Below are 48362 nucleotides of genomic sequence, written 5' to 3' on the forward strand. Positions count from 1 at the left end.
GGAAAACAAAACCCGCCAATCGTTGATACAAGATATTCAAGATTCACACGCAGGAAAACCGCCAGCACCTAACCCACCTATCTATGTTGTCGGGTCTGATGCCAGCCAACCAAAATTATGCAACAATCAAACATTTGCGTACCTTGTTAGCTCAGGTGTTACCGAAAGTAAACCAGCCGAACCAACACGTCAAGAAAAACAAAAGACTTTCTTCACTGCAATAACATCGTTTTTCAATTCCATATAATAAATAAGCCAGCATTTATTTACTGGCTTATTTTATTTTAGATTTCATTTTAAAAAATTTCGCTTACTATTTAATTTTTTCGCTTGTAGCATATATTTATTAATAAACGATAGATTATGACAGCAAACGAAATAAACCAAAGCATCTCGAAAGATGAAGCAATTGGACGAGCAAGATTCAGTGACTTCCAAATAACGCAACAACCTGACTGGGATATAAACAAATTTTCAGAAACTACATCAGCTTCTTGGGATGTCAGCTATTATACTGGAACAACTAGAGATATGGTAATTGGCGAAATAAAAAACAGAAGCAAAAGCGACAATCAGTACGACACTTGGATTCTTGAAGAAATAAAAATCAGAGGATTATTTGAAACCAAAAGACTTTTACAACTCAAATATCCAAATGCATCTATCTACATTCATTACATCAATTTTTACAACAATACGGACAAACCAAGGTTTTGGGATATTACAAACCTTATTCCTGATTTTGAAAGTAATAGCTATCCTAAAAACTCATTCGACCCAAATGCTAAAATAATAGATAAGCTTTCAATGATGCTAAAAAATAACGAAGCTATTAACCTTTAAAAACAATTGAATGAATTAATACAACAATTAAACACCAAATACAATAGCGTACTTAATCGTTACGGTGTAGATACCCAAATCAGACGAGCACACTTTTGGTCGCAACTTTACCACGAAAGCAAGCTTGTGCCAAGAACCGAAAACCTCAACTACTCAGCTGAACGGCTTTTAAAAATTTTTCCTAAATACTTTAAAGATTTAGAGATGGCAAAGCAATATCAACGCCAACCCGAAAAGATAGCAAACTTGGTTTATGCTGACCGTATGGGAAACGGTGACGTTGAAAGCGGTGACGGCTGGCGTTATCGTGGTCGTGGGTTTATCCAGCTAACTGGCCGCAATAACTATGAGGCGTTTTCTAAGCATTTAAAGGACGAAAAAATACTAACAGAACCCGAAACATTATTAAGCGAAATTAATGCGTTGGTAAGCGCATTATGGTACTGGCAAACGAATAAGATTAATGCTGTCATAGATGATGACAACAACTTAAGTATCAAGCGGGTTACGAAGAAAATCAACGGGGGGCTACTAGGCTTAGCAGAGCGTGCTACCCTGTTCAAAGAAGTAAGCAAACTTAAACTTATTTAACGCTTAAGTTTGCCAGCTAATTTTCTGCGATAGTGTTTAGGATAATTCAACAAATAATACTTTTTAAAGTTCTTATGAAAATACAAATCAAGCCTTTCAATATCTTGGAAATATTTAAAAAATACTAAGTCGTAGTCAGGAAATTTTTTAATGTCAAATGTTGGTAAATTAAAAGCAAAACCTTTTTTCAAGAATAAAGAATCTTTTAAACTAAATAAAATTGATTTTAATTCATCGTCAACGTGTTTTCCTGACTTCAAAATTTTATTAATCGTTTTCACGGTAGAATTTCTTCTAATCATTAAAAACGATACTAAATTATGATTTTCATAATTGTATGTTTTTAAATCCTTTACATTATCATATTTTAAACGTTCTTCAAATTCTTTCAGGGTTGGATAAAACTCTTTTAAATGCACATCTTGTTTCAAGACTTTAATAATATGATTACTGTTGCTAATAATAAGATTAGTTTTAAAAGAAATATATGGTAAAATAGATTTTTTTTCTTGTTTCTCAACTAAATAAACATTTAAGAAATAAAAAATATAACCCGCAATATAGGACAAACAAAGATTATCAATTACCGTTTCAGCTTTATCAGCTTTATTTGAAAATATCCAAAATGCATTAAACTTAAAATCTATAAAGTTTATCCAAAATGTAATTATCGATGTTAAAACAAAGATTAATGTAAGTCCTTTTATTTTCATAAGTAGATTAAATTTTAGCTTCTCCAAAGAAAAACAATTAAAATAACACTTTCATTTTTTAATACTTCTTTTTAAGGTTACGTAAAACCGTAATGATTTTAAAAATTTTGCTATTTACTTTATATTTCTAAAATGAGTAAAAATGAAAAAATCGCTTGAAGAACAATATTTAGATATTAGAGTAGAAATGCAGAACCATTTCAAAGAGATGGAAAAGGAATCAAAAATTGAAATGGCTGCTCTTAAAGCATTAGTCACTTTGTTTTCTTCGGTCTTATTGTTTTGGCTATAATTTAACTTAAATTGATTGATTATATTTGTTAAAAATCTCGCAGTATGGAAAACGTATTAACTACTATTCTCAGCTCTTCAATTGTTGCGACTTTGGTTGCAGGAATTGTAACAAGAATTACTGAAGGAAGAATTCAAAGCACTTTTGACAAGAAACTTGAAAGCGTCAAAAAAGAACATTCATTAGAAATCGCAAAATTTCAAAGTGAGTTGGATTCACTAAAAGCAAAGGAAAATTTCAAGTTTACCAAATTACACGAAGAGCGTTTTAAGGTATTAAAAGAAACTTACGCATTACTAAATAAGTGTAGAAACGATTTGGGTCTTTTCGTTGCTGAAATTAAACTTATCCCTAGAGATACAACGTTTGAAAAAAACGAGGAAAAATTACATAAGAATTTCTTAGCTTCTAACGAGGAGGTTGTTAGATACATCGATGATAATTTAATTTTTTTTAGTGAAAATCTTGAATCAATGCTTGCTGAGTTTTTAGAAGAATCTTTTCAAATTTCTATTGATTATAACCCAAACCATCCTGTTAACAAATTAGTATTTCCTCATAGAGAAGTTAAAAAGAATACTGTATCATCTTATCAAAGACTTAACAACAACATTCAACCGATAATGATTGCGATTAGAACAGAATTTCGAGAACTCTTAGGAGCTAATTTATAATTTTAAAATTCATATAAGATTTGTACTATTGTAATTACAACTAAATACTTTATAACAATTATGGCAGAATGGTTTTTAAAAAATGCTGACACAATAATAACAGGGGTTTTGAGCAGTCTAGTTTTTTTATTAATAACAAAGCTTTTAAGCTTAAAAATAGAGTCGATTAATAAAGCTTATAACTATATTGCATCAATTACATTAGGAAAAATTATCTTTTTCTCTATCTATTATATTCTTCCAGTTTTTACGATAGTTAACTTTATTATAGCTAATTATTATAAGACTTTGACTTTTGGTGAGACTTTACCATTTTTATTATTATGTTTCTTTTTTACTTTTACGATATTATTAAGACTCATTACAGAAATATTTAGAGATTTAACTAACTTATTAGTAACTCAAAATAAACACGCAGATATTTCAAATGGTGTAATTAATAAAGTAAATGAACTAACGGAACATCTAATTGCCAAAAATTCGCAGGAAAATCAAGAGTAAATACATATTTAAAAACAAGTCCGGCGAGTGCCGGACTTTGTTATTTTTAATTTATAAACAAAGATTTTGATTATGATTTCAATTGTTAGAAACTTTGTAAAGAATCTACGAACTTACTACGCATCTGTTGTTGCTGGGCTGTCTGCTTAAGTTTGGGCCGCTTTACTTTAGAGGTCTTTTACTTCCGTTGAAATTTCTTTCTTCATTTACTTTTTTTTGATGTTTATTAGTTTCTCAGCTGCGTTGATTCCCAATGCACCTAATGCAAGTATAAGAACCGAATTATTGGCCGCTTCATTTGGAAAAACAAACATATAAGCGCATAAACTTAATCCAGCCACCAAACCAATAAAGCGTTTACTAGATGGATTCGAGTTGTATTCAATTAGTTTCTTTATGTAGTTTAGGAATATCATTATAAATCTTTTTTCTTGCTAAGTTCTTTTGAGAGTTGTTTAATCTCTTGGCTAAGTTCTTTTATTGCCGTAAATAAATCATCTATACGGTTGTTAAGTGTATTATGCTCGGTTTCGATTACTTTGATTGATGTTGTGTGTTCGTTAATCATAGTATCGTGCTTTTGTATCTTTTCAAATAATTGTTTAATAAAATATCCAATTACTGAGATTAGAAAAGAAATAACCGTTAACGCTAGTTGTTCTATATTCATTTGTTTTCGTTTATGGTTATTATAGTTTTAATAAAGGCGAACGTAAACGTCCGCCCGTGTTAAAATTTTATTGTTAGCTGAATACCTTAATTTCAAAAGTCGCTCTATTAATTAAACCATTTGTTAAAGTAGCTGATGAATTGTAAGTATTAATTGTAACAACGCTTGTGCTTGTCGGTACTGCTTTTAAAACCATTACTGCCGCTGTTGAGTTTCCAATTCCAAGATTAACAAGTGTTTTATCAGTTGTAAATACTGTACTACCTGCCGTAGCTGTAAACGTACCAGTTGAACTATATGCAAATGTTAGTGTTGCTCCTAACGTGTTTTCTAATACTGTAACAGTTGGTGCGCTTGTTCCAGTCTGAGTAATCAATCCTACATAGGTTTTATAAGTTCTTACCGAACCATCACCCATTAAGAAATCGTTGCTGCTTGAACCATTACGAACGAACCCACCCGCTTGTACTGTACCGTCATTCTGTACCTCAAACTTAGAAACGTTATTTACAGAATAAAAAGCAAATTTACCTGTATATGTGCTTGGATTTTGACATATCAACATTGTTGCTGCACCAGCACCAACCATATTAATTGCGCTGGCTGTTGAAGCTGTAGACGTATTCGAAAGCCCTAAAGCTGGGTTATTTGATGTTGATGAAACAACACTAATACCACCCGCACCAGTATCTGAAATACTTAAAGCGCAGTTATTAACGTTTGAGTTTACAATTCTTAACACTGAGTTATTTGTCCCTGATACTGTACTAGTATCCGTTAACAATAACTGAGTTGTTGCACTGGTTGAATTTGCCATCGTAAGACGACCCGTTTTGGTTTGGTTTCCCGTTGTTAAAACTGCATTTGTTAACCCTGATATCGCATTATTAACGAACGCAGTTGTTGCAACTTGTGTGTTGCTAGTTCCTGCTGATGCTGTAGGAGCAAACACTGTACTATTGAACGTTGTTTGTCCATTTCTAAGAATTTCAACAAGTGTTGTACCCATTCTAGAAAATCTAAAACCTGCTGAAGTTGTTGCAGAAAAATCGACACCCGCATTTGTTCTAATATCGAACTGCATATCTGCGTTTGAATTTCCGTTTGAAGCTGAACCCATAAGATATAAACCTACCGAATCGGTGCTTTTACCAACGATAACAGGAACTGAACTAATCGAACTTGCATTACCTATTGAAACAGACCCGTTTGTTTGTCCTGAAACGTCAAATAAACCAATAGCACCCGTGTTAATATCCAACCTTCCAACTGGTGAAGTAACTCCAATACCTACACGTCCGTTAGTTGTTAAATATAAGTCGGGATTTGTACCGCCACTTTGTGCAGTAATCAATAAATCTTTACCAGTTGTTGAAGCAACCCCAGTTGATTTAAAACGGTTATATGTTGCGTTTGAACCATCAAAGAAAGTCCCACCGCTAACATCAACAATATGTAATTTTGCACTTGGCGAAGATGTACCGATACCAACGTTACCGTTACGCATAATATCAACCAAAGATGTTGCGTATCTTGTAAAACGAAACGCTGTTCCTGTTGTACCTGTAAAGTCAAGACCTGTTGTGCTTCTAGTGTTTAAAATCATATCAGGACTTGGGTTGCTTTCATTTACACCCGCCATAATTTGCAATCCTGCATTATTTGACGATTTACCAACAAGTGTTGGAACTGCTGAACTACCACCACCATTGGCAAATGAGATTGTACCCTCCGTTTGTCCTGACACATCAACCGTAATACCTGAAAGACCTGTGTTAACATTCAGTTTACCAACTGGCGTGATTGTACCGATACCAACGTTACCCCCTGCCTGTATGCTCATAGGGTTGCTAACTCCTGCCTCAGTAAAAAATAAATCGCTCCCGCTAACTCTTACGTCCCAACGTTTGTTAATTGGTGAAGATGCCGAGTTTACAAGTGACAAAGTCGGAATACTAGCCGTAATCCTTGTGTTTTGCGTAATCAATATGTTTGTACCATCGTCAGAAATTGCCGAATTCCCGAATGTTGAAAGTCCTGTAAACTTTGGAATTACGTTTGTTGTTCCTGTAATAGTTGCCTGTTTACCGTTTAACTGTGTTTGAATTGAACTTGTTGCATCATTATACAGCTTTTGATTATCTGTTTGGTAGTTCTTGTTTGTTGTTTCATTTACTTGTGCAGTTGTGTAGTCGCCTGACATAGCAGTAACCACACCAGCACGACCGAACACGCTAACTACGTTGTCCGCTCCTGAGTGTTGTTTCTCCCAAGTCGTACCGTTATATACAACATAATCACCAACTACGAAATTTAAGTTGTTCACTCCTGAACCGCTAACCGTAACACGGTAAACGTCTCCTGTGTTTCCTGTTCCATTAACCAGCGTAGGTGTATTTGTTGAAGCATTGTAAACTCCTTTGTACTCCATTACGCTATTAGGTAACTGCGAAGTAAGGATTTTGCCCGCACTATCTAACCCAGCGTAACCGTTAGCCTGGTCTTTTTCGCTTATGTCTTGTTTTAATAATAAAGCATTGTAAACAGCGTCCTCACTTGGTGCATATCCTGTTGTACCCTCGTTGATTGTCTGTGTTACCTTAGTGTCAACGTATTCGAATGACGGTTTATAATCCAAAGCCAATTGTAAATCGGCTTGGTCTGTAATATCACCCGTAATATCACCCCACTCAACCGACGTAAGAATATCAGGTTTGTTTTTAATATAAGCGTCGCTTGCTGTATCGTTATCTAACCAGTCAGATTGTACGTTTTTTTCGGCATCTGCTGGAATACCCGCAAGCTTGTTTTTTTCGGCTGTAGTATAGTCGTTTGTGCTAAGACCTTTACCGCTGATTTTATCAACCTTAGTAGCGTATAACTCTGTGAAATTGTCCTCACATTTGATGTTAGCGTCTCTAAGTGTATCACCTAAGTTGTCGTTCGGTGTTGATGTATTAATATGCTTTTGAGCCATAAAATATTAGTACCAGCCAATTAGGTTGGTTGTGTTTTTGTCTTCGTTATTTTGTCCGTACTCAGGTACTGGGTTTTTCTCTATGAACTTGTAAAAGTTCTGTTCGTAGCTTATTGCGATTGATTCGTATGTTTTGCCGATTATCGATAATTCATTTAGGGGTGTGTTGCTCGAACCCTCAGCACCGACTTTGTAAGTTCCTGCGTTGGTTGTCTTGCTTGTATTGATTGATAAATAAATACTGCAAGAGAAAAACGAAAGCATATCTATTACGTAATCGGTATAAATCGTTAAATAAAGCCCGTGAAGTGTTCCATCTGCATAGTCAGTTGAAATCTTATTGTATAAGTCTAGTCCTAAGATTCTCTTTAACTGCGTAGTCTGCGCAATAACAATGCTTGGTGCTAACTGGTCAGGGTCGATGTTACCGCCAAAGCCCACCGTTTCACTAATAGTATTAGGTTTGATTAATATCTTTTGCTTTGCCATTATTCAATGATTTTAGGAACTTCGTTATTGTTTTCAGGTTTATCAATAAGGTTGATATTTTCCAAGTCCTGCGAACGTGTTGAATTGTTGGTATTCTCTAGTTTGGTTTCTTCTTTGAAGTCTTCAAAATCCAGCTCAATACTTGAATCGATTACATTAAAAACCTTATTCAACCCGTTAAGTATTACCTCACGCATTGGGTTTATATGTCTTCTGAATAAACCACGGGTTGCCGTTGCGATTTCGTCAGCATTAGAACTGAATCCGTTACCAGTGTTTGACCCAGCAAATAAAATAGGTGGTGCGGAATGCGCAACAATTAGCTTTCTTTCGGCTTCTTCTGAATAAAAAACGTTTTGCTGGTTAAGCTCAGGCGGTGAAAGCTGGTCAACTGTTGTAGCTTCTTCTAGTCCCTCGTTGAATGATACCAACACCCCGCTTTGGTTGTCAGTTCCTACGATTTTATTTCTTACGTTTTCAGCTTGTTTTTCGGCAACCTCTTTTTCGTGAATACGACCGTTGTTATAGTTTACTACCGTTAACACGCTCATTGCGTTCAAGAAGTGGTTTTTACCAGCATTAGCAAGCTGCCCTTCAACGTTAGCCCAAGGAATACCCGCCAAGTAGTCAGGAACTGGGAAAAACGGCTCTCTCGATGGTCTTCTAACGCTTAGTATTTCTAAGTCGTTACCTTTGTAAACACCTGTATAAACTGGTATAAGTACAGGGCGGTACTTGTATTGTGCGCACCAGTCCCAAGAATACCAATAACCGTTGATATTGTTCTTTTCGTCTAGATTTACAGCAAGCTTTGCAATGTCAATTCGTTCGATTCTAAGCGGTTTCTTTGCTAGTGACCAAATAACCTGTACTGCATAACCGCCAAATAGCTTGTAATCTTGGCATAAAAGCAATACGTCTTCATCTGATATGTATTTCTTTATGTTCTGCCCGTTTATATCATAGATACCGCAACCGTAGATGTAGTTAACAAAAGCGTTAATAATACTTGCATTGGTTGGGCTGTCATCGTAAGCATCGATATAAAGTTTGTAGTTGCCGTTATTTATACCATTTGTTACCCATTTACGCCCGTAAGCTGGTTTAATATCAATTGGCTGGAAAGCCGACATTAATACGTTTGCCTCGAAAGCGAAATTGTTAGTACTCGTAACGGCTGCTGCTTTGTTGTTTGTACTCATAGTTTTGTACGTCCGTATTTTCGTCAACAACTAATAGCTTACCTAAGTAAACCAAGCTGTTGTTATTCGTTATGTTACTTACAGTAATCTCGTACCTGTTACCGCTTTCAAAGTCTGCGGGAACGTCTGTAATTACTATATTTAAATATGAAGCCGAAACTGAAAAAGTAAACACCAAATCAATCATAGTATTGGTTAACTCATTCTTAAGCTTTACGCTTAATTCGTCCATTGAATTTGGATATTGTCTTGGTATGCAGTTGAATTGCTCCAACTGGTTTAATTTGATAACTTTCATATTGATTTTATTAAAAAAAAAGCAGGCATATTAATTGCCTGCCTTATTTTATTAGATTAATTATTTAGCTTACACGTAAGGTTTGATTGCTGTTGCGTAGTCGCTTAAAGCAGTTGAAGAAAGCACGTAGTTTCTTGAAAATTCTGATTCCTCTGTATGGAATGTTACCGTAAAACCGTTTAAGTCTGCGATAGCTCCACCCGTTTGGTCTGTGGCTGTAGTCGCTACCGCTCCGAACTGAGAACCAGCCGCCACGATAGACCCGTCATTCTTTTCTAAGAACAAAACAACCTCACCTTTGATAAGTTCGTTTATTAATTTTACTGTTTCTAAGTCTGTACCTTTTGCAACATTGAATACACAAGGAATATCACCAACAACCGATGTTGAGCGGTTATCACCACCCATTGTTGCAGTTTCTAAATAGTTAACAGTTGTGTTTTTAAGTTCTAACCTTGCGATAGTTGAACCGCTGAATACTGTTGCAAGAGTAGTTACACCCGCACCAGTTACAGAAAGACGGTTTAAGCTGTCAAAAGGTGCAACCCCTACCGCTTTAACCCCTGCCATACCTGACATACAAGCTAACTTACGGCTTTTTGAAATTGATGTACAACCCATTTTTATATACTGTTTTTCTTTTGGTTATAAGAGTGGTCGCACCTTAGCACGACCAGCCTTATTGTTATTTTTATCCTTGAATTGTGATGTATCTTTGGTTAGTTACCCACGTTGCAATTGATTGTTTGTTTTTGATATATCTTTTTTGAGCACCGTTCGCCATTTTGTCAACTTCTAAGTAAGAAGCATCACCGCTTAAGTCTAAAAGAACTTTTAAGTACTCAGGTAATGTTAACATTACAACTCCTACCATTGGGTGAAACTCGATTTTAACACCGTTGTATGAGATAACCTCGTTTGCTCCTGAACCTTCAACAAGGAAGTTGATATTTGAAGCTGCACCAACTGAGTTGTTAGCGATTTTGATTAATTGTCTGTGTGCTAATGGTGCGAAGATTCTAGGTTCTGAACTTGTAGCGTTGATTACTTTGTCAGGCGCACCAAGGTATAATTTACCGTATTCAGCTGCGATGTTTGCCGCTGTGTATGTAGTACCAGTTAATTTAACTGTGTCAGCAATACCTGCACCCGCAACCGTTTTGCTGTTTGAGTCGTTGTATAACGCTCTTACTGGGATTGAATCGAATTCGCTTGTTGGCATTGCTGCAACTGCTGCTTTGAATGAAGCTGATAATCCTGTTAAAGCTGCAACTGCTGATTTTGTAGCTGTTGTTGCTCCGTTCCATAAGTGGCTTTCTAAGTCTTCCCCGATTGCTGGCGCAACCTGAATCAAGACTTTTTTATCAAACTCGTCAGATACTTGGTTGAAAGCACCCTTAGCCATTGATTTTTCAAATCTTGTACCGAATAAAACAGCGTCGTCGATAACGTCACTATATTCAATTGATTTTAACGCAACACCTGTTTTGATTGCGCTTAAGTCAATAGTTCCGTCAGCTGTTACCGCATCTGTTGAACCCGCTTTCATTGTTACGCTTACTTTAGATTCGTAAACGTCCGCACCTGATTTAAAACCTTCTTGAATGTCGATTACTCTATCTCTAAGCGTTTTAGAATCTGCATATAATTCTGATTGAATTTCTTCTAAATCAGGGTTTTTCTTTCCCCCTGCATAATTTATTGCCATTTTTTAGTTAATATTACTTTTGCTTGTTATGTTGCATTTTTTCGAAATTGCTCATTTCGTCGTATGATTTTGTGGTTGCTGGCGGTATGTTTTTAATTGCTTCCGCTGCTGGCGTTTGCGCTTTCATTTCTGTTAGTTCTGCATCCGCTTTGATTTTTTCAGCCTGTAACTTCGCTAGTTCTTCTTGGGCTGTTGCCAAGTCTTTTTTCAACTGCTCGTTTTCCGCTTTTAGGTCTCCTTGGTCGTCCTTTGCAGGCTCGTCAGCTGGTGCGTCCTCTGCTTTTGGGTCTTCAGCTGGTGCATCTGCTGGCGTTTCGTCTGCCATTTCTTCAGCTGGTGTGTCCTCTGCTGGTACTTCTTCGGCTGGCTTGTCTTCAATTGCTGTAATCGTTCCTAAATCGTCAGTTTTATAGATTTTTGAGTCGATTTCAACCTCTGTATTTGCCATTGGTTCACCCGCTTTGTCTGTCAAGATTTCACCCTCTTTTAATTCAATCGCAAATACTTTTTTATCACCGCTTGCGAACTCTTTTTTGTCCTCATTAGCCATAAAAAAATCTTTGATTGATTTGAAAATGCTTTTTTTGTTCATTGTCTGCTTATTGTAATTCTCATTATTGTTAACCTCTTTGAACCCAAGGCGGGCTTCGATGCTCAAACCGTCAAGATTTCCGTTTTTTACCTCGTTCCAAACCTCTTGGTTATCGATTTTATAGCCCATCATCCAAGTACCTGCGGGTAAGTTGAAACCCATTGCATTAGATTTATCATTTGCTGGGTCTTGAACAATCCAAGATTCGAAAGGATAAACCCCGTCAATGTTTTCTTTTTGGTTGTGGTTGATATTGGTTGTAGAGTTGTGACCGTTTTTGAAGTAGTTTTTTTGCAACTGGTCGATTGTGTCTGACGTATAGAAAACCTGTGCGTTTTCACCATTTACGTCTGCTCTAAAGATTAACTTGTTAGGTATCATTGCAGGTGCGTAAACGATTTGTTTTTCGTCTTGCGTGAAGTGGAAAATTTGAGGTTTTTCAGCGTTGAAGTGTAGTAAAGTAGTTTCGAGTGCTGGGTCTTTCACAAGTGAAACCCTAAATACACCCTCTTGGTCTTTACTAAATACTAATTCATACTTTTTCATATGAATATTATAGATTGAAAAGCACTGAAAGTAAACGTTATGGGTTATTTTTTTTTAGAAGCTGTTAGCTTCAACTTTCTTATTGTCTAATGTTTGTTGTGTCGTAACTTCTGAACTTACAACATAAGCTTTAATTGGTGCTTGGTTTTGCGAATTCTTAGCAACAGCACTGGCAATCTGATTCTCGCTAGATGCTTGAAAACTCACCTGAGGTGCTGCGGTTGCCTGTGTTCTTGTTCCTCCACCGCTTGACGTTTGGCTTGTCGGCATATCTGTTGCAGTTCCAGCACTACCCCCACCCCCTACGGCTTTTAATGCTTTACTTGTATTGGCAATAATGCTGGCCGCTCCAAGCGCACCAGTTGCAATGTGAACCGCTGACCAAGGCAAACCGAAGGTTAACGGGCTGCTTGCCATATCTTGCGAAACAGCCTCAACCGTGTTAATAGCTACCTTACCCAAAGCAACTGCACCATCTGCGACAATGATACCTTTTTGTACAGCTTTGTTCTTTTCGAATAACGATTTACCAGCAGATAGGGCCGCAGTTCCTAAAGCATTGATACTGTCCTGCTCTGCTTTCTTCTGTGCAAGTTTTTTGTCTGCGATTTCTTTTTCTTTATCCGCATTTGCTTTGGCTAAATCTGCCTGAGCCGCCCAATATTCGGTGTCTTGCTTCAATTGAGCCTCTTTGCTCTCTTTGTCTAACTCTAGTTGAAGCGTGTTATACTTCTCAGTTAGCAATGCTTGCAGGTCTCCCGTGTCTTCACCCTTTTGTCTGAACGCTTCCAGCTCTGCAAAGTCTCTTTCTTTCTGCAAGTCTAGCTTTTCTTGGGCTGTCTTTGCGTTCATATCCTGATTTGCTCGAAATGTCTGTATTTCTAGGTTGTTTAAGTCCTCAGCAATTTTCTTCTTAAGTTCGGCTTCGGCTTCGGCTGCTTTTTTAATCTCGTCAAGACGTTTTTTATTGGCATCCTCTTGCGCTTTAAGCTGTTCGTCGTAAGCCTTTTTTCTTGCGTCCGTTTCCCTTTTGGTTTCATCAACTAAAAACTGGTTATTTAGGTCAATTCGTTCCTCTTTTAAATCGTTGGTTTTCTTGTTATAGTCCTGCAATTCGTTATAAGCGTTAAGCATTGCTTCTTTTTGCGCTTTTAAAGCCTCTTCGCTTGCGTCTTTTTCTTTCAGGTCTAACAGGATTGAACGCTCACGTAAAAAGTTGGTCTTCGCAATCATTGCGTTCTTTTGACTTAATCTGCTGGCTTCGTTGATATGTGCATTTGCCAAGGCGTTAACCTCTTTTGCGCTTTTTCCGCTGGCTTCGGCAAGGTCTTCTTCAAGTTTGTTGTTACGCTCCAACTGTTTGAAAGCCTCTTTTCTAGCTTCGGTAAGTTTCTTTTGAGCCTTAAGATTATCTTCTGCCGCTTTTGTCTGTTTCTTTTCCGCTTCTTCATTGGCTGCCAGTGCTGACACAAGTAACCAAATACCAGCCGTAAGAGCTGCCACCGCCAAAGCGATTGCAACAACTGGATTGGCCGCCAAAGCGATGTTATACGCCCATTGGGCAGCTGTAAGAATACCCGAAGCAACGGCACTTAAGCCCTTTGCAATAATGTTCTTTTCTTCGGCCGCTGTTTGTGCTTCTGTAGCTGTTGCGCTGGCAATAATCGCCATACGTACAATTTTAAACTGTTCCCCAAGTTCAGCAAGTCCTTTTAAACCCTCAGCGAAAGCCATAGCAGCTTGCATCTTGGCAAGCACCTTGGTTGCGTCTTCACTTTCAACACCCAATACACCAATCGCACTGGCCGCAAAATTTATCCCAGTGGCCGCAATTTGTGTAGCTGCTCCTAACTTATCCTTAAAGGTTGCTGCCGCTGCATCGACTGCCGCATCTGTTAAAACCTGCGTACGTCTATACTCACCAACAACCTGTAATAATCCTTGGTACTCTTCGCTAGCTTGTTGTCCAGCAAGTGCCAATTCGTAAAGACGGTCTTCGGCTTCCCCCATACGTGTAGTAAGCGGTTGCAGTTCTCCATAAACTTCCTCAAAGGTTGCGTTTAAGTCTCTCGTACTGTCTGCCGTTGCGGTGATTTGCTTTTGTAAGTCGCTTACCGCTTTGGCTGCGTTTATGGCTTCTTTTGAACTTGCCCCGTATTGATTTGCCATTTTGGCAAGTTCTTTAACTGCTAAATCTAGTTGCGCTTTGAGTTCCTTTTGAGCCTTGGCGTTTTTTTCCGATTCGCTCGTATTGTCGCTTACGCTGTCAGTTGTGTTGTCGATTGCGTCGGCTAGGTTGTTAACCGTTCTTTGTATTTCATTTGCATTGGTATTGAAATTCAGGTTAATATTTTGTTCTATGTTCTCGTTTTGTTCTGCCATTCTTAGTAGTCGTAACTCACTGTTTCAAAGTGTAATCGTAATGCTTGTACCTCACCAGTCCATTCTTTTAAAATGATTTGAAATTGAGACGGTGAAATAATTTTAAAGACGTTCTTACCTAATGAAGACCCGTTTTGAAGCAATACCGAACTTGTCGGCACTTGTTCGTACCAGCTTTTTACGATGTAGTTATTGTTTGGGTGTGAGTTTTGAAGGTTAACCGTAATGACAGTGTTGTTAGGCATTGACACACACGAAACACTGTTAGTATTTCCGTAGTGGCGCAGACGGTCGGATAATTGAATACCTAATTCGATACCAACCTCAACACCTCCAAAACTCCCGTTGTTGGCTGTAATCATACCACGATTAAGAGGCTGCCCGCTTGTTGATACTGGTTGAAGTGTTTCCAAGTAATCAATTAAAGCTAGTTCAACTGCTCTATGCTCAGCAGGTTCTATGTTGCTGTTATCAGCTAAATTTGTGTTTACAAGTTCTTTTAATTCTTCGATGGTTAAAGCCATTGTTTAAAATCATATTTTTTTCTTTTTTCGTTATAGTATTTGGTATTGTGTTGAATCGTAACCCGTCGGATTATAGTTGTATTCAGTCGGAACAATACCGTTGTTTAAATCGTCTAGTGTTATATAATTCAACAAGGTTAATTTTGTCTTCCCTGTCGTAATATCGATGTTCGCATCCAACACACTGAAACGGGTTTCACCGATGATAATATCATTTTGAAGTCTAAACCCTGTTGGCGGTTCGTTCCCTCTTGTTGGGTTAACATAGATTTCGGAACTAGGCAAGTATAAATCGTACTTGTGCGAAAGTGAATTAACATTTAAAAGTCTTGTCGTTTGAGCCGAATAATATCTTTGGTACAATGATTCGGTTTTGTCTTTGTTTGTGTTGTCACCGCTCACGTCGTCAATTAGTACGCTGAAACCTAGAGACTGTTTAGTATTTGCGAACCAAGGCAACATTAACATATAACTGTTAATTGGGATGATATTCGTATCAGCCAATAAAAACCCAAGTTGCACACCATTAGACAAGTATGCAAGATTGTTATTTACAAATAAAACAAGCTCGGTATTGATTGGTTTGTAACGGTTCTGTTCGTCGGTCGCTTCGTTACTAAATCCATAATACGTTTGCAGATTTGTATTTAAAACACCTCTTGGTGGTATGATTGTATAATTAGTCACAACGCTGAACTCGTTAGCCTTACCGCTGTTGTTGTCCTGACTTATTTGTCCGTACTCCAACCCTGCCGTATTACCTGCCACGTAGTCAACGTTAGATTTATACTTGCTCGTTGTGTGCTTAAAGTTGTATTTATTGTATTTATCCTGAACCGATTTTGTATAAGTTGAAGCGTTTACATATGATGTATAATCAACTTCTTTCTTAGCGTAAATCTTATGTTCTTCGTTAACGTCCTCAATACTTAAAATCTGCAATTGATTTTTATTTACAATCGGGTTATAAATCGATAAGTTGAATGTCTTAAGGAATGATTGAAAGAAATCAACGACTTTCATTTTTGGCAGTGACTGTACAAAGTCGATACCGCCCGAAGCCCTGAATTTTTCGTTACCATCTGAAAAACAACGTTGTGCAATTACATTATAACCTTGTAACCACCCCCCGTCCTCATTGGCGTAACCGTATTGTGTGTATATATTGGTAACTTCCCAGCTTGCTAGGTCGGCTTTAAATAATAAATAGAATTCAATCGATGGATATAGTTCGTAACCTTCTGTGTAATTATCGAAAAGTGTGTCAGGGATATCAACAAATACGTTGTTATTACCTGTCACCATATCAACCGAAGCGTTAAGTATTTCTTCGCAGTCTGCAGGTGCTTTTGTCCCATTTGGTCTGCGTAATGAAATGTTTATTTTTCCGCTTGCGGTCTGCAATACAAGGTTTGTCAACTGAACACTAAACCTGATATATTTTGTTGTTCTTTGCAACGTGAAAATATCGGGCATACTTAATGTTGCTTTATCACCAATATTGATTTTAATAGCACCGAAACCATTTTTTAAACTATTAGAAACGTGATACTTAAAAGGCTCTGCGCCCACTAAAAAACCAGGCGGTATGTCAGTACCAAAGAACGGTACAATCTCAGGTGTGGCAGGAAATTGCACACCTTGGTTAAATGCGTCGAATATCAATAATTGACAATATATTGTGTTGAATTGGTTACTAAAATTAATTACGTTGTTGTCGCTAAGCTTCTCTTCCGAAGCTGCACCATTAACCCAAACATACATTTCATTAAACATCTTGTCGTTTCTAAGTGGCATATTAACCTGCAAACCGTATTTCTTAAACATCATTTCAACCAACGCACGATAACTAATTGCGGGCTTCAATTCAGTTGTTTCAATTGGCGTTAACGTTGCACCGCTATATATTGTGCTATATGCGATATTGTCGGTTACGTCCTCAACTTGGCTATAACTCCAAACACGGTTATTTGATGCAAGAGGTGTTATGTAGTTAATTACAATGTCGTTTGCGCTGGTTGTTCCGCTGTTAACGTAATCTAGTTCCTTGTATAATAATTGTTTTGCGTGTATAGAATCTCTTGCAACCGTTGGCGTATATTGTAAGCTGGTTGAGCCTGTTAAGACTGTTGCCAAATCACTGATTAAGTCGTCACCTATTCGCTCTTTAAGGCTTTTAAAATCTGTTTCAAAACTTCCCTGTATTGAGGTCATACCGTTATTATCATATTTCGCCTCTTCAACGTTGAAGTTTCCTGTTAGGTTTAAATTACCGTCAGTGTAAATCTTGCAGGGAAAAGAGCCTGTAATGTTGGCTTTCTGTATGTCCGTATCACCAAAGAACAAAAGAGCCTTGCGGTTCTTCGGTGTTGCTGGAATGCTGAACGATAAAGAATAAGGCGCAAATACTTTGCTTAAATCTGTTAAGTCCTTTTGCGTATATTTTACGTTGATTGATTCGTCTTCGCTAATGTCAAGTTTAACGTAATCTGTTGAACCGCTGAAAGGTGCTATATAAATTTCGGTAACTACCTGTTGCATTATTTAATATCTAGTATCTTGTTGTTAGTTTCGTCGAACTTTATTGTATATTCGATGTTAACTTTATTGTTTAGCCTTGTCATATTAACAAGTTCCTCAGGGTTTGAAATGATTACGGGTATTTGCTGGAACGTTGAAAAGTAACCTAAGCTTTCAGCCGTTACTGTATCATTATCAACCGTAATTGTAGTATCGTCAACCGTGATATAAGTATTATCGACCGTGATACCTGTAACCTCTGTCGATGTTCTTTCATCACTGAAACGAATTAAATAAACCTTTGGGCTGTAAATAAGTTCTTCAATCAATTGTGTTGCCGTTTCGTCAATATGACCCGTGTTAATTATGTATGTCTGTGTCACGTCTATTGTGTCCCTAAGCGTTGAATGTATCTGCGAGTTATTAATTCTGCTTGGGTCTCTAAACATTCTATTTGAATTTGTTACACTTGTCTTGCTTGAAATTATTGTTTTACCAAATGGTGTAAAATAATCCCATAAGCCCAGCTTATTTAAAAACACAATCAAATAGCTGTCCTTTGCGCAAAAGCTTTGGCGTGCTGACGGTGTGATTTTGGTTTGTGAAATCATATTACCGCTAGTGCAAGTACTTACCGCCTGACCGAAGTTGAAAGTATTTTCGAAATAGTTATCAATGTATTGGTTGTAGTATCTCAGCGGGGCCGCTTTGAATATGTCTGATTTGTTCGGTGTAATTCCGTTAGTTACCCCTGAGTTCTGTTCGTAGTTCCATCTATAACCCATTGTTGCAAAACAAGTAGGACGTACAACCGTAGTTGATACGATAGCGTCGGTTACGGGTTCTTGTTCTAATACTTCGGTTATGATTTGGAAAAATACACCCTGCCCCGCTTGTGCTGGCAATGAGTAAGGATTCCAAGCAAATTGCGGTTGATTTGTATTTGGTGCATTCTCAGGACTTACTAAATATGATTTGATTAAGTCGGCAATGTTGATTGTAATATATTCGTCTGAACGGCTAACAATTTCCTTTACTAAGATTTGGTTTGCTTCCCCTAATTCAGTGCTTTGGTCAGCGTTCCAAATCCAAAGATAATGTGTTACTTTTTTTATCTGATTACCAACGTTAACCGCTGTTTGTCTAATATGAATTGGACTGTTGCAAAACTGGATTTTATCGGGTGCGTCGATAACTGTTTTTAAGTCGTTTGTTAAATCAGGCATTTGTTGTAAATGGTTGTATGAGTATTTCCGTTATTTGTGTTACAATTGTTTTTGTTGCTTCGTCGATATGTCTGTCAACCGACTGCATTAATTCATTTGGGTTCTGATACGCTCCGTAATAAACCTGTCCAAGCCAAAGCGTTGTATCACTCTCAACCCTGTAGTTTATCGAATCTCTGAGCGTACCCCCTGCCTTGTTCAGGCTTCCAGCTGGGCGCACTCGGTCGGTCTTGTAAAAAGTGTCCTGCGCAACCCTAGAATTCTGTTTTGCTTCGTCGTAAATAATCTCACCGAGTTTTAAAAGTTCTTCTTTGATAATCTTATCGGCTTCTATTTGTTCCTTAGTTCTTCGTTTTCTCTGAATCTCCATCGTTTTTGCGTAACTTTTTTAGTGTCTCGACAAGCTTCTTAAGGTTTGATGTTGTCTGTTTATTGCTTAGTGCAGGGGTCGGGCTTTTCTCAATTGTTCTACCGCTTTTCTTTACGGTTCGTTCTTTTATCCTGCCGTTGAAGTCTGTACCAATAACCTGATATTCGACACCCCTAGGCATCAACCTTCGGGCTATCTGTTCAAGTTTTGAGTTAATACCGCTTGGGTTGTCCTCTCCGTAAAACCCGTAATACATTTGTCTAAAGATGTACTTACCGTTTGTCACCGTGTAGCTTATCGAACGTTTAAGCGTTCCTTGGTCAACGTGTGCCTTTGCTTTGGCTTCGTCAATAATCTGTTGTGCAATCTTTCTTACTTCGTCGTCGCTTAACATATCGTGCCTTGGTTAGGGATTGCCAACTCTAAATCGAATTGCACACCGTCTAGTGAATTGCGTGACCAGTCCTTAAGTTGTCTTAGCGTTGATTGTGATGTAATTTCAATATTCAATTCGTTGTAGTCTCTAAGCAGTTTATTTAATAGCTTATGCGCAATTGAATGTGTCTCGCTTACGTTGTCGATGTAGTTCGAATCGGTTAAGAGTTTGTTATCTGTTTGCGACGTTTTAAAATCACGTTGTTGGACTATCGTAATACGATAACTTGCTAAGATTTGGCTCTCTGTAATATCCGTATCTTGCAAATCCAAGTTCACCAGCGGGTAAATATTGGCTAACTGGGTATCAATTCGAAGACTTGATAACGTTGAAATTGTGTTTACCAGTTCATTCTTTTGAAATTCTTTGATAAGCCAGTCGTTTAATAGATATATTTCATTCATTTAGTTTTTAGTGTTAATACTACTTTATGTTTTCGACCAGTCTTTTACGCAATAGGTATTCAGCCCAAAAGAAAAAATCGTCTGTTTTCCATTTGTCAACCTCTTTGTATTTGCTTAAGTCTCCGTTTGTTATCAAATAATACATTTCAGGATAACCCCCGTAATGCTCGTTAAACGCTTTACGCTCGTATAAGCCCTGTGTTTCTTCCGCTGGCGGCTGATACATATAAGGCGGGTTGAATATATACGGGTATCGCTCTTTATAGCTTAACAAGCTTACAAGAAAGACTTTGTAATTACTTCAACTTCGGCAAGGCTTACTTTGTTTACGTCAACTGGGATGAGCTTATACTTAGGTTTAAGTAGGATTTTAAGAAGTGCCTCAAAATCGTTTTCACGCTGGAACGTATCAACGTCGATAAACTTGTCTATTACGCTTAAATCACCGTCGTACTTGTATCTGAACTTAACACGTTTCGGGTCGGTGTGCATTGCTTTATTGAATGCGTCTAAATCAGTTGTTTTAAAGTACTCCTTAACCTTGCGTTTAATAAGTTCAATATCGGTTTCGTTTCCTTTTATGTCCTCGCTAAACTTGCATAAGGGTAAGTAAGGAATATCATTTTTGGTTCTGTAAATTCTGTCTGTAACTCTGGGCATTTATTTGCTGATTATATTTTTTAATTGCTGAAATTTGTACACTGCTTTAAGCAATCCAAAATCAACAATGTCGTTATCGCTGAATAGTTCTTTGAAAACCTCTTCGCTCTCTAGTTCCGTTTCTTTCAATTCTCTATAAACGTTTTTCAGGAACGGAAAAATGTTAACCAGCATCTTAATACTCATTTCGTTGTGGTCTGCTGGCTGCTGTTTGCACGTCGTGCAAGGCTGTTTTTTAACCATATAATTTAGTGTTTTATAATACCTGTGATTTCATACCGTAAAGCTTTTTAAACACAGCATAACCGCCCGCCTCGGTGATGTGGTCATAACCGCCCGACTTATCAGGAACACCGTTTTTGTAAACTTGATTTTCCAGTGCTTCGGTGTAGTTGGGGCAAGTCGTATCGTTTACGTAGTACTGCCCGTTTTCAAAAGCTAGGTTAACACTGTTTACCCTGTCGCTAATCGATGGGTTTTTACGTGGTGCGTCAATGGTGAAACCATTTGATTTGATAATATCGAAATTGCTTGCTCCGTTGCTTGCTCTCGATGCACCTGACGCATCGGGTATGACGTATATTTTATTGTTTTTGTATCTCTCTTTGAGAATGTCGCAAACATCTTGCGTATTAAACCCATTTGTAATCTCATCAACTGCGTGTATAGCACCGTTTCTCATTACGTGCACAACCGCATTCATTTTTGTAACGTTGAAATCCAGCCCGATATATAAAGAATCGCCGTCCTGTATGGTTTCAGTTGAACGATTTACCTTTCTGTTGAACGATTTATATACGCTCGAACTGTTCAAGTTGACAAACTCACCGTTGATATAGGCATTAAATAAAGCCTCGCTGTAAGATTCTCGTAGGGTTTCTATGTAACCAGCTGGCAAAAATGGGTTGTCGTACGTTCGTGCTCTAATTACGTTCTTGTTTGTTGTCCATTCCTTGACGAAAAACTCATAAAGCCAGCCGAAACCCTCAGGCGTTGAAACCGTATCAACACAATTAGGCTGGTTATTTGGCAACTTTAACCTGTTACGCCCTAGGATTCTGATAAATATATCAGACATTTTACCCTTTGGCAGTGTGTCGGCTTCGTCAATCATTGAATAAGCCACTTCATAACCAACGATTTTGTTCGGGTCGGACATATTACGCAATAGGATTTTACCGTAATCCGTGGTAATTGTATTGTCGTGCTTGTTAATCTTGAACTTAATACCAAAATCCGTTAGTATCTCGCTGAACTTAGGCAAAGCAATATCTTTGATAAGTGCATACGTTGGCAGATAATACGCCACGTTTAAACCGTTATACTCAATCTTTTTAATGACTGTCTTTAAGACCCCAGCGTGTGACTTTCCCGCACCATATCCACCAATTAAAGCAGTGTGTACCGCATTAGATAAAAGAAACTCTTTTTGGTGTTTAAGCGGTGCTATCATCAGCTGCATTAATATCTATAAATTTAATCGACGTTATCGGTGATGTTGTCGTATCGTCAACGATTACCTTTTCACCATATTTTGCTGGGTTCATTTTCCCAAGCATCCATTTAAGAGTATTGATTTTTAAACGTCTGTCGTCAACCGAATCTTTAACAATGGTTTCCACAAGTTCACCGCCTCGGTATTTCTTTATTTCTTTCGGGCTGTCGCTAAATGCGATTCGCATCATTTCATCAAACAAAAAATTTTCTCTGTGCTTTTGTGCCTCTTTGTACATATCGTTATACTCAGGATTTTTCTTTAACCACATTGTAAACGTTGAAGGTGATACAACCCCGTATGTCTGCAACGTTACCGTTAAAGGGCTTCCGCTTGCAATGTCGTCGCAAATCCTACGCACTGCGTCTTGCTTTTCTTCTTCTGTGTATTTCTTGTATTTACTCATACTGATATTATAGAATCGAATCGAGTATAAGTAAAACCTAAGCGTAATATTTTTTTAGTATTTCATTGCTTCTTAACTTCTTAAGAATGCGGTTTAGCTTCTTCCAAACTAATTGCTTTGATACGTCACCCAACTGTTCAGGCGATAAGTTCCAACTCGTGCCAATCTTAGCAAGCGTCATTTTTTCCTCATAACAATAGCGTTTAAGCAGTAAATCGGTTTCGTCCTGCGTGCAAATCTGCTGGACAATAATCCAAAATAGTTCTCTGTCAAAATCCGTGTTGGGGTCTGCTTCAAGTTCAAAGTCTTCGGGTGATGAATATGTCGGGGCTTGGTAGTCTTCTTTCTTGGCTTCGGATGCTGGAACGCTAACAATATTGTTAACCAGCTTCAACCCTGTTTGTATTTCGTTGGTGATACATTTAATTGCGTAGGTTGAAAATCTTATATTTTTATCTGGGTTGAAATTTTCTATTGCTTTGACCAAACCTATGAAACCGAACTGTTCTGCATCCTCGATATTTGTTGAATTGAATTTTTTAGAAATGAAAAAAACCAAACCTAAGTTTGCTTTAAAAATTTTATCTCTTTTTAAAAGTGATTGAGTTTCTTTATATTCCTTAAATAAATCTAATTGTTCAGAATATGGTATACGAGTTGAAATGTTTTTTAACTCTGTATGAAATTGCTTCATTATTTTATTTATGTTTATAAAATAATTATAAAGGCAATTCTTAAAAGGTAAAGTCTTTTAATATGAGATATCTAATTTCAACACATCAAATTAAATGCTGTAAATGACATTAATCTACATTTTTTTAGTCGTGATTTTAGTATTCGCAATTATGTCATACATAAGTTTGCGAAAAATTAGCAGTCAAAGTAACGTCAGCAACCTTGGTGATGATAGATATTATGAACTGAAGTATAAACTTCAATTTTTATCATCTGTGGGAGTAATAATAATTGCTGTTGCTGGCTTTTTTGGATTGGATAAATATGAAAATTTCGTTAAGGAATTTAAAAGTAAAACAGATTCCCTTGATATTAAACTTAGTGAATACGACAAAAAGATTTCCCTATTGGATTCAAGTATTTTAAAATATGATTCTCGAATCAGAACTTATGATAATTCTTTTAAAATGCTAGATTTAAGTAAAATAAAATTTTCAAAAGCGATGATTTCATCAAACAAGGAACTTTTACAGTTAAAAGATACAATTGATGTAATAAAGAAAAGAAATATTTTAGACAAGACTTTTTATGTTATAAATAATTTACAAGTTAATAATCCCATTATTCCAAATAATGGAAATCTAATTACACGATATTATTTTAAAGACTTGTATACGATAATTGGTGATAAATTACCCGAATTTGAAAAACCTCCTATTATATTGGTTGTGCCTCAATCACTCTCAAATGTCGTAATTGTATCACTAACTAAAGAATACGTTGAATTGTCTGCATATAATTACCCTGGCAATAATGGTAATGAGGAACCGAAAACTTTTGATTTTACTCTACTTATTGCGAGAAAATTAAAATAATTATTAGCCAATGGGAATCCAATCGATAATAGTTCCATCACTTTCAGGAACACTAGGACAGCAAATGTATTCGAGACCATCTTTATTAAAAACTTTGTAATCATCCAAACAAAGTTATCAAATACTAATTGATTCAGAATCGTAAACAACATTATTTCAAACAATTAACTTATGTTATTTTACACCACACATTTTAATTACACAACATTAGAAATAGTATGATGCGGACTTCTAAACGGACGCTGGTTCATCAACCCTACTTCTTTTAATTTTCCGGCAACGCTATGAATTTTAGTAGTTTCAAGTGCTTCGCGCAAAGTCATTGGCGGTAAAATACTTGGAACACGTTTGGCGAGCATTGTTTTTCCGGCACCGGGCGGGCCAATTAAAATAATATTATGTCCTCCGGCAGCCGCAATTTCCATACAACGCTTTATACTTTCCTGTCCGCGAACGTCTGAGAAATCAAATTCAGGAAAATCCAGGGTTTTGTAAAATTCGGCTCTTGTATCAATTACGGTTGGTTCAAGAGTTCCTTTTCCTGCGAAAAAATCAATTACTTCTTGCAGATTTGAAACGCCGTAAACATCTAAACCGGCAACAATTGCAGCTTCTTTTACATTTTGAATAGGCAGAAAAAAACCTTTGTAACCTTCTTCTTTTGCTTTTATGGCAATGGGTAATGCGCCACGAATAGGCTGTAAACTTCCGTCAAGAGAAAGTTCACCCATAATAACATATTGTTCAATTTCCGGTGCTTTTATCTGATCTGAACCCACTAAAATTCCCATTGCAAGAGGCAAATCATAAGCAGAACCTTCTTTTCGAAGGTCGGCGGGCGCCATATTTATCGTGATTTTTTTCCCGGGAAAACTTAAATTATTATTTTTGAGGGCTGCCGCGATTCGGTAACTGCTTTCTTTTATGGCATTATCCGGAAGACCAACTAAATGATAACCAATTCCTTTATCCATATGAACCTCGATCGTAATCGTTGTTGCTTCAACTCCAAAAACGGCACTTCCGTAAACTTTTACTAACATAATATTCCTTTCATTAATTGTTTTTAAAACTAATGAAAAAAATATTAAAATGTAAATATTTTATTACAAATAAAGAATTTTAAAATGGAAGTCTAATCTGCGTTTTAATCTCCTCAACAATCTTGCTCAAATCCAAACTATTCTGATGTGACCAAAGTTCACTTTCAATTTGATCATTTCTAATACAATTATTGCATTCCATAATTTCATGAGCATATCCTTTTCCAAGAGTCGGCAAATTATAAACTGATTCTTGTTCTTCTTTAAAAACAGAATATCCATCGGCCATAAACCACGGAGAATTTAATTCGATTCGGCCTTTTGTTCCGCTAATCAAGGCTTTCATATCAGATTCTGAAACTATAGAAGAATGTAAAATAGATTGTGCACTCTCATATTGTAATATCATGGAGGTCTGTAAATCAATTCCATTTTTATGATGAACAGCTTTTGCGATTATCTCTTTAGGGATTCCGAATACTATATAGGAGAGAAATAATGGATAAACGCCAATATCAAATAATGCCCCGCCTCCTCGGTTTTTATCAAAAAGTCGGCTTCCTTCTACATCATTTCCTATAAAAGCAAAATCGGCTTTTATGTAATTGGCTTCGCCGATAATTCCGCTTTCAACTTTTGCCAAAACATCCTGAACCACCGGAATAAATCGTGTCCAGAAAGCTTCCATAAAAAACTTATTATGTTTTTTAGAAGCCTCAATCATACGTTCGGCATCTTTATACGAAAGTGCAATTGGTTTTTCGCATAAAACATGTTTACCACTTTCGAGTGCTTTTATAGACAATTCAGCGTGCGAATCATGAGGTGTAGCAATATATATAATATCAATTTCTTTGTCTTCAAAAAGTAAATCATAAGAATTATACATTCTCATAGCATTGAATTTTGCTCCAAATTCTTCTGCTTTCAAAATATCCCGTGAAGCAACAGCAAGTAATTCTGCATCTTCAACCAATAATAAATCTGCTGCAAATTGATGTGCAATGTTTCCCAGACCAATTATTCCCCACTTTATTTTCTGATTTTTCATTCTTAAATTTTAATTACAAAAAGTGTTAAAAACATTAAATATAATTCAACAATAAATCTAATTAGATGTTTTTAGATAACAAACAACAAGTTTAACTCAAAAAAGTGTATTAAAAAAATAGGAAAAATATTCGATTTGATAACTAAGTAAAAAAAAACGCTGCTAAAATGTAAATTTTAAGTCTGTTTTAACAAATAGATTCAAAATTGAGGGGGTTAAATTTAAAAATTAACAAAAATTAAACATTAGACTCTATTTTATTAGGGGGTATTAAATCATTTTATACTTTTATCAAAAATTTTAAAACTAAATAACTATGCGAAAAATTATTTTAAGTGTGATTCTTATCACTATTTTGGTACTAACCTTTATATCGAATTTCATCATCGCCGATAACCCAATTCCGGCAGAAGCTGTAAAATTTGATACGGGAGATACGGCTTGGATGATCGTTGCAACTGCTTTTGTATTGTTAATGACTCCAGGATTAGGATTTTTCTACGGAGGTATGGTAGGTAAGAAAAACGTTATCAGTACTATGCTTCAAAGTTTTATGGCAATGGTAATTGTTACAATTTTATGGGTTGTTGTTGCTTTTGGATTAGCTTTTGGTCCTACAATTGGAGGAATCATCGGAAATCCATCTTCTAATTTATTCTTTGAAGGTGTTGGAACAAACACTGCATGGAGTCTTGCACCAACGATTCCGTTTATGTTATTCGCATTATTTCAGGCCAAATTCGCCATCATTACTCCTGCGTTAATTACAGGTGCTTTTGCAGAACGTGTACGTTTCTGGGCTTATTTGTTATTCATGGTTTTATTCATAATCGTTATATATACTCCTTTAGCTCACATGACTTGGCATCCTGATGGAGTTTTCTTTAAAATGGGAGTTCTTGACTTCGCTGGTGGAACTGTAGTACACATGAGCGCTGGTTGGGCTGCATTAGCCGGAGCAATCTTTTTAGGAAAAAGAAAAATTCAAAAAGTTAATCCTGCTAGAATTACGTATGTATTATTAGGAACAGGTTTACTATGGTTTGGATGGTTTGGTTTCAATGCAGGATCTGCATTAGGATCAAATGGTTTAGCTGTACAAGCTTTAGGAACAACTACAGTTGCTGCTGCCGCTGCTGCAATGGCTTGGGTTTTCCTTGATAAAATTTTAGGACACAAATTATCTGCACTTGGGGCTTGTATTGGAGCTGTTGTAGGTCTTGTTGCCATTACTCCTGCTGCTGGTTTCGTTAGCATTTCTCACGCAATCTTCATTGGTTTATTTGCTGCAATTGTAAGCAACCTTGTAGTAAGCAAATTCCCTAAAGGAAAAATCGACGATGCTCTTGATGTATTTGCTTGTCACGGTGTTGGTGGTATGGTAGGTATGTTATTAACTGGTGTTTTCGCTTCAAAAGCTATTAACCCTGTTGTTGGTGATAACCAAGGTTTGATCTTTGGAACTCCAACTTTGTTCATCAACCAGTTAACTGCTTTAGTTATCGTTTCAATCTTCGCTTTTGTAGGTTCTTATATTTTGTTCTTCATTGTAAATAAAATTACTCCTCTAAGAGTTACTGAAGAAAAAGAAGAATTAGGTTTAGATATCTCTCAACACGGAGAATTCTTATAGAAAATAATTTTTATATACTACTTGCTGATAAAAAAAGCACTCTATATTATTTAGAGTGCTTTTTTGTTTGAATTAACCTTTTATATTTCAGAGTGTAGAGTGTAGATTTTAGATTAAAAACAGATCTAAAACATAAACTTCTTAAAACATAGCCCCCGGTTTCAACCGTGGGACGCATAGAATAGAGATTTGATATTGATTATATTCTTCCCGCGATTTCAATCGTGGAACACATCATAAAATCGAGATTTGATATTGATTGTGTTCCCGCGGTTGAAACCGCGGGCTATATTTCTTAAGGTGCTAAGATTTTAAATCTTTAGACAGATTAAGAATTAGGATATCTCTTAATTCATAACTTATTTGAAATTAGCAATTCCTTCTTTTAACCAATTTAAATATTCATCTGCATTTACATAGCTAATTGTTGGTTTAGAAGTATGCAGATTATTTCCTTCTAAGTCTGTAATAACATATAAAGGCTGTGTATTGGTTTTATATTTGGAGATCATAAAATCTGTCCATTTGTCGCCAACTGTAATGATTTTATCTCCTGCAGCAGTTACAAATTGCTCTTCTTTTGGCAATTCACGTTTATCATCAACATAAAGAGAAATCAAAACAACATCATTTTTTAGGATTGGTAAAATCGTTGGTTCAGACCAAACGTTGTTTTCCATTTTTCTGCAGTTTACACAAGCATAACCCGTAAAATCAAGCATAATTGGTTTATGGATTTCTTTTGCATACGCTAATCCATCTTCATAATCATGGAAAACCATAATTCCGTGAGGACCTAATTCTGCACCTTCCGGAAGTCCTTTTACATCAGCACTCAAACCTGAATTTCCAGATCCTCCTACTCCAAACGGGCTTTCACTATATTGCGGCGGCGGTGGAAATGCGCTGATTAATTTCAACGGTGCGCCCCAAAGTCCAGGAATTAAATACATTGTAAACACTAATGTAAGTAATCCTAAATACAATCTTCCAACAGAAATATGCTGTAGCGGACTATCATGAGGCAAAGTAATTTTTCCGAATAAATATAAAGTCAAGGCTGCGAAAATAGCGATCCAAATGGCAATGAAAACTTCTCTTTCTAAGAAATGCAATTGTAAAACTAAATCGGCATTTGATAAAAATTTAAATGCTAAAGCCAATTCTAAAAACCCTAAAACCACTTTTACCGTGTTTAACCATCCTCCAGATTTTGGTAATGAATTTAACCAGCCCGGGAACATAGCAAACAACATAAATGGTAAAGCTAATGCCGATGAAAACCCTAACATTCCAACAACCGGAGCAATTCCTCCGTTTGAAGCTGCCTCGACCAATAAAGTTCCAACAATTGGCCCTGTACATGAAAATGATACAATTGCCAAAGCCAAAGCCATGAACAATATTCCAACTATTCCGCCTTTATCTGCCTGCTGGTCTGCTTTATTTGCCCATGAATTTGGCAGCATAATCTCAAAAGCTCCCAAAAATGAAGTTGCAAAAATGATTAAGATCACGAAGAAAATCAAGTTAAACCAAACATCTGTAGACAAAGCATTTAAAGCATCGGCACCAAATATTTTAGTAACAATAAGACCTAAAATTACATAAATAGCAATAATAGAAAGTCCGTAAATAATCGCGTTTCTAATTCCTTTTGCCCTGCTTTTACTTTGTTTGGTAAAGAAACTTACCGTCATAGGAATCATCGGGAATACGCAAGGTGTTAACAACGCTGCAAATCCTGATAAAAATGCAATAAAAAAGATCGACCATAAACTTCTGGCTGGTGCCGGAGCAGGAATTTCTTCTTTTATCGCTTTTTCAGTTTCTGCTTTTACCGTTTGATCTTTAGCAACTTCTGTCTCTTTTTTAACGGTATCTATTGCTAAACCAGTTCTTTTAGTTTCGTCCAATTGCGCTGGTGCTATAACCGGAACTTCATCCATTTTAAAGGTTGAAGGAACTGCAATAGAAAATTTCTTATTTGAATTGATACAAACTTCTTTACAAACCTGAAAATCAAAATCTACATCAACTGTTTTTAAATTTGGGTTAATGATTTTAATTTCTTGTTCGATATGTGCTTTTCCTTCAAAAAAAGTTTCATTTACACCAAAAACGTCATTAAAAGCAGTTCTGGTTTTACCTTCTTTTGCTTTTCCTACTAACTCGTAGTTTCCTTTTTGATTTTTAAAAGCGATTTCTAATGCAAGCGGTCCGCCTTCCGGAGTGAATTGCGAATACATATGCCAGTCTTTTTCGATTGTTCCGTCGAAAATTAAAACGGCATTATTTCCTTTTTTTTCAATTTTAGAAGTCCATTTTACCGGCTCTAAAATTTGAGCATTACTTGCAAAAGCAAAAAAGAAAAACAGAAAAAAGACAGTGATTTTATTCCAGATACTTTTAGAAAATATCATTTTATGGTTTTGATTAAAGTTCATTATTGCAATTCTATTTTAAGTATTTTATTTGTGGTGTTTTTTATTTTAAAACGTTCGTCCTGTCGAATTCCAACAATCCAAACAATTTCATTATCAGACGCTAAAATCCATGTTTTTTCCTTTTCTATCAGCGATAATTTTTCGTCTTTAAAAAGTTTGCTTACTTTTTTAGACTTTCCATGCATTCCAAAAGGCTGAAAAACATCTCCCTCATTCCATCTACGTAAAATCAAAGGAAACCGGATTTTTTCGGCGTCCACAAAGATAGCTTTATTTGAATCTATTGTAATGTCGTCTACCTGACAAAGCTTCAATTTTAAGGGAAAATTAACTTCTGTATCGTTTGCAGCAATTTCAAATTCTTCATTTTCTGACATTTCTGAAACCGGGCTTAAAATCAAAGTTTCTCTATTTTTCAATAATCGAAATTCTCCAGAAAGAACTTGCTTTCCGGATTGCCCTTCGACTAAATCATAAATATCATTCCATGCCGAAAAACCAAATTCATTCAGCCATTGGTACAAATACGATTTATAATTGGGAAGTTTTTTCAATTGATTTAAATCGAAATGAATATCATCGCCAGATTCTTTTGCAACTTGCTGATAAATCATAATCGACGCATCTTCAACCATAACATGCGATTCCTGCAAATAGGATTGTGTTTTCTGAAACGAATTTAAAAAATTGGGATTGATTTCTTTTAGAAGGGGAACTAAATCATGGCGAATTTTATTTCGCAAATATTTATTAGATGCATTACTGCTGTCTTCTCTCCATTCGATATTGTTTTCTTCTGCATATTTCAGAATTTCTTCTCTTGAAAATGGCAAAAGCGGACGTATTATTTTATCGTTTTCTTCTGGAATTCCGGTTAATCCTTCTAATCCTGTACCGCGGGTTAAATTAATAATAAAGGTTTCCAGATTATCATCTGCATGATGCGCTGTTAAGATATAATCGAAGTTTTTTTCTTCCAGAAGTTCATAAAACCAGCTGTAACGAAGTTCTCGCGCCGCAACTTGTGTAGATAGTTTATAATCTTTTGCAAACGCTTCGGTATCAAACTGCGTTATAAAAACGGGAATGTTATTTTGGTCGCAATATTCCTGAATAAAATTCTGATCACCGAAACTTTCTAAGCCGCGAAGCTGGAAATTGCAATGTAAAACGGCAATTTCATACGGCAATTGTTTTAATAAATGCAGTAAAACCATACTGTCTAAGCCCCCGCTGACAGCGAGAAAGAGCTTTTTCCCAGCTAAAAATGGAAATCTGGATTTGATATGGTTTTGGAATTTTGAAAGCATTTGATAAAAGTAACAAATTAAATTTTATCTATTTTTAAATGAAATGTTAAGCAGTGATTTTTTTGTTTGCCACGAATTACACTAATTTTCACGAATTATTTTTTTGCCACAGATTTAAAGGATTAAAATGATTTATTTCTAAACTTTAAGTTAAATCTGCAGAATCTGCGTGAAACAAAAAAATCCTTTAAATCCTTTTAATCTGTGGCTATATTTTTCACATCAAATTGAAGAAAAAAATTAGTGGAAATTCGTGCAATTCGTGGCAAACCATCTTTACTGCAAAACTTCGTGCATTGCTTTAGCTTTTAGCAGACATTCTTCGTATTCTTTTTCGGGAATTGAAAGAGATGTTATGGCGCTTCCTACCGAAAATGAGGCGTATTGTTTTTCCTGATTGTATAAAATACTACGAATAACAACATTGAAATCAAAATCACCTTCGGGTGTGAAATAACCAACGGTACCACTGTAAAGTCCGCGTTTGGTTTCTTCCAGATTTTCGATGATTTTCATAACCGAAATTTTTGGCGCACCCGTCATACTTCCCATTGGGAAAGTTGTTTTTAAAACATCTACCGAAGAATATTGAGAATCTAATTTTGATGTTATGGTCGAAATCATTTGATGAACCTGCAGAAAAGAATAGATTTTGCAGAGTTCTTCAACTTCAACAGAGCCTTTTTGTGCCGTATGCGATAAATCATTGCGAACCAAATCTGTAATCATGATATTTTCGGCGCGTTCTTTTGCATCAGATTCTAGAAATTCTTTTGATTTTTGATCTTCTGCCGAATCTAAAGATCGTTTTGAAGTTCCTTTTATAGGCTGAGAAATAATTTTATCTCCCACTTTTTTCAAATAACGTTCTGGTGAAGCAGAAAGTAAATATTGTTTGTAATTTTTAAAGAAAACTGAAAATGGTGCTTGTGAAATTTCATTCAGCTTCTCAAATTTTTCTAACGGATTAATTACAGCATTTTCGGCAAAAAATTCCATACAAAAGTTTGCTTCATACATATCGCCTTTATGAATATGATCAAGCATTTTAGTTACTTTTTCAACATATAATTCTTTTGAAATACGCTGCTTCACTTCTCCCGAAGCCTCGGGATCGCTCAGTGTGACAAACGGCTTAAAATGACTTGTTGTAATCTCATTAAAATCATCTTCAACCTCATCATCACAAAGCAGTAAATATTGAATTTCAAGCTGATTTCCTTTTAATACAAATATTTTTTTTGGCTGAAAAAAGAATAAATCCGGAAATTCTAATCCGTCAAAATTATTTGATTTTAAGTCTTCAACATCATTTTTTAAATCATAAGATAAATAGCCAAACAGCCAGTCTTTAGTAGTTTGCTGGTATTGTTTTAAGTCATCAAAAGCGTTGTGAAAATCAGTTTTTAATGATGTAAAAGCATCGACAGCCAATAGACAATCAAAACTCGAATATTGCTGCGGATAAGAATTACTGTCTAAAAAAATGACTTCACGAAATTGCTGTGCCCAGGTTAAAAGCTGTTGTTTAAACTGCTCTGGGTTTGAAATAGGCTTGGTAATAGAAACTCTCAAAAATGAATGGATTTTTAAATTTCAAAATTACAACAAAAAAAGACCTTCGATAAAAGATTCCATAAAAATTATTGGCACACTTTTTAGTACATCGCTTTTATATTAATTCTCAAACGTTTTTAACAAATCAACCGAATTAATATCAGCCAATTATTTTATTTATTAATCAAATTTTTAAACTTTTATGAAAACAACTGCAAAATTAGGTTTGACCGCCTTAACTATTATTACTTTATTATTTTCCTGCAAAAAAGCAGATTACGATTCTGGGGAATTAGCAGATGCTAAAATGGCCGCAGATACTACTGCTATTTCATCTTCTGCTGCCGTCGAACATAAAGACAGCAAACAGAAATTTATTAGAACTGCTGATATTAAATTCAAAGTTAAAAACGTCGTCAAATCTACTTATGCAATTGAAAATGCTGTTCAAAAATTTGGTGGTTTTGTTACTTATACCAATTTACAAAGCAACATTCACGATCAGATTAAAACTAAAATCAGTCAGGACAGTACACTTGAAACCACTAAATATTCTGTAGAAAATAATATTACCATTCGCGTTCCTAATACAAAGCTTGATACTATTATTAAGACCATTGCCAAACAAATTGACTTTTTAGACTACAGAATCATAAAGGCCGATGATGTTTCTATAAAATTACTTGCCAACCAGCTTTCGCAAAAAAGAGGTGCTGTAAACGAAAAAAGAGTCGAAATAGCAATTGATTCTAAAGGCAAAAAAATAAAAGATGTTATAGATGCTGAAAATGCGCTGGCCAATCAAAAAGAAGAAAATGATAATCGAATTATTGAAAATTTATCAATGCAGGATCAAATTAATTTCAGCACTATTACTTTACAGCTTTATCAAAACGAAACCATCAAACAAGAAATAATGGCGGGTGAAAAAGATAGTGCTGCTTATAAGCCTAATTTAGGTATTCAGATTGTTGATGCTTTAAAAAGCGGATGGTATATTTTGCAGGCAATATTAGTATTCTTTGTTAATCTTTGGCCAATTATATTACTGATAATCAGCGGATTCTTTCTTTATAAAAAATATTATAAAAAATAAGAAAAGTGTTAATAAAACAACAATTTCATAATAAAAAATTCATTATATTTGATATAGCATTAAACTAATCCCAAAATAGAATATTATTGATTGTTAAATTCTCAATAAAACAAAGCTTAAAATAGATTTCAGCGTTTTATTTGAAGAATATTGATTTGAATTATCAGCACACTAATTATATCATTTTTAACCTATTCAAATTCTAAGTATTATGAAAATTGCTACTATTATTGTCCGCGTTTTAATCGGCCTTCTTTTGCTGTTTGCTTCTATTTCGTTCTTTTTTAAACTTGCGCCGGAACCAGAAACAACAGGAAATTTTAAGGCTTTTAATATGGGTTTAGTTGCTTCAACTTATTTGCTTCCCCTTGCAAAAACTGTTGAATTGCTTTGTGGTCTTTCATTTGTAACAGGTCGCTTTGTGACCTTGGCAAATATTTTGATTTTACCAATTACGATCAACATCTTATTTATCAATTACTTTTTAGCTCCAGAAGGCCTGCCAATTGCTGCCTTGCTTTTTCTGGCTAATTTATTTTTGATTTACAGATATTGGGATAATTATAAAACTGTATTTACACCTTGATTTTGTAAAGTTTAAAACAAATAAAACCCGACATTTAAAATGCCGGGTTTTTTATTTAATTTGATTTATCGTGGTTTACCCAAACCAAGTCTGATATATTATATCCTATTTCCTGGGCTTTGATTAAAAAATCTGCTTTAATGCTTTCTGGCATTGTAGTTTCTCTTGAAAGTATCCACATGTATTTTAGGCTTTCGCCCGCAACAAGTGCATATTTGTAATTGCTGTCTACCGCAATAACATTATACCCTGAATAAAAAGGACCAAAAAATGAGACCTTGAGCATACCAACATTGTCTTTTTTGACAAACTTGGCTTTCCCGATGCTCACTTCCCATCTGTCTTTTTTGACATCATAGCCCTTATTATCGACTCTAATGGTACCGTTATCGTTAAGAGAATATTCGGCGGTAACATTATCTAAGTTTCTTTCCCATTTGTAATCTAATCGTGCAATTTCAAACCATTTCCCTAAATACTTTGCCTTATCAAAATTGGTAACAGCAGCCGCTTTTTTAGGAATAGTCGAACCACAAGAATAAAGAACGAATGCAATTCCTGCTCCTAATAGTACCGGAGCAATATATTTGTTTTTCATGATGTAATCTTTTTATTATCATAAAGATACCATCTGAATTACACATCTAATTTACAAAATTTTTCTTGAAGTTTATATTTTTTCAGGCTAAAATTTAAACCCAAATAAAAACCCGTCTCGTTAAAAAACGAGACGGGTTAAAAATATGATTTACGTAAAAAATTATACGTGTATAGCTCTATTTTCAGTAGCTGCCAATGCTGCTTCTTTTACCGCTTCCGCGAAAGTTGGATGCGCGTGGCTCATTCTTGAAATATCCTCAGCAGAAGCTTTAAATTCCATTGCAGTAACCGCTTCAGCAATTAAATCAGCTGTACGCGCTCCAATCATGTGAACTCCTAAAACCTCATCTGTTTTTTCGTCAGCAAGGATTTTTACAAATCCGTCTAAGTCAGCACTTGCTCTTGCACGTCCTAACGCTTTAAAAGGGAAACTTCCAGATTTATAAGCAATTCCTGCAGCTTTCAATTGCTCTTCAGTTTGTCCAACTGCAGCAACCTCTGGCCAAGTGTAAACTACACCAGGAATTAAGTTATAATCAATGTGTGGTTTTTGACCAGCTAAGATTTCAGCAACCATTGTTCCTTCTTCTTCCGCTTTGTGTGCCAACATTGCTCCACGAACAACATCACCAATTGCATAAATATTTGGAACATTAGTTTGTAAATGATCGTTTACTTCTACTTGTCCTCTGTCTGAAATTTTAACTCCGGCTTTGTCAGCGTTTAATCCGTCTGTGTAAGGACGACGACCAACAGAAACTAATGAATAATCTCCTTCAAGAGTAATAGTTTCTCCTTTTGCGTTTTCAGCCTGAACAACTACAGCATCGCCGTTTCTTTCAACTGATTTTACTTTGTGAGAAACGTAGAATTTCATTCCTTGTTTTTTCAATACTTTAGTTAATTCTTTAGAAAGAGAACCGTCCATTCCAGGAATAATTCTGTCCATGAATTCCACTACAGAAACCTGAGCACCTAAACGCAAGTAAACTTGTCCAAGCTCGATTCCGATAACTCCTCCTCCAATGATTACTAAATGTTTTGGAACTTCTTTTAATTCTAAAGCTTCAGTAGAAGTAATGATTCTTTCTTTATCAATTTTGATGAATGGTAAAGAAGATGGTTTTGATCCTGTAGCAATTACAGTATATTTTGCTTCGATAGTTTCTGATGTTCCGTCTGCTTTTGCAACTGCAATATGCGTTGCGTCTACAAAAGAACCTAAACCATTGAAAACGGTAATTTTATTTTTTTCCATTAAGTAGTTGATACCACCTACGGTTTGATCTACAACGGCTTGTTTGCGCGCGATCATTTTCTCTAAATTGATTTTTACATCACCAGAAACCTCGATTCCGTGATCTGCGAAATGAGCAATTTCAGCATAATGATGAGAAGAAGATAATAATGCTTTTGAAGGAATACAACCTACGTTAAGGCAAGTTCCGCCTAATGAAGTATATTTTTCTACAATTGCAGTTTTGAAACCTAATTGTGCGCAACGAATTGCTGATACATATCCGCCAGGACCTGAACCTATAATGACTACGTCAAATGAACTCATAGTATTTGTTTTTATTTTAGCGGTTACAAAATTAAGGAATAAAGTTCTGTTTGAAGTTTAATTTTCAATGTTTTTTGCGTGAAATTTTGGGTTGGGGTTTTCTGCCACAAAGGCTCAAAGACACAAAGTTTTTTGTTTTTTTTTAATCTCGCAAAGACGCAGAGTCGCAAAGTTTTTTATGTCTGATATTGAATTAATAGCGTCCAGCTTTAGCTGGATGATAAATTGTAAAAATTGAAAAGGGCTTTAGCCAAACTGTAGTAGATTTGGCTAAAGCCCTTTTCTATTAAATTTCATCCCTCCAGCTAAAGCTGGAGGCAATTAAAATAAAAACGTAGAACCTTAGCATCTCAGAACCTCAGCCCCTTTAAAGAAACCTTTGAACCTTTGTCACTCTGAACCTTTGTGCCTCTTAAAAAGAAATCACTGTCGAGTTTTTCACTTCACTAATCATAAACATACTCTGCGTACTTCCTATATGTTGCAACGAAGTAAGTTTGGTGACTAAAAATTCCCTGTAAGCTTCCATATCTTTCACCAAGACTTTCAGAATATAATCGTAATCACCGCTTACGTGATGGCATTCTAAAACTTCGTTGAGCTTGATTACTTCGCTTTCGAATTTGGTTAGAAATTCTTTAGTGTGTTGAATTAATTTTAAATGGCAGAAAACCACAAATCCTTTATCAATTTTAGATTTATCGACTAAAGCTGCATAGTTTTTAATTATGCCTTCTCTTTCTAATTTTTTGATTCTTTCATAAACCGCAGTTACCGAAAGATTAAGCTTTAAGGATAATTCTTTGTTTGTTTTTTTACTGTCGGTTTGAAGTAAAACCAAGAGTTTTTTATCGATTTCGTTTAAAGTCATGTTTGTGTCATTGCGAGGAACGAAGCAATCTCATCCTCATAGTTACTGAAATGAAAGAAAATCTATTTAATTATGATTTATAAATCAAATTTAGATTAAAAATCATTATAAACGTATTTTAATAGATTTAAAATCTAATTAACCACTACATACTTGATTAATTTTCTAATTACAATTTACTTTGACTAGAATTTCTTTTGAAAACGAGAGTCCTAGCCCCGATTGAAGTGGAAAGCCCGGAGGAAAAAAGGCATAAGTTTCTTGTTTTAAAAAAGCGACCAAAGGAAGCTCTTTTTAGAACATTAGAAACTTTGACTTTTTTACGAGGACTTGAAACGTAAAGCTGGAATAGCTCTTAAAAAAAATGTTTCAAGTTTCAGGTTGTTGGAACTTGAAACTTGAAACTTTAAACAAAACAAACAAAAACTAACTATATGAAAGACTTTAACCCAGCAGACAAAATTCAGGATTTGCAGTACTTTGGTGAATTTGGCGGTGTGAATCCGTCGATTTCTGATTCTTCGACTTATACTTTTCTTTCGGCGAAAACTATGTTTGATACTTTTGAAGGAAACATGGAAGGCTGTTATTTGTATTCCCGTCATTCATCGCCAAGTAATTTGTATTTGGATCAGGCTTTGGCAGCGATGGAAGGAACGGAAACAGCAAATGTTTCGGCTTCTGGAATGGGAGCGATTACGCCTACTCTATTACAGCTTTGCGGTGCGGGCGACCATATCGTTTCAAGCCGAACTATTTACGGCGGGACTTACGCTTTCCTTAAAAACTTTACTCCACGATTCGGGATTGAAACGAGCTTTGTAGACATTACTAAACTTGATATTGTAGAAGCGGCAATTACGTCAAATACAAAAGTTTTGTATTGCGAAACGGTTAGTAATCCGTTATTGGAAGTGGCTGATATTGCTGGTTTAGCTAAAATTGCTAAAAGACATAATTTAAAATTAGTTGTCGATAATACTTTTTCGCCTTTATCGGTTTCTCCTGCTAAATTGGGTGCTGATATCGTGATTCACAGTTTAACAAAATATATTAACGGAAGCAGCGATACGGTTGGCGGCGTGACTTGTGCTTCGAAAGAATTTATTAATGCTTTAAAAAATGTAAACTCTGGCGCTAGTATGCTTTTGGGACCAACGATGGATAGTTTACGTTCTGCTTCTGTGATGAAAAATCTTCGTACGCTTCATATCAGAATTAAACAGCACAGTCATAACGCACATGTTTTGGCTGATAAATTTGAAAAAGATGGTTTAAAAACGGTTTATCCGGGATTAAAAAGTCACCCAAGTCATGAATTGTACAAAACGATGATTAATCCAGAATATGGTTTTGGAGGAATGCTGACAATTGATGTTGGTACTTTGGAGAAAGCGAATGAATTAATGGAATTGATGCAAACCAGAAATTTGGGTTATTTGGCGGTAAGCTTAGGTTTTTACAAAACGTTATTCAGTGCGCCGGGAACCTCAACTTCGAGCGAAATTCCGTTAGAAGAACAACACGAAATGGGATTGACAGATGGTTTGATTCGTTTTTCTATTGGTTTGGATAATGATATTGATCGTACTTACGAAATGATGAAACAATGTATGGTTGAGCTTGGAATTTTAGAATTGTCTAGCCCACGGGTTTTACAGGTTTAACAACTCTTGTTTGTCATTTCGACGAAGGAGAAATCTCCGCGAGAAGCTCTACAAAGATTGGATTCTCGTTACGGAGTTACTTGCGTAGATTTCTCCTTCGTCGAAATGACAAAAAACTCAAAAAAGCCGTTTTTAAATAATTTTAAAAACGGCTTTTCATTTATAATTTATAACTCTTAACTTATATCTTCACTATATTAAGTTTACTGTTTTTTCTACTATACGTAAAGTAAATAAACAGTCCAATTAGCAACCAAACTGTAAAGTAAATCCAGTTCCAAACACTTAATTCGGCCATCATGTAAAGACAGCAGATTAATCCTAAAAGCGGAATTAATGATAAGTTTCTTCTAAAAGCCCAAACGGCTAATCCAACTAAAACGAATAAGAATATCCACATTGGGATTTTGTGTTTGAATAAACTAAATCCTGATTCATATTTTGCAGAATCTGCAATTGGTAAACCTTTTACAACCTCAACATATTTTACTTCGTCGTCTTGATATTGTCCTAATAAATGTTCTAAATCTGAAGTTTCTGCAGTTTTATTGTTTACTTCGATGCTTTCTAAATATTTGAAAACTTTTTCAGATTCTGATTTATCTAAAGAAGTTACGATCGAAGTCGCATCATAAATTTGCGGCTCATTATTAATAAAAGCCATTGTCGCTTTATTATTGAAAGTAAAAGCGTAATACAATCCCGCAATCATTAAAATCGGTAAAATATATTTGGAATTCACATAAGGCGTTTTGAATTTCCCTCTTGGAATTTCAGGTTTGTTTTGCAATACTAAAACTCCCGCACAAACCAATACAAAGGCAAATAAAGTTCCGATACTGCATAAATCAGTTACCATTGTCAGGTTTAAGAATAAAGCTGGAATCGCTACTACAAAACCTGTTACAATTGTAGCAAATGATGGCGTTTTAAATCTTGGGTGAACGGTAGAAAATTTCTTTGGCAATAAACCATCACGGCTCATACTCATCCAGATACGTGGCTGTCCCATTTGGAAAACCAATAGAACGCTCGCCATTGCCACTACTGCACTTACGGCAATAATTCCCGACATCCATTTTAAGTCTAATTTATCGAAAACAAATGCAAGAGGATCTCCAACATTTAATTCGTGATATTTTACCATTCCGGTTAAAACCAAGGCAATAGCAATATAAAGAATAGTACAAATGATAATCGCCCACATCATTCCGCGTGGTAAATCACGCTGTGGATTTTTACATTCTTCGGCAGTTGTCGAAATAGCGTCAAAACCAATATAAGCAAAGAATACTGCAGAAACTCCTTTTAAAACTCCGCCAACTCCATTTGGAGCAAATGGATCCCAGTTTGCTGTATCTACATAAAATACTCCAACAGCAATTACTAAAAGAACCACACAAAGTTTAACCACAACCATTAAGTTACTTGCGTTACGAGATTCTTTCATTCCTCTGTAAACCAAAGCTGTAATTAAAATAATAATGAATAATGCAGGTATATCGGTAACGAAATGGAAAGATCCAATTGTTGGTGCTGTCATCCAAGCCTCTCTTGCCTGTTGTAGAGCTATACTTAAATTTTCAGGAGATTTTCCGGCACTTATTAAAGCTTCGGCATCTTTAAATCCGTTTGAAGCGGTTAAATAATCCATCTGAATCCATTGTGGTAAATGAATTCCGCCGCTCTGGAGCAGTCCCGTAAAATAATCACTCCACGATATGGCTACCGTTATATTTCCTACGGCATATTCCATTATCAAAGCCCAGCCAATAATCCAGGCGATAATTTCTCCAAAAGCTACATAAGAATACGTATAAGCACTTCCTGAAACCGGAACCATCGAAGCAAATTCGGCGTAAGCAAAAGCAGCAAAACTACAAGCCAAAGCTGTAAATAAGAACAAGAAAATAACAGCTGGTCCGCCGTCTGCACTGGCTTTTCCAATTGTACTAAAAATTCCCGCTCCAACAATAGCCGCTATTCCAAAAGCAGTTAAATCTTTGGTCGTCAAATGTTTCCCTAGCGCATTATGACCATCTGATTCATTCTGAGCAACTTGCTTCAGAATATCCTGTACTGTTTTCTTTCGGAATAAACTTGAAAATGCCATATATGTTTTGTATTATAAATTAATTTAATTCAGTTGTTATGGTTTTATTTTGCAAATAATGCAAAAATTATCCTTATTTCAAATATATAAAACGATTTTGTTTTACGTGAATATTTTTTTCGCCGCAAAGGCGCCAAGTCACAAAGTTTTTTTCTGCCACAGATTAAAGGATTTTCACAGATTAAAAATTTTAAATTAAATCTGCTCAATCCGCCAAATCTGCGTGAAAAAATCTTTTTAATCCTTTTAATCTGTGGCAAAACTTAAGATAAAACAAAAAATCCGTGTTTATCAACGTTTTCACGAAGTGAATCCGTGTCATCCGTGTGCCATTTCTCAACGCAAACAATTCCTCAAAATACTAACCGGATGCTGTGCTTCACGTTTTGTTCCGTCGTAAATTTGATGGCGGCAGCTGGTTCCTGCAGCGGCTATTTTTACGTTTTCGGCAGTGTTACGCACTTTTGGAAAAAGCGTGTCCTCTCCCATTTGCATGCTTACTTTATAATGTTCTTTTTCATAACCAAAAGACCCTGCCATTCCGCAGCAGCCTGAGTTGTAAATAGTAACCGTATTATTTTTAGGAAGATTCAACATCGCAAAAGTCGCTTCAACAGAACTCAATGACTTTTGATGACAGTGCCCGTGAATTTTAATTTCTTTGGTTTCTTCAGAGAAAGAATTTGGCGTTATTTTTCCGTCGATAATTTCTTTTTTAAAGAATTCTTCGATTGTAAAGGCATTTTGAGACAAGCGTTCTGCACTTTCTTTATCCGATGCCAATCGTAAATATTCATCTCTAAAAGTCAAAATTGCCGAAGGTTCAATCCCTATTAACGGTGTGTTACTCGAAATCAAATCTTTAAATATATTGACATTGATATCCGTTATCTTTTTCGCTTCTTCCAAAAACCCTTTTGACAAATAAGTTCTTCCGCTTTCTTCGTGATTTACAATTAAAACTTCGTAACCTAATTTCGTTAATAATTCAAACGCATCAATTCCGATATTTACGTCGTAATAATTCGTAAATTCATCAACAAACAAATACAATTGTCCGTTTGGAAAATCTGTGCTTTTAGGTTTATTATTTTCATACCATTTTCTAAAAGTCTTTTTCGCCAAAAGCGGAACTTGTCTTTCGGGCGCAATTCCCATTGATTTTTTAACAAGCGACTGATTCGAAATAAAATTCGTAATCGACGGAAACAAACTTCCCATTTTATTCAGTTTTGCGTTGTTGGCAAAAATCTTGCTTCGGGTCGAAAATCCGTTTGCTTTTTGATATTGGTATAAAAATTCCGCTTTTAGAGTTGCAACGTCAACATTACTCGGACATTCACTTGCACAGGCTTTACAGCTTACACACAACTCAAAAACTTCATATAATTCTTTCTGGTCAAATTTGTTTTCTTTTTCAGAATACGTCAAATATTCCCGTAATGCATTTGCTCTGGCACGAGTCGTTTCTTTTTCATTTCTGGTCGCACGATAACTCGGACACATCGCTCCTCCTGCCGATGGCATTTTTCTACAATCTCCAGAACCGTTGCATTTTTCGGCAGCGCGTAAAATTCCTAAACTGTCTGAGAAATCCTGAAATGTTTTAATATCCGGTTCTACTCTTCCTGAAATTACACGATGGTTTTCGTCCATTTTCAAGGCGTTAACAATCTTCCCGATATTTAAAACCGAATTCGGATCAAACGCTAATTTGATTCTTTTCAGCAGTTCGTAATTCTTATCGCCAATCATAAACGGAATAAACTCGCCGCGCACGATTCCGTCACCGTGTTCACCGCTTAACGAACCTCTGTATTTTTTTACCAAATGTGCCACTTCGGTCGCAATGGTTCTGAATAATTTTAAATCAGCTGTTTTCTTCAAATTCAAAACCGGACGCAAATGCAATTCTCCCGCTCCCGCATGTGCATAATAAATCGCTTCCTGACCGTGACGTAACATCATTGCCGAAAATTCAGCAATATATGCTGGCAAATCACTTAATTCTACGGCTGTATCTTCTATAGAATCGGCAGCTTTATCGTCACCTACAATACTTCCTAAAAGTCCGAGTCCGGCTTTTCTAAGTTCGTTTGCTTTATCAATATCGGCTCCGTAAATTTTTACGAGCGCGTAACCAAAATTGTTTTTCTCTAAATCAGCAATTAAAGCATTTGCTTGATTTTCGGCATCTTCTAAAGTATGTGACGCCACTTCAAAAAGCATAATCGCTTTTGGTTCACCAACCAAAAAGAATCGGTTTTTAATGTGTTCGCGATTCGTTTTGGTACAATCCAAAATCGTGTCGTCGATCATTTCGCAAGTGTATAAATGATGTTTCATCGCCACAACAACAGATTCTAAAGATTCCTGAATCGTATGATAATGTCCAACGACCATAATACTGTGCGCTGGCGGTAAATCGTCAACTTTTAAAGTAATTTCGGTTGTAAAGGCCAACGTTCCTTCGCTTCCACAAAGTAGCTTTCCTAGATTTATTGTAGGTTCGGTTCCGCCAAATAATTCTGATCTTAACAGAATATCAACTGCGTAACCTGTATTTCGTCTATGGATTTCCGGTTTCGGAAACTCTTTTATAATTTCTTCCTGAATTGCTTTTACCGAAAGTTCATCGTAAACACTTTTGTAAATTTTATTTTCTAAAGAATCGCCTTTGGTTTTCTCGATAAATTCTGCCGAAGTCAATTCGCTAAAAGCCACTTCTGTTCCATCGCTTAAAATCGCTTTTACCTCAGCAATTTTATCACGCGTAACGCCATAACGAATCGAAGTTGTTCCAGATGAATTATTTCCCACCATTCCGCCAATCATCGCGCGGTTTGAAGTTGATGTAATTGGTGCGAAAAATACGCCGTGAGGTTTTAAAAATAAATTCAGTTCATCGCGAATAACGCCGGGCTGAACCGTAACTGTTTTTTTCTCGGCATTGTAACCTAATATTTTGGTAAAATGTTTCGAAACATCTATTACAAGTCCGTCTCCAACTGCTTGTCCCGCAAGTGAAGTTCCGGCCGTTCTTGGCGTAATCGAAATATTATGCTGCGCCGCAAAGCGAATTAACTTGCTGATATCTGTTGTCGATTTAGGCAAAGCCACCGCATTTGGCCGAATCCGATACACTGATGCGTCTGTCGAATAAAGTGTTTTATGAAGATCATCGTATAAAAGTGTGCCTTCGAGTTCGCCGGCTAATTGCTCTAAATGAGATTGGGTCAACATGTAAATGGTGCTTTTCTTAAAAAATAATTGCTCAAAAACTGAGACAACAAATATAAAAATATAGCTGCTTAAAATGTATAAAATGCCGATTTATCTTAACAGCCCGTCAACATTTTATAAAATTAAAGCCAAATTCTGTAAAGCACCAAAATTGCGAAATGGGTAATTTTAAGATTTTACTTTTTACGCCTTACAATTATGGAAAATTTCGTTCAGGACGTCTTCAAACATTTAGAAAACTATTATTACAGCATTGTCGATCTTACGCCAAAATTTATTCTCGCCATTGTTGTCATTCTCGTTTCGTGGTTTATTGCAACCCGAATTGGTATTTTTACAGGAAACCGACTCAAAGCGAGAATGCACGACCGACTTCTCGCCACTTTTATTGCCCGTTTAATTAAATCGGTTTTGATAATTATTGGGGTTTTGTTCATGTTCAAAATTATTGGTCTTGACGGGATCGCCCAAAGTATGCTTGCCGGTGCCGGAATTTCGGCTTTTGTAATTGGTTTTGCGCTTAAAGATATTGGCGAAAATTTCCTTGCCGGAATTCTGCTCGCTTTCAAACGTCCGTTTTCTATTGGCGATATTATCGAAAGCAACGGCGTAAAAGGCGAAGTCATCAACCTCAACCTCCGCGATACCGAAGTAAAAAGCGATTCGAAAATTATTTATATTCCCAACGCACTTTTAATTAAAAATACGCTTATTAACTACAACAGCGAAGGTTATCTTCTGCAGACTTTTACCGTTGGTCTCGAATACGGTTCTGATTATGGAAAAGCCATCGAACTCGTAAAAGAAGTCCTAAAACGAAACGAAGAAGTAACCGAAAAAGATCATGAAGATGCAGCGGTAATAACTGATATTTCCGGAGCGATTATTCAGTTAAACATTCGTTATTGGGTAAAAACCGGAACCAACAGAAAAAGCGCCGAATGCCGTTCTAAAATCATCGCCGAAGTTTTGAATACTTTAAAGGAAAATGGGTTTGTGCTTAAGTAAGGTTCTAAGTTACTAAGATTCTAAGTTTTTCCTACACAATTGTCATCCTGAGCGAAGTCGAAGGCTAATGGAAACGTAATTTTCTCGTTTTAGAATTTAAATAAGGAGCAATTTCCTGCTGTCCGCTATATCTTTTGTGGTGAACCCCACCACAAAAGGATGCCGCTTCCATCAGGGCTAGAAATCTCGTTTCCAAAAGAACTTTAATGGAATAAAAATTACCTCAAATACCAGGGAACATCTTTTAAATCATCAAAATTATCAGCGGGAATTCCGTGCAACTCTGTCATTTTTGCACAAATTTCATCAAAATTAGCTTCGTCATAATATGCCATATCAAGTGCATGATCGGTATCACCAAATCCTCCGGCACTAAGTAAAAGTTTATTCGAGAAACAAAATTCTTTCGCGAGTTCTGTTATGATTTTGAATATCTGATCTGATGTATTTTTTTCTTTAAAATACAAATCATTAAATCTTTCGATACAGCCTATTAAAACTACATTTTTATAAATATCAACCGAAAAGGTAAAACCTTCTCCCGTTATGTGTTCAGGTAGGTCTTTTTCGGCAGGAACAAAAATTAAGAACCACTTTAAGCTTTCACTTGCTCTTTTTGAAAAATGTCCAAATTCTCGTAAATGCAAAACTTCTGTTTTTAATCGAACAAAAACGTCATCAAGTCTTTGTCTAAGTTCTTCGATTTCAAAATCTTTTTCTCTTGGAATTATACAATCAATACTTGTTCCCATGTTTTGAGGTTTGAGTTAAAACAATAATTTAAACAAAAAACGATTCCTGAACAACTCTATAACAAATAAAAACACATCCAAAAGCCTTCCCTTCAACTCCTTCTATAGTTTTCCATTCTAAAACTCCTTTATTTATAAGTTTGTAGAGTTCACATTCGATGTAATTTGGACTATAATTTAGTTTTTGATATTCAGGATGAGTTCTAATAAATTCAGAGAATTTCCGTTGCGAAAAATTAATTTCATTTACTGCAATATCGTATTCATAAATAATTCCATCTTTTTTAGCGGTACAGCCACTTCCGTGAAAATAATATTCAATTCCGTCGATTGATCCTACTCTTTTAAAAAAGGTAATAGAAAACGAACATGGATTTTTGTCTTTTTTGTATTTATCTTTTAATAAAGCTTCAAAGCTTCTGATAAATGTAATGTAGTCGGTTAAGATTTTTTCTATCATAATTTGCAGTTCAAATCTAAATCTTAAAATGTTATTTTCCAAAGAGATTCTCCTATCTTGTCATTTCGACCGAAGGGAGAAATCGCACTAGAAATTACGCAAACATAATCGACAATCTTTGTGGTTACAAGTGTGATTTCTCCCTTCGGTCGAAATGACAAACTGCCTGGAAATTTATTTGAGTTTATCTTTTTTCAAAATAACGCTTTATATTTACCATATATAGAACAATTTACTTTAGCAAGCAATATTGTTTTAAAATATAATATCATAATCTTTTTCTTACTTAAAAATATTTTTTTGATATCTTTACAGTCCTAAACACAAAGAAATATGATATCAAAAAAGCTTTTGCCCGTGCGGTATGGTGGCGGTATTGGAAACAACTGCAACGCACTTTGTGGCGTAGGACACCTTAGCTGTGCGGGTTCTTTTCCTAAACACAAAGATTATGAATGCAAACACAATTTCAAAAGAAACCCAAATCAGGCTTCTAAATTTTTTCAACGAAAGAATTGAACCTGTAGAAATGGCTAAAACACTAAGACAGGTAAATTTCACACTCGCATTAGGCGTTATGAGCGAACACGAAGAACTTCAAAACGAAATCACCAAATTAAGAGACAGTTTTTACTGGCTCAATGAATTAGCTGAAACTTTAAATCCTTATTTGGATTTGGAGTAAGATTTAGAAGAGCAAAACCTCGATTTCAAAAATCGAGGTTTTACTTTTTTTTATTCAATCCTTTATTAATATAATTTTACTTTAACAAATTAACCAAATATGGAAAACCATAAATTACACTTAAACTAAACAACTAGGTTTGTTTAAAAAAAATGAATATATTATAAAATATCTTTTCAAATTTATATTTTTGTAATAATTTTACTATATTTTTTTTAAAATAAGTAAAATTAAATTCAAATATAATGTATAAATCTAATAAAGAAATCAAATAACTTTATATGGCAAAAAATCATTTTAGAAAACCATTTGATGACGGTACAAAAGCTAAACTAGAAATTTTTCGAAATTATTTAGTTGAATGGTTACCTGTTTTTATTTCCTCATATGAAACTACACACTGGGAAAATATTTTTATATACGATTTTTTTTCTGGTGAAGGGAAAGATATAAACGGAACAATTGGAAGTCCCTTAATTATCTTAGATGTATTAAATGAATATGAAGAATTAATTTCTAAGACAAAGGTAAAGATCAACATAATTTTTAATGAAAAAGACGAAAAAACTTTTTCAATTTTATCAAAAAATATAAATGATTTTCCATA

48 protein-coding genes and 1 pseudogene (1 of these 49 only partly in view) are annotated in these 48362 nt (G+C 35.7%); 14 read left to right on the forward strand and 35 right to left on the reverse strand.

From position 1 onward, the window contains the following. The 3 genes from FLAPXU55_RS02945 to FLAPXU55_RS02955 all read left to right on the forward strand — a co-directional run. On the forward strand, window positions 1-247 hold the 3' portion of the coding sequence (locus FLAPXU55_RS02945; protein ID WP_180856492.1) for a hypothetical protein. Its footprint begins 197 nt before the window's first position; the window shows 247 of its 444 coding nt (coding positions 198-444); its start codon lies beyond the left edge, outside the window; the stop codon is at window positions 245-247. A 116-nt stretch (window positions 248-363) separates the two neighbouring features. Beyond that, the gene (locus tag FLAPXU55_RS02950) at window positions 364-843 is read left to right on the forward strand and encodes a hypothetical protein (protein ID WP_180856493.1); all 480 of its coding nucleotides are present in this window, start codon (window positions 364-366) and stop codon (window positions 841-843) included. A 6-nt stretch (window positions 844-849) separates the two neighbouring features. Then, window positions 850-1434 (forward strand): glycoside hydrolase family 19 protein, encoded by a 585-nt coding sequence (locus tag FLAPXU55_RS02955; protein ID WP_180856494.1) that lies wholly within the window; start codon window positions 850-852, stop codon window positions 1432-1434. Here the strand turns inward: FLAPXU55_RS02955 and FLAPXU55_RS02960 are convergent. Continuing rightward, a complete protein-coding gene (locus FLAPXU55_RS02960) occupies window positions 1431-2147 on the reverse strand; it encodes a hypothetical protein (RefSeq protein WP_180856495.1) in 717 nt (238 codons plus the stop codon). The two genes, FLAPXU55_RS02955 and FLAPXU55_RS02960, sit on opposite strands and share 4 nt — an antisense overlap. A 142-nt stretch (window positions 2148-2289) precedes the next feature. Here FLAPXU55_RS02960 and FLAPXU55_RS02965 point away from each other — a divergent pair, with 142 nt between their 5' ends. From FLAPXU55_RS02965 to FLAPXU55_RS02975, 3 genes are read left to right on the forward strand one after another with little or no spacing between them, the layout of a single operon-like run. After that, window positions 2290-2439, forward strand: coding sequence for a hypothetical protein (locus tag FLAPXU55_RS02965; protein ID WP_180856496.1), 150 nt, complete (start codon window positions 2290-2292; stop codon window positions 2437-2439). 44 nt (window positions 2440-2483) lie between these two features. Then, window positions 2484-3113, forward strand: a complete 630-nt coding sequence (locus tag FLAPXU55_RS02970; RefSeq protein ID WP_180856497.1) for a hypothetical protein — start codon at window positions 2484-2486, stop codon at window positions 3111-3113. A 60-nt stretch (window positions 3114-3173) separates the two neighbouring features. After that, window positions 3174-3614, forward strand: coding sequence for a hypothetical protein (locus FLAPXU55_RS02975; RefSeq protein ID WP_180856498.1), 441 nt, complete (start codon window positions 3174-3176; stop codon window positions 3612-3614). Window positions 3615-3820: 206 nt separating this feature from the next. Here the strand turns inward: FLAPXU55_RS02975 and FLAPXU55_RS02980 are convergent, their stop codons facing one another. The 22 genes from FLAPXU55_RS02980 to FLAPXU55_RS03085 all read right to left on the reverse strand — a co-directional run bounded on the left by FLAPXU55_RS02980 (window position 3821) and on the right by FLAPXU55_RS03085 (window position 23213). After that, entirely contained in the window at window positions 3821-4030 is a 210-nt protein-coding gene (locus tag FLAPXU55_RS02980) for a hypothetical protein (protein ID WP_180856499.1), read from the reverse strand. After that, a complete protein-coding gene (locus FLAPXU55_RS02985) occupies window positions 4030-4284 on the reverse strand; it encodes a hypothetical protein (RefSeq protein WP_180856500.1) in 255 nt (84 codons plus the stop codon). The genes FLAPXU55_RS02980 and FLAPXU55_RS02985 overlap by 1 nt, the downstream gene beginning before the upstream one ends. Window positions 4285-4357: 73 nt before the next feature. Continuing rightward, the gene (locus tag FLAPXU55_RS02990) at window positions 4358-7261 is read right to left on the reverse strand and encodes a beta strand repeat-containing protein (RefSeq protein WP_180856537.1); all 2904 of its coding nucleotides are present in this window, start codon (window positions 7259-7261) and stop codon (window positions 4358-4360) included. 6 nt (window positions 7262-7267) lie between these two features. Then, window positions 7268-7750 (reverse strand): DUF6712 family protein, encoded by a 483-nt coding sequence (locus FLAPXU55_RS02995; protein ID WP_180856501.1) that lies wholly within the window; start codon window positions 7748-7750, stop codon window positions 7268-7270. Further along, window positions 7750-8979, reverse strand: a complete 1230-nt coding sequence (locus FLAPXU55_RS03000) for a hypothetical protein (RefSeq protein WP_180856502.1) — start codon at window positions 8977-8979, stop codon at window positions 7750-7752. Before FLAPXU55_RS03000 ends, FLAPXU55_RS02995 begins: the two co-directional genes overlap by 1 nt. Next, window positions 8912-9250, reverse strand: a complete 339-nt coding sequence (locus tag FLAPXU55_RS03005; protein WP_180856503.1) for a hypothetical protein — start codon at window positions 9248-9250, stop codon at window positions 8912-8914. The genes FLAPXU55_RS03000 and FLAPXU55_RS03005 overlap by 68 nt, the downstream gene beginning before the upstream one ends. A gap of 69 nt (window positions 9251-9319) precedes the next feature. Further along, window positions 9320-9871: a hypothetical protein gene (locus FLAPXU55_RS03010; protein ID WP_180856504.1), complete on the reverse strand. Its 552-nt coding sequence runs from the start codon at window positions 9869-9871 to the stop codon at window positions 9320-9322. Window positions 9872-9941: 70 nt separating this feature from the next. After that, window positions 9942-10958: a hypothetical protein gene (locus FLAPXU55_RS03015; protein ID WP_180856505.1), complete on the reverse strand. Its 1017-nt coding sequence runs from the start codon at window positions 10956-10958 to the stop codon at window positions 9942-9944. Window positions 10959-10971: 13 nt separating this feature from the next. Continuing rightward, a complete protein-coding gene (locus tag FLAPXU55_RS03020; protein WP_180856506.1) occupies window positions 10972-12096 on the reverse strand; it encodes an XkdF-like putative serine protease domain-containing protein in 1125 nt (374 codons plus the stop codon). A 54-nt stretch (window positions 12097-12150) separates the two neighbouring features. Next, complete coding sequence (locus tag FLAPXU55_RS03025; protein ID WP_180856507.1) at window positions 12151-14478, reverse strand: coiled-coil domain-containing protein; 2328 nt, start codon at window positions 14476-14478, stop codon at window positions 12151-12153. Window positions 14479-14480: 2 nt separating this feature from the next. Then, window positions 14481-15002, reverse strand: a complete 522-nt coding sequence (locus FLAPXU55_RS03030; protein ID WP_180856508.1) for a hypothetical protein — start codon at window positions 15000-15002, stop codon at window positions 14481-14483. A gap of 30 nt (window positions 15003-15032) precedes the next feature. After that, on the reverse strand, window positions 15033-17543 hold the full coding sequence (locus FLAPXU55_RS03035; protein ID WP_180856509.1) for a hypothetical protein: 2511 nt from the start codon (window positions 17541-17543) through the stop codon (window positions 15033-15035). Beyond that, a complete protein-coding gene (locus tag FLAPXU55_RS03040; RefSeq protein WP_180856510.1) occupies window positions 17543-18748 on the reverse strand; it encodes a hypothetical protein in 1206 nt (401 codons plus the stop codon). Before FLAPXU55_RS03040 ends, FLAPXU55_RS03035 begins: the two co-directional genes overlap by 1 nt. Then, a complete protein-coding gene (locus FLAPXU55_RS03045; protein ID WP_180856511.1) occupies window positions 18741-19118 on the reverse strand; it encodes an HK97 gp10 family phage protein in 378 nt (125 codons plus the stop codon). Before FLAPXU55_RS03045 ends, FLAPXU55_RS03040 begins: the two co-directional genes overlap by 8 nt. After that, complete coding sequence (locus FLAPXU55_RS03050; RefSeq protein ID WP_180856512.1) at window positions 19090-19512, reverse strand: HK97 gp10 family phage protein; 423 nt, start codon at window positions 19510-19512, stop codon at window positions 19090-19092. The genes FLAPXU55_RS03045 and FLAPXU55_RS03050 overlap by 29 nt, the downstream gene beginning before the upstream one ends. Beyond that, window positions 19506-19958, reverse strand: a complete 453-nt coding sequence (locus tag FLAPXU55_RS03055; protein WP_180856513.1) for a hypothetical protein — start codon at window positions 19956-19958, stop codon at window positions 19506-19508. Before FLAPXU55_RS03055 ends, FLAPXU55_RS03050 begins: the two co-directional genes overlap by 7 nt. Window positions 19959-19977: 19 nt before the next feature. Continuing rightward, window positions 19978-20184, reverse strand: coding sequence for a hypothetical protein (locus FLAPXU55_RS03060; RefSeq protein WP_180856514.1), 207 nt, complete (start codon window positions 20182-20184; stop codon window positions 19978-19980). Between the two features lie 50 nt (window positions 20185-20234). Beyond that, window positions 20235-20618: a hypothetical protein gene (locus FLAPXU55_RS03065; protein WP_180856515.1), complete on the reverse strand. Its 384-nt coding sequence runs from the start codon at window positions 20616-20618 to the stop codon at window positions 20235-20237. After that, a complete protein-coding gene (locus tag FLAPXU55_RS03070; RefSeq protein WP_180856516.1) occupies window positions 20619-20861 on the reverse strand; it encodes a hypothetical protein in 243 nt (80 codons plus the stop codon). 13 nt (window positions 20862-20874) lie between these two features. Next, the gene (locus tag FLAPXU55_RS03075; RefSeq protein WP_180856517.1) at window positions 20875-22080 is read right to left on the reverse strand and encodes a phage terminase large subunit; all 1206 of its coding nucleotides are present in this window, start codon (window positions 22078-22080) and stop codon (window positions 20875-20877) included. Continuing rightward, the gene (locus FLAPXU55_RS03080) at window positions 22055-22519 is read right to left on the reverse strand and encodes a transposase (RefSeq protein ID WP_180856518.1); all 465 of its coding nucleotides are present in this window, start codon (window positions 22517-22519) and stop codon (window positions 22055-22057) included. Before FLAPXU55_RS03080 ends, FLAPXU55_RS03075 begins: the two co-directional genes overlap by 26 nt. A gap of 37 nt (window positions 22520-22556) precedes the next feature. Beyond that, on the reverse strand, window positions 22557-23213 hold the full coding sequence (locus FLAPXU55_RS03085; protein WP_180856519.1) for a sigma-70 family RNA polymerase sigma factor: 657 nt from the start codon (window positions 23211-23213) through the stop codon (window positions 22557-22559). A gap of 103 nt (window positions 23214-23316) precedes the next feature. On the opposite strand from FLAPXU55_RS03085, the gene FLAPXU55_RS03090 reads away from it, so the two are divergent. Beyond that, entirely contained in the window at window positions 23317-24069 is a 753-nt protein-coding gene (locus FLAPXU55_RS03090; RefSeq protein WP_180856520.1) for a hypothetical protein, read from the forward strand. A 203-nt stretch (window positions 24070-24272) separates the two neighbouring features. Here the strand turns inward: FLAPXU55_RS03090 and FLAPXU55_RS03095 are convergent. Together FLAPXU55_RS03095 and FLAPXU55_RS03100 are read right to left on the reverse strand one after the other, a co-directional pair. Then, window positions 24273-25112: pseudogene (locus tag FLAPXU55_RS03095) on the reverse strand (YifB family Mg chelatase-like AAA ATPase); the annotation flags it as partial. A 79-nt stretch (window positions 25113-25191) separates the two neighbouring features. Next, on the reverse strand, window positions 25192-26163 hold the full coding sequence (locus FLAPXU55_RS03100) for a Gfo/Idh/MocA family protein (RefSeq protein WP_180856521.1): 972 nt from the start codon (window positions 26161-26163) through the stop codon (window positions 25192-25194). Window positions 26164-26479: 316 nt separating this feature from the next. Here FLAPXU55_RS03100 and FLAPXU55_RS03105 point away from each other — a divergent pair, with 316 nt between their 5' ends. Then, the gene (locus FLAPXU55_RS03105; protein ID WP_180856522.1) at window positions 26480-27796 is read left to right on the forward strand and encodes an ammonium transporter; all 1317 of its coding nucleotides are present in this window, start codon (window positions 26480-26482) and stop codon (window positions 27794-27796) included. Window positions 27797-28155: 359 nt separating this feature from the next. On the opposite strand, the gene FLAPXU55_RS03110 is transcribed toward FLAPXU55_RS03105, so the two are convergent. The 3 genes from FLAPXU55_RS03110 to FLAPXU55_RS03120 form a co-directional block, all read right to left on the reverse strand. After that, window positions 28156-30219: a protein-disulfide reductase DsbD family protein gene (locus tag FLAPXU55_RS03110; RefSeq protein ID WP_394368083.1), complete on the reverse strand. Its 2064-nt coding sequence runs from the start codon at window positions 30217-30219 to the stop codon at window positions 28156-28158. A 23-nt stretch (window positions 30220-30242) separates the two neighbouring features. Continuing rightward, window positions 30243-31553, reverse strand: a complete 1311-nt coding sequence (tilS, locus tag FLAPXU55_RS03115) for a tRNA lysidine(34) synthetase TilS (protein WP_180856524.1) — start codon at window positions 31551-31553, stop codon at window positions 30243-30245. Between the two features lie 276 nt (window positions 31554-31829). Next, window positions 31830-33128 carry an anthranilate synthase component I family protein gene (locus FLAPXU55_RS03120; RefSeq protein WP_180856525.1) on the reverse strand — a complete coding sequence of 433 codons (1299 nt, stop codon included), beginning with the start codon at window positions 33126-33128 and terminating at the stop codon, window positions 31830-31832. Between the two features lie 184 nt (window positions 33129-33312). On the opposite strand from FLAPXU55_RS03120, the gene FLAPXU55_RS03125 reads away from it, so the two are divergent. Both FLAPXU55_RS03125 and FLAPXU55_RS03130 read left to right on the forward strand, forming a co-directional pair. Next, window positions 33313-34206, forward strand: coding sequence for a DUF4349 domain-containing protein (locus tag FLAPXU55_RS03125; RefSeq protein WP_180856526.1), 894 nt, complete (start codon window positions 33313-33315; stop codon window positions 34204-34206). A 211-nt stretch (window positions 34207-34417) separates the two neighbouring features. Then, complete coding sequence (locus FLAPXU55_RS03130; RefSeq protein WP_053471099.1) at window positions 34418-34792, forward strand: DoxX family membrane protein; 375 nt, start codon at window positions 34418-34420, stop codon at window positions 34790-34792. Window positions 34793-34847: 55 nt separating this feature from the next. Here FLAPXU55_RS03130 and FLAPXU55_RS03135 read toward each other — a convergent pair whose 3' ends face one another. From FLAPXU55_RS03135 to FLAPXU55_RS03145, 3 genes are all read right to left on the reverse strand, one after another. Next, window positions 34848-35390, reverse strand: coding sequence for a lipocalin family protein (locus FLAPXU55_RS03135; RefSeq protein WP_180856527.1), 543 nt, complete (start codon window positions 35388-35390; stop codon window positions 34848-34850). Window positions 35391-35552: 162 nt separating this feature from the next. Beyond that, window positions 35553-36956, reverse strand: coding sequence for a dihydrolipoyl dehydrogenase (gene lpdA / locus FLAPXU55_RS03140; protein WP_180856528.1), 1404 nt, complete (start codon window positions 36954-36956; stop codon window positions 35553-35555). 412 nt (window positions 36957-37368) lie between these two features. After that, window positions 37369-37827 carry an Lrp/AsnC family transcriptional regulator gene (locus FLAPXU55_RS03145; protein WP_180856529.1) on the reverse strand — a complete coding sequence of 153 codons (459 nt, stop codon included), beginning with the start codon at window positions 37825-37827 and terminating at the stop codon, window positions 37369-37371. Between the two features lie 434 nt (window positions 37828-38261). On the opposite strand from FLAPXU55_RS03145, the gene FLAPXU55_RS03150 reads away from it, so the two are divergent. After that, complete coding sequence (locus tag FLAPXU55_RS03150; RefSeq protein WP_180856530.1) at window positions 38262-39494, forward strand: aminotransferase class I/II-fold pyridoxal phosphate-dependent enzyme; 1233 nt, start codon at window positions 38262-38264, stop codon at window positions 39492-39494. 181 nt (window positions 39495-39675) lie between these two features. Here the strand turns inward: FLAPXU55_RS03150 and FLAPXU55_RS03155 are convergent, their stop codons facing one another. Both FLAPXU55_RS03155 and FLAPXU55_RS03160 read right to left on the reverse strand, forming a co-directional pair. Beyond that, the gene (locus tag FLAPXU55_RS03155; RefSeq protein ID WP_180856531.1) at window positions 39676-41607 is read right to left on the reverse strand and encodes an amino acid permease; all 1932 of its coding nucleotides are present in this window, start codon (window positions 41605-41607) and stop codon (window positions 39676-39678) included. 336 nt (window positions 41608-41943) lie between these two features. Further along, complete coding sequence (locus tag FLAPXU55_RS03160; RefSeq protein WP_180856532.1) at window positions 41944-44850, reverse strand: FAD-binding and (Fe-S)-binding domain-containing protein; 2907 nt, start codon at window positions 44848-44850, stop codon at window positions 41944-41946. Between the two features lie 198 nt (window positions 44851-45048). Between FLAPXU55_RS03160 and FLAPXU55_RS03165 the strand changes: the two genes are divergently transcribed. Next, a complete protein-coding gene (locus tag FLAPXU55_RS03165; RefSeq protein ID WP_180856533.1) occupies window positions 45049-45858 on the forward strand; it encodes a mechanosensitive ion channel family protein in 810 nt (269 codons plus the stop codon). Window positions 45859-46076: 218 nt separating this feature from the next. Here the strand turns inward: FLAPXU55_RS03165 and FLAPXU55_RS03170 are convergent, their stop codons facing one another. Both FLAPXU55_RS03170 and FLAPXU55_RS03175 read right to left on the reverse strand, forming a co-directional pair. After that, window positions 46077-46610: a hypothetical protein gene (locus FLAPXU55_RS03170; RefSeq protein ID WP_180856534.1), complete on the reverse strand. Its 534-nt coding sequence runs from the start codon at window positions 46608-46610 to the stop codon at window positions 46077-46079. A 28-nt stretch (window positions 46611-46638) separates the two neighbouring features. After that, the gene (locus FLAPXU55_RS03175) at window positions 46639-47070 is read right to left on the reverse strand and encodes a DUF6896 domain-containing protein (RefSeq protein ID WP_180856535.1); all 432 of its coding nucleotides are present in this window, start codon (window positions 47068-47070) and stop codon (window positions 46639-46641) included. Window positions 47071-47521: 451 nt separating this feature from the next. Here FLAPXU55_RS03175 and FLAPXU55_RS03180 point away from each other — a divergent pair, with 451 nt between their 5' ends. Both FLAPXU55_RS03180 and tcmP read left to right on the forward strand, forming a co-directional pair. Further along, entirely contained in the window at window positions 47522-47755 is a 234-nt protein-coding gene (locus tag FLAPXU55_RS03180) for a hypothetical protein (RefSeq protein WP_053471112.1), read from the forward strand. A gap of 281 nt (window positions 47756-48036) precedes the next feature. Then, window positions 48037-48362 (forward strand): three-Cys-motif partner protein TcmP (gene tcmP / locus FLAPXU55_RS03185; RefSeq protein ID WP_180856536.1); only part of this gene is annotated, 326 nt, incomplete at its 3' end.

The organism is Flavobacterium panici, assembly GCF_903819335.1.
Classification (GTDB): domain Bacteria; phylum Bacteroidota; class Bacteroidia; order Flavobacteriales; family Flavobacteriaceae; genus Flavobacterium; species Flavobacterium panici.

Excerpts from the sequence above, each read along its gene's own strand:
- FLAPXU55_RS02950 (WP_180856493.1), top strand. The coding sequence starts at position 364 with ATGACAGCAAACGAAATAAACCAAAGCATCTCGAAAGATGAAGCAATT.
- FLAPXU55_RS02960 (WP_180856495.1), bottom strand. The coding sequence starts at position 2,147 with ATGAAAATAAAAGGACTTACATTAATCTTTGTTTTAACATCGATAATT.
- FLAPXU55_RS02965 (WP_180856496.1), top strand. The coding sequence starts at position 2,290 with ATGAAAAAATCGCTTGAAGAACAATATTTAGATATTAGAGTAGAAATG.
- FLAPXU55_RS02970 (WP_180856497.1), top strand. The coding sequence starts at position 2,484 with ATGGAAAACGTATTAACTACTATTCTCAGCTCTTCAATTGTTGCGACT.
- FLAPXU55_RS02975 (WP_180856498.1), top strand. The coding sequence starts at position 3,174 with ATGGCAGAATGGTTTTTAAAAAATGCTGACACAATAATAACAGGGGTT.
- FLAPXU55_RS02980 (WP_180856499.1), bottom strand. The coding sequence starts at position 4,030 with ATGATATTCCTAAACTACATAAAGAAACTAATTGAATACAACTCGAAT.
- FLAPXU55_RS02985 (WP_180856500.1), bottom strand. The coding sequence starts at position 4,284 with ATGAATATAGAACAACTAGCGTTAACGGTTATTTCTTTTCTAATCTCA.
- FLAPXU55_RS02990 (WP_180856537.1), bottom strand. The coding sequence starts at position 7,261 with ATGGCTCAAAAGCATATTAATACATCAACACCGAACGACAACTTAGGT.
- FLAPXU55_RS02995 (WP_180856501.1), bottom strand. The coding sequence starts at position 7,750 with ATGGCAAAGCAAAAGATATTAATCAAACCTAATACTATTAGTGAAACG.
- FLAPXU55_RS03005 (WP_180856503.1), bottom strand. The coding sequence starts at position 9,250 with ATGAAAGTTATCAAATTAAACCAGTTGGAGCAATTCAACTGCATACCA.
- FLAPXU55_RS03010 (WP_180856504.1), bottom strand. The coding sequence starts at position 9,871 with ATGGGTTGTACATCAATTTCAAAAAGCCGTAAGTTAGCTTGTATGTCA.
- FLAPXU55_RS03015 (WP_180856505.1), bottom strand. The coding sequence starts at position 10,958 with ATGGCAATAAATTATGCAGGGGGAAAGAAAAACCCTGATTTAGAAGAA.
- FLAPXU55_RS03020 (WP_180856506.1), bottom strand. The coding sequence starts at position 12,096 with ATGAAAAAGTATGAATTAGTATTTAGTAAAGACCAAGAGGGTGTATTT.
- FLAPXU55_RS03025 (WP_180856507.1), bottom strand. The coding sequence starts at position 14,478 with ATGGCAGAACAAAACGAGAACATAGAACAAAATATTAACCTGAATTTC.
- FLAPXU55_RS03030 (WP_180856508.1), bottom strand. The coding sequence starts at position 15,002 with ATGGCTTTAACCATCGAAGAATTAAAAGAACTTGTAAACACAAATTTA.
- FLAPXU55_RS03035 (WP_180856509.1), bottom strand. The coding sequence starts at position 17,543 with ATGCAACAGGTAGTTACCGAAATTTATATAGCACCTTTCAGCGGTTCA.
- FLAPXU55_RS03040 (WP_180856510.1), bottom strand. The coding sequence starts at position 18,748 with ATGCCTGATTTAACAAACGACTTAAAAACAGTTATCGACGCACCCGAT.
- FLAPXU55_RS03045 (WP_180856511.1), bottom strand. The coding sequence starts at position 19,118 with ATGGAGATTCAGAGAAAACGAAGAACTAAGGAACAAATAGAAGCCGAT.
- FLAPXU55_RS03050 (WP_180856512.1), bottom strand. The coding sequence starts at position 19,512 with ATGTTAAGCGACGACGAAGTAAGAAAGATTGCACAACAGATTATTGAC.
- FLAPXU55_RS03055 (WP_180856513.1), bottom strand. The coding sequence starts at position 19,958 with ATGAATGAAATATATCTATTAAACGACTGGCTTATCAAAGAATTTCAA.
- FLAPXU55_RS03060 (WP_180856514.1), bottom strand. The coding sequence starts at position 20,184 with ATGTATCAGCCGCCAGCGGAAGAAACACAGGGCTTATACGAGCGTAAA.
- FLAPXU55_RS03065 (WP_180856515.1), bottom strand. The coding sequence starts at position 20,618 with ATGCCCAGAGTTACAGACAGAATTTACAGAACCAAAAATGATATTCCT.
- FLAPXU55_RS03070 (WP_180856516.1), bottom strand. The coding sequence starts at position 20,861 with ATGGTTAAAAAACAGCCTTGCACGACGTGCAAACAGCAGCCAGCAGAC.
- FLAPXU55_RS03075 (WP_180856517.1), bottom strand. The coding sequence starts at position 22,080 with ATGCAGCTGATGATAGCACCGCTTAAACACCAAAAAGAGTTTCTTTTA.
- FLAPXU55_RS03080 (WP_180856518.1), bottom strand. The coding sequence starts at position 22,519 with ATGAGTAAATACAAGAAATACACAGAAGAAGAAAAGCAAGACGCAGTG.
- FLAPXU55_RS03085 (WP_180856519.1), bottom strand. The coding sequence starts at position 23,213 with ATGAAGCAATTTCATACAGAGTTAAAAAACATTTCAACTCGTATACCA.
- FLAPXU55_RS03090 (WP_180856520.1), top strand. The coding sequence starts at position 23,317 with ATGACATTAATCTACATTTTTTTAGTCGTGATTTTAGTATTCGCAATT.
- FLAPXU55_RS03100 (WP_180856521.1), bottom strand. The coding sequence starts at position 26,163 with ATGAAAAATCAGAAAATAAAGTGGGGAATAATTGGTCTGGGAAACATT.
- FLAPXU55_RS03105 (WP_180856522.1), top strand. The coding sequence starts at position 26,480 with ATGCGAAAAATTATTTTAAGTGTGATTCTTATCACTATTTTGGTACTA.
- FLAPXU55_RS03110 (WP_394368083.1), bottom strand. The coding sequence starts at position 30,219 with ATGATATTTTCTAAAAGTATCTGGAATAAAATCACTGTCTTTTTTCTG.
- tilS (WP_180856524.1), bottom strand. The coding sequence starts at position 31,553 with ATGCTTTCAAAATTCCAAAACCATATCAAATCCAGATTTCCATTTTTA.
- FLAPXU55_RS03125 (WP_180856526.1), top strand. The coding sequence starts at position 33,313 with ATGAAAACAACTGCAAAATTAGGTTTGACCGCCTTAACTATTATTACT.
- FLAPXU55_RS03130 (WP_053471099.1), top strand. The coding sequence starts at position 34,418 with ATGAAAATTGCTACTATTATTGTCCGCGTTTTAATCGGCCTTCTTTTG.
- FLAPXU55_RS03135 (WP_180856527.1), bottom strand. The coding sequence starts at position 35,390 with ATGAAAAACAAATATATTGCTCCGGTACTATTAGGAGCAGGAATTGCA.
- lpdA (WP_180856528.1), bottom strand. The coding sequence starts at position 36,956 with ATGAGTTCATTTGACGTAGTCATTATAGGTTCAGGTCCTGGCGGATAT.
- FLAPXU55_RS03145 (WP_180856529.1), bottom strand. The coding sequence starts at position 37,827 with ATGACTTTAAACGAAATCGATAAAAAACTCTTGGTTTTACTTCAAACC.
- FLAPXU55_RS03150 (WP_180856530.1), top strand. The coding sequence starts at position 38,262 with ATGAAAGACTTTAACCCAGCAGACAAAATTCAGGATTTGCAGTACTTT.
- FLAPXU55_RS03155 (WP_180856531.1), bottom strand. The coding sequence starts at position 41,607 with ATGGCATTTTCAAGTTTATTCCGAAAGAAAACAGTACAGGATATTCTG.
- FLAPXU55_RS03160 (WP_180856532.1), bottom strand. The coding sequence starts at position 44,850 with ATGTTGACCCAATCTCATTTAGAGCAATTAGCCGGCGAACTCGAAGGC.
- FLAPXU55_RS03165 (WP_180856533.1), top strand. The coding sequence starts at position 45,049 with ATGGAAAATTTCGTTCAGGACGTCTTCAAACATTTAGAAAACTATTAT.
- FLAPXU55_RS03170 (WP_180856534.1), bottom strand. The coding sequence starts at position 46,610 with ATGGGAACAAGTATTGATTGTATAATTCCAAGAGAAAAAGATTTTGAA.
- FLAPXU55_RS03175 (WP_180856535.1), bottom strand. The coding sequence starts at position 47,070 with ATGATAGAAAAAATCTTAACCGACTACATTACATTTATCAGAAGCTTT.
- FLAPXU55_RS03180 (WP_053471112.1), top strand. The coding sequence starts at position 47,522 with ATGAATGCAAACACAATTTCAAAAGAAACCCAAATCAGGCTTCTAAAT.